Source organism: Bacillus sp. JAS24-2, assembly GCF_008274905.1.
Taxonomy (GTDB): Bacteria; Bacillota; Bacilli; order Bacillales; family Bacillaceae_G; genus Bacillus_A; species Bacillus_A cereus.
On the sequence record NZ_CP031068.1, the window covers coordinates 4,983,713 to 5,041,383 of the forward strand.

Sequence of the window (57,671 nt, forward strand, 5' to 3'; positions counted from 1 at the left end):
AACTCATCCCTCATAAACACACGTTGCGGATTTGAAACAAACAACTGACATAAATTAAACTCTCGGTACGTTAACTGAATCTCCTGTCCACTCACATGTACCTTTCTTTCCTTAGGACAAATCACTATCTCTCCAGCCTCAATTACTTCATGACTTACAGCCGCCTCCGTCTTCTTTACACGCCGCGCCATATTCTTAACCCGAAGAATAAGCTCCGCATAATTAAACGGCTTCGTCACATAATCATCAGCACCAAGCTGCAAGCCAAGCAACTTATCATTCATCTGACTCTTTGCCGTTAACATCAGCACCGGAATATCCCTATCCCTCTCACGGAACAAACGAAGCAACTCATACCCATCCGTATCCGGAAGCATAACATCCAAAATCAATACATCCGGCCCTTCATTCCATCTCTCTAAAGCTTCTCTCCCATCAGCCGCTGCCAATACTTCATAACCTTCCATCTCCAACTGCATCCGAATCAAATTACGAATACTCGATTCATCATCCACCACAAGTATTTTCATCATTCTCCTCCTTCCACCACGTATTATAGTACAGTTTAGTATAGCAAAAATCCTATAAAAAAAGAGAGGGTATTGTCGAACATATTTTGTCGACGATACCCTCTCTTTCACTTATTATATTTATTTAGCATATCCATTCGGTTGCTTTTGATGCCAATTCCAAGCATGTTCAATGATTGTCTTAACATTTACATACTTAGGATCCCATCCTAGCTTCTCTTTCGCTTTCTTAGAAGAGGCAACTAAACGTGCTGGATCGCCCGCACGGCGCGGTGCTACCTCAGCAGGAATTTCATGATTTGTAACCTCACGAACTGCATCAACGATTTCTTTTACACTGAAACCATTACCATTTCCTAAGTTATAGAAATCACTCTCTCCACCGTTCTGCAAGTCTTTAAGACCTAAGAAATGAGCCGCTACTAAATCTTCAACATGAATATAATCACGGATACAAGTACCATCTGGTGTATTATAATCATCACCAAACATCATAATCTTCTCACGTTGACCTAAAGCCACTTGCAACACAAGAGGGATTAAATGTGTCTCTGGGCGATGATCTTCTCCAATAATACCACTTGGAGTTGCACCAGCTACGTTAAAGTATCTAAAGATCTTATAACGTAAATTTGAAGCTTGGCTATACCAATGAAGCATCTTCTCAATTGCTAACTTCGTTTCTCCGTATGTATTCGTTGGATTCGTCACCGTTTCTTCAGTAATAAGATCAACATCTACCTCACCATATGTTGCTGCAGTAGAAGAGAAAATGAACTTATCTATCTTAAACTCATCCATTACCTCTAATAAACAAAGTGCACCATACACATTGTTATTATAATATTGAAGGGGCTTTTCCATACTAACTCCAACTAAAGAATCGGCTGCAAAATGCATAACCGCCTCAATATTTTCTTGTTTAAAAACATCCCTTAAAAATGATTTATCACGAAGGTCGCCATTATAAAACTTCGCGCCTTCCGTAATTGCATCTTCATGACCAGTCTGCAAGTTATCTACTACTACTACAGATAAACCTTCGTCTACTAATTTTTTCACAGCGTGAGAACCGATGTAGCCAGCTCCGCCACAGATTAGGATTGAGTTCATTTTCTTCCTACTTTCTATACATCTAACCTTGTAAATTAAGAGTCATTAACTCTAATGGATTAAATCATAAGCAGTTAGCTCAACATTTTTTATAATTCACTATCCATGTATCCATTTTTATTATTTGATTGCCATTTCCAAGAGTCAGCACACATTTCTTCTAATCCGCGTGTTGCCTCCCAGCCTAATTCACGCTTTGCTTTCGATGCATCAGCAAAACATACTGCCACATCACCTGGGCGACGCTCTGTAATTTTATAAGGAACTTTCTTGCCCGAAACTTTTTCAAACGCTTCAACCATCTCTAGTACACTATAGCCCATGCCTGTGCCCAGGTTATAAGCATCTACTCCTGTTGTACTCAGTACTTTCTCAAGCGCCTTTACGTGACCATTTGCTAAGTCCACAACATGGATGTAATCACGGACTCCTGTTCCATCTTTCGTTGGATAGTCATTTCCGAATACGCTTAATTCTTTTAACTTACCTACCGCTACTTGCGTTACATATGGCATTAAGTTATTTGGGATTCCATTTGGATCTTCTCCGATACGCCCACTTTCGTGTGCACCAAATGGATTGAAATAGCGAAGTAATGCGATACTCCATTCTGCATCTGCAAATGCTACATCACGCATAATTTGCTCAATCATTAATTTCGTTTGACCATATGGATTTGTTGCACTTAATGGAAACTCCTCCGTAATCGGTGACGTTTCCGGGATACCATATACAGTTGCAGATGAACTAAAGATTATCTTCTTTACATTATGTTTCTGCATTACTTCACATAGCACTAACGTGCTTGTAATGTTGTTATGATAATATGTTAATGGAATCGCTACTGACTCCCCTACAGCTTTAAATCCTGCAAAGTGAATAACTGCTTCAATTGAATTTTCTTCAAAAATTGCGTCAAGCGCTTCGCGATTTAAAACATCTTCTTTATAAAACTTAAATTGTTTTCCTGTTATTTCTTTTACTCGATTTATAGATTCTACCGAGCTATTCGAAAGATTATCCACTACTATAACTTCGTAACCGATATTTAGTAATTCTACACATGTATGACTACCAATATATCCTGCTCCACCTGTTACAAGTATTGCCATAATTAAACCTCCAATATTATTAAACCTTAATAAAAAAGAAAATCATTTATCCTTTATTAAAACAAATGATTTTCTTCTCACAGATTTTATTTAGCTATGAAATAATCCGTTACATATTGAGCCCAAACATCATGACCTTTAGCATTTGGGAAACCAAATTCTTCTTGTAAGTACGGTAAAATAGCCTTTGTTGTTGCATCCGGCCATGCTCCCCAATGATCAATATATGTATAATTATTTTGCGTCGCAAATTGTTTTAATGCTTCAATCGATTTCGGATAATTCTTCGCACCATACACTGGATTTGATGGTTGAATCATAATCGTAGCACCCTTTGCACTAGTAGAAAGTGCTTGAACGAACTTCTGTGTATTCACAACAGAGTTTCCATTACCAGTTTTACCATTATCAGTAATAAACGGCGGTTCAAATAAAATCACATCTGGATTCTCTTTCCCAATCTCTTTATCACGTTTATTCGTAATTAACTCTTCTGTGCTTTCACCCTTATATTCCTTTACAGTCACATTCCATAAACCTTTACCATAAGCAGTTTCTAAATTCGCAGTTAACTTAGCTGCCCAAGCACTTTTTTCAGATGAAGAAGCTTCGTCACCAACAATAACAAGGTTTACTGCCTTTTTATCCTCAGCGGCTTTCTTTAACTTCTCTTTCACTGCATCTGGCAAGTTCTTCGCGTATGCCTCATTAAAAGATGATTTCGCATCTTGTTTTTTCTCTTCTTTTTTCTCTTCTTTTTTCGCTCCGCTATCTTTCACTTCATCCTTTGTTTTCGTTACTTCACTCGTTTGTCCTGTTGCATTCGCAATCTTCTTATTCCAGTACAATTTACCACTCACAATCGAAGCGACAAACAATACAAAAATAACAAGGACAAGTACCGCTTTCTTATTCATCGATTCACCTCATCTATTAATCTCACAATATATAATACTAATATAAATTCACGCAAAAATAAACCCAACTCCTTCCAAAGGAGTTGGGTTGTTACATATTACTTAGTTAATTCAAGATGCGCTTTTAATTTATTCGTTAAATCTTGTTTTGCTGCATCTGGAACATAATAGTACCAAATACCATCGGCGGCTTTGTGGCCGTCACCTGGGATTTGAATCTCTTCACTATTCTGCATGCAATCTTTATAATTCTTTTGAATATCAAACATTTGATCTTGCGTTAAACTTGTTTTTACGTTTTTCTCAATTGCTTTTAATACATCACCGTAACTTGCTAGAGAAGATACACTTGCGCCCTTTTTAATTACAGCTTGAATAACTTGACGTTGGCGCATTTGACGACCGAAGTCACCGCGTGGATCTTCATAACGCATACGAGTATATTTTAAAGCTTTTTCACCATCTAAATGAATTTCCCCTTTAGCAAAGTGTGTATCCCTTGATGTAAAATCTAAATCGTTATTTACATCAACGCCACCAACAGCATCCACAATATCTTTAAAACCAGCCATATTCACTTCAATGTAATGATCGACTGGTACATTAAGAAAATTCTCCATTGTTTTTACAGCCATATCAATACCACCAAAAGCATAAGCATGGTTAATCTTATCTTTTTTACCTTTACCAATGATTTCTGTATAAGTATCACGGGGAATACTTGTAATCTTCATTGATTTCTTTTGAGGATTCAAAGTAAATAACATCAATGAATCAGATCTTGATGTTTCACTTTCTCTTTGATCCGTTCCCATTAATAAAATAGAAATAGGCTTTTTATCTGCAACATCTACTTTTTGATCACGTTTTTCAGACTTATCACGTTCTAGCGGTTTATGCACCGCATCTAAGGTATTAGACACATTAGAATAAACGCTATATGCATATGCACCACCTGCAACGATAAGAACTCCAACAATACCTAGAATCCAAAATATAATTTTCTTTTTCATATTTTATACCTTCTTTATATTCTTATAATCCATTTCATATCTTAATTTATCAGTTATCTATTAAAGTAGTCAATCTTATATTGTCAAAATTTATTTACTTCCTCTACGGACCAACATATTTTTTATAATCTGGACACAATCCATAAAATACTTATCCTTAAGTATTCCCAATGAAATAAAATAAAAAATAACACTACCTATTATAGTAAATACAGATGAAAATATCCCTTTAGGGCTAAATATTATATACGGTACTACAATTGTTATAATAGATATAAAGCAATATGATAAGTAATTCTTTGAAAACAACCTAGAATTCATACCCAATCTTCTTAAAAAGAAATAATAAACCACTAGCTTAGAGAACTCTGTTAATACAAATGTAATCGCTGCACCAACGACAAAATACTTTGTTGTCAAAATAATATTTGCAATAACATTAATAACTAAGGCTATTATCATGGCATATATGGATATATGTTCTTTGCTAGCAGAATACAAATAATATGCATAAATTGCTACCAGTGGCATTATTACTAAACATACTGATGTAATTTGTGATACTATTATAGCGCCTGAATAAGACTGCCCAAAGAGAGTTTTTATTATTAAATTTGAATATAAAATAAAACCAATGCATGCTGGTATTGAAACAATGCCTAAAAAATGTCCACTCTTATTTAAGATTTTCTGCTGTGAGCTATGGTCATCATTACTATTCAAATAACTAAGCCTTGGTAATAATACAGCAAACGCATTTGAAACAATAGCTACTAACATTGTTGTCATTTTTATACCCACATTATAAACTCCTAATTTTGCCTTTACAGCAATGGTTCCTAAGAGAACTGAATTTAATTGTAATGTAACTGTACTTATAAACGAAATGACTAATGCTAAAAGCACTGGTTTTAGGTGGTTTTTTAAAGATACTTTTCCTTTTTTCAGTTTAATAAACTTTAATAAATACCAACTGTTTAAAGAAGCCGTCAGCATAAAACTCCCCAAATTTAATACAACATATAATAGGTAATCATTTTGTTCTTTGATGAATATAAATACACAAAGAACAAAAATAATTTTCACCACAAGATCACGTGTTGTAATATACTTGAATTTTTCTATACCCACAAAAAACCATTGAAAAGTAAATAAATTAGTTAACATTGTTAATCCCGTAATAAAGAAGATGAGAAATTCACTTCTCATTTCTGTATTATTAAATAAAAACGCTCCGTATAAACACAACATAATAATTGTTAATACTAGTTGTATAATAAATAATTCTTGAAATTTCAAACTTAGTTTTTCTTTATCATTACTAACTATAGCTATTTCACGTGTTGCATATCCAATTAATCCTGTTCCCGCAAATACGGCAAAAATAGTTACTATACTAGTTGCATAATTAATAGTTCCATAGTTTCCTGGTCCTAATACTCTCGAAATATAAGGAAAAGTTATAAAAGGTATAATTAATAATACTATTTGATTTATAAAACTATAAATTGTATTTCTGGTTAAACTACTCATGATTTATGACACATCTCTCATGTTTAATATTTTCTGCACTTAGTTCTCAATTAAAGAAATTACTTTTTTCATATTTTCTCGATTAATTGTTTCAACCTCTATACTTCCTTTACTTGCCCTACATTTAAAGGAATGAATATCGCTAGTTAACTGCTTTACCCCTTCGATAATACCTTCTGTTGTGTTATCTACAATCAAACCATACTCACTTTCACCAAGTATGCTAACCGTTCCAGTCCTTGTTGACACCACTGGAACCTCTAAAAGAATTGCTTCTGCTACAACTAAGGAATACCCTTCAACTCTCGATGAAGATATAAAAAACTCACTATTTTTAATATACTTATATGGGTTTTCCGTAAAGGGAATAAATACAACATCATTTACAACACCTAAATCAGTAGCTAAATTTTTTAAATTGTTCTCTTCATAACCACTCCCAAGAATTACCAACTTTATATCTTTCAATTTCCCTTCTTTACGGAGTAATGTGTATGCTGTAATTAACCTATCAAAACCTTTTTCCTTAACCAACCGTCCCACAGAACAAATATATTTAAAATTCAATTCACATTTCTCTTCAGATAACTTTCTAATACGATCACAATCTATAAAGTTTGGAATAACAAAGCTATTTTTATGATATTCCTTAAAGTAGTTTTTGTATCCATCTTTTGATTGCTCCGAAACAAAAACCATACTGTTTACATTATTATACGTTTCAGTTTCCTTTGAATGGCTTTCAAAAAATTTTTCGGCATGATTATGCCTACTTAAATCTGTATGAATCCAGCCAATGCGTTTTGAAGATTTGATATATTTTGAAGAAGATACTATTTTTATTGGTAATCCCTCAACAAATCCTATTTCGATATCATATGTTCCTTTCACACGTGTACCTATAATTTTCCTTATATAATTTGCACTAATTTTTTCAAGTAATCTAAATAAATTAGTGACCACAATACGATTTAGAATTCTATCACTAATTTTTCTCGATTGTGCATTTATATTGAATAAACTAATATGATTCACCCTTCTGGAGAGCTGATTATCTAGTTTATTTTTACAAAATGTAAAAATTGTTATGGAATACTCTTTATTATTTGATAAGTTATTTGCAACATCTATAAGAACCCTCTCAGCTCCACCTGCTCCTAGTTGTCCAATAACAAATAAAATCTTTTTCAAGAATTTTCCTCCTATAATTCCAACATACTAAATTAATTTTCATTTTAAAAATCCCATTTTGTAATGTTTTTCTCATTTCTTTTTTCGTTAGTAATATTACCACCTAAAGTATAACTTTCATGAAACAAATGATTTTCTTACATTCCTTTTCTGTTTAATAATGGATTTACTTGTTTTACTAATTGCTTTAGCAGAATTCCCAGCAACCATTGTATTAGATGAGATATTCTTATAAACACTTCATAACTACTTCTAAAATCTAATTTTCTTTTAATTTTTCATTTTTTCTTTAAATTTATATTAGACTTTCCCTATAAAGTTTTTTCCACCCTACTTATATTTACTACTATTACATTTTATAACCATTAATTACTTCTATAATTCTTTCTAATTTCTCCTTATTTTCATTTAACACCATCTTTTCTCCCAACAACGCCTTCCTAGCATATACAGAATTCCTATCCATTACTTCTTTAATTCCTTTTATTATTCCATCTGTATTATTTGAAACTACTAATCCAAACTCTCCGTTATTCAAAATACTAGAAGCCCCTGTATCCGTAGCAACAACTATCTTTTTTAGTACCAATGCTTCTAGAACAACTGTAGGATAGCCCTCCACCCTAGAAGATGAAACGAAAAATTCACTATTTTTAATATACTTATATGGATTTTTACTAAATGGTACAAATATAATATATTCTTCTAATTTTAACTTTCTAACAAGTTCACTTAGCTTATTTTTATCTTTTCCACTACCTATGATTAGCAGTTTAAGGTCTCCAATTTCTCCTTCCTTTTTTAATTTATAATAACTTTCAATTAAACGGTCGAATCCTTTTTCCTCACTCAATCTACCTACACTACAAATATATTTAAAATCAAATTCAATTTCCTCTTTAGATAAAGACATAATCCTTTCTATATTTAATATATTTTTTAATACATATAAATTATCTTGATTTCTAATTCCTTCGAAATACTCCAAGTAACCCACCTTAGATGTTTCCGAAACAAAAATTAATTTATTCATACTTGAATAAGTATCCAATTCATTAATTTTATTTTTAAAATACGCTCTACAATAATTAAACCTCTTCAAATCTGTATGAATCCAACCTATTTTCATTGCAGAGCTTTGTGACACAAATTTTATAGGGAATCCTTCTAAAAAAGCTACTTCAATATCAAATGATTCTTTTAAAAAAATACTAATAAACTTTCTCATTTTAGATGGACTTAAAATCTTAAGCAATTTAAGAATTAATCTTATTTTAATTTTTGATATTATATCTTGGTTAGCTAAATCTACATTAAATAATTTCACATGTCTTATTTCTTTATCTAATTGATCATCTAATATACCACTACCAATTGTAAAAATTGTTATATTATATATATTTTTTTTATTTAATGTATTTATTAAATCTATTAGTACTCTCTCTGCTCCCCCTCCACCTAAATAAGGGATTACAAATAATATATTTTTCATTGTCTTCAACCAACCTTATAGAATTAATTTCTATTTTTCGGAAACTACCTATGCAAACTATAATAAATTATTCAATAGATTACCACATCTACGTAAACTTCTATTTTCAATCTATTATTTTATATCTATTTCTTTTAAAAACTCATGAAATCGATACTCTATTTTGTCCCACTCATAATTTTCCACTGTTTGCGACAACTGTAAAATATCATATTTACAAATTTCTTTAGAGACTTTTTCTATTCCTTCAACAATACTATTAATGTCCTCATTAATCAGTATCCCATTCCTATCATTAATAATTTCTGCATTGGCTTTTGTATTAGTTCCTATACATACTATTCCATTAATAATATATTCATATGTTTTGGTAGGAGGTTGTACATCATAATAATCCGTAATGGGGACATAAGAGAAACCTACCGCAGCTTCCTTGAAAAGGTTTATTATTTCATCATGATTTTTTCTACCGTGATATTGAATATTACCCTTATTTTTAACGTTCTCTATTGCTTCCATAACTCTTTGCTGATACTTTTCCGTGTATGCAGAACCAACTACATCCAAGCTAGTTTGAATTTGATTGTCGTTTTTTGTACAAAAAATATCATATGCTTTAATAACATTTTCAAGATTTCTATTTTCAAAAGTCCCTACATAAAGAAATTTTATTTTCTCTGTATTCACTTTTTTCTCCCTAATATCCACAATACGATCTGCGCCTAAGGGTAATAATGTATATTTAGATATCTGTAATTTTTTCGCCAATAAATCTGAAATAACTGTTATATGGTCAAAGAACTTCGTAGACCATTTCATAGCATTATCATAAAAATGCCTTTTCTTTTCACTGGAAAACACCGCTCCAGTTCGAATATCCATAATCCAATTTGCTTTTGAGGTGAATTTTCTCAATAACAACGGAATATATCCACAGTATTCTATTGTCCCACTAACGATAATCCAATTATATTCTTTTCTATTCTTTAAAATGAATTTTATTATCTCTATATTATATTTTAGATAATTTATTATTCTATTTTTACTAATGTTAATGTACTTAACATTAACATTTTCCGGGAGATTTACTCTCAAACGGTTATTATCAAAACATAAAATATCAACATGGACGTTATGTTTCGATAAATAATTCACCATTTTTAAATAGTCCGTATTATATCCATACTGCCCCTTTGGAATAAGTAACATTTTTTTCATATTTATATACCTCTTGAAATTCCTTACAAATTTTTAATTATACAAAAAGGTAGCAATGAATTATTTTTGCTACCTTTTTGTATAAAAATCATGATTAAATTTCTAAAATCCCTATATTTGATGCGGGCGATTATTTGTTAAATTAATTTTGACTATCAAATAAGATAACCAAAACACAGGAACAATTTCCCAATATAATATATTGTCAACCATAAATAATATTGTAGTGACTAAAAAGAATCCAATTGTTTCTTTGCTAATCTTAAATAAATTATAGAAAATAAGACAATAGATTATTAAGAATAATCCTCCTCCTATAATTCCATAATCAAGAAATTCATTTAAAAATACATTGTGTGCACCTTGGAAATAAATATTTATTTTGTATAAATACCAGTTATCTATTACACCATTAGGATGTTGTCTTAGTAAATCCAATGCACCTTCCCAAATATACTTCCTGGATCCCCAGCTACTTAAATCCCGCACGTCTGCAGTATAATTAAATACTATGAAACTACATATAATTGCTCCTAAAATCGTAACAAGAACAATAAGGTATCTAAAATATTTATTAATTTTTTTATACTCAATAAATGTTACCATTAATACAACCATCGCTCCAAGGGACATTATTGAATTTGTCAAAACAACGTTAATAGCTAATATTATTATCCCTATCCAACGTATTTTTACATCTAGATGAGAATTAGTTTTAAGTATAAACATTCCTGTTAAACAATAAAATGCATATTTCGTTTTTTGCGAAAAAACTGATTGAAATCTAACCTCACTAAAATAGTGCATCATTGTATTTTCGTCAAAAACAGTAAAATATGGTGAACTGAATCTGATGCCCAGCCCATAGATTCCTTTTATATATAGAAAAATACCTATTAATCCCATAGCTATAAATGAATAACTCACCATCTTAGACAATTTAATAGAAAAATCATCCGTCCATGAGAAGGTAGTAAGCATAAGTATAAAAGTAAATATATATAAATTATCAAAAAACACCTTATATATTGACTTATTTTCTAATCCTATGTATAAACCTATAAAAAAGGTAAATAACATATATGTTATTAGAAATAGTATCAGAGTCAATTCCCTTTTGGGTAAATTAACTCTTAAACTTCCTACCTTTAATAAATTTAACAAAGTATATGCAATATACATAAAGCATAATATACCAGAAGGGTATATATATGTGTTATTAAATCTATTACCTACTATAAAGAAAAACGAGGATAAAAACACACCGTATATAATTAATTTATTCATTACTATATCCTATCCATTTTATTTTCCTTGAACTATTTTAATTGCGTATAAATTATACTCATATTGTTTCCTTGTTAAAAACAATAAATAATTCTACTTTATAAACGATTTTCAAAGTGAAAAATCTTTTTCATTATTCCTTATCTAATAGTTAACCATATACTTCAGTAATACACCTTTATTTCTAAATACATTATTCTGTTTCTAATAACAAAATTACCATTACTATTTAATATAAATATCCATTTGTTTTAAAAAACCTAATAATGTAACTACTTGATCTTTTTCGAGAGTATTTCCTTCTCTAAATAAAAACTCACAATCTTTTCTTAGGCTTTCTTCAGTTAATAAGTTAATATTTTCATTATATTTTTCCTCATAAAAATCTCTTAGATTTTTATTATTTTGATACCAATAATCCATCGGATGCATATGTTTTTTTGAACTTAACTTTAAGCCTAATTTATTCTTAATTAATTTTACTGCCGCCGCCGGAACGCTCGTCCATGGAACTGGTATGCCTTGAACTGTAATCGTCTTTCGATTAATTTTCCCTTTTACCTTTTCATAAATGAAATCTGCTGCTTCAGGATAAAACTTATTTATCCACTCAATGTAAATCTTATGTCCGCTTCTATACTCTAATGGTAAAGATAAACAAAAATCTAGAAAATCTACATCTAAAAATGGCGATGTTGTTTCTGTATAGAGAAACATAGGTTTTAGTCCTATATTTACTCCTGTAAAACCTCTATTATAAAATTTAAATATCTCTTGATCCTCTAAATGTACAGCTTTCTCTTCAGTGTATTGAACCCTATCCAGCAGTTTAGTGGAATATGCTCCAGATCCAGGTTTGAAATTTTGTTTCCTTCCCTGATCATAAAAAGTACCAATTACTACATCTCCAAGTTGTCCTGTATGAACAAGTCCATATTCTTTTAAATTAAGATTACTAAGCATACTAAGTGTATGAGAAATGGTACATGACTGGCTTCTAGCACCGGATATCTTAACTGATTCATCAAAATACTTGTAAAGATATGTACCATTATCTAAAGCTTTAAACATCCATTCACTTTTTAGCGTATCAGTAATTTCTTTGGGCACCGTCTCGTCTAAATAATCAGTTTGTGAAAACGTGTAATTCAACATATTGGTGTATCCCATATTATGCCCCACCCAAGCAGTCATTCGAGAATCTAAGCCACCACTTAGAGCAACTAGATGTTTATATCCATATTCCAAATCTTTCTCAAAAACCCTTTTCACAGCATTTCTAAACAAAGTATCCAGCCTAGCTAAAGCCTCTTCTTTTGAAATACTAATAGGAGTATTATCTATGGCATAATAACACTCCTTTTCGATAGTACCACTAGAATATTGAATATAGTGCCCTGGTGTTAACCTATATACATCTTCAAATAACGTTTCATTACATAGTACATGAGAATGTACCATTAAACTATAAGCTGCATTATTATTAATCTTAAACTGTCTACTTGTTTGTTCATGAACCATCTTTATAAGAGATTTAAAATCAGTTGAGAAATAGAAAACTTGGCTTTCCTTACATAGGTAATAAAAAACTTCCTTATCACCAATATGATTTGTAAATACTTTTAATTTATTCGTCTCCTTATCCCAAAAAACTCCTGCAAAAGTCCCCCTGAATTGTCGGAAGAAAGTTTCAGAATCTTCAATTGACATCTTTTTAATTAAGTTTAATATTTCATTTTCACTAACATCATACTTTTCACATAAATCATGCTTGTTTAAAACTACTCCATCAATGGCAATAAGATTCTTCTGATCACTATAAAAAGCTTTATCGAAACTAAACTTATTCACAGCATTCCTAAAAATTTTCCCATATATTCCAGAACCCTGAATTTCAATTTCTTCTTGTATTAAATCACTGCTTTTATCTACAATTTCATACATATCCAGCTCATTATTTAAAACACTTTTATTATTTGAAATAAAACCAAAGAATCCTGGCATCATTTTCAACTCACTTTAATCAAAATTTTATTTATATTTTTTTTTTACAATATCTTCATACAAACCACACATCTTATCTAATGAGTTGTAGACATTATATTTTGTACGTATTTTTTCTGCATTATTTTCGCCTATTTTTTCTATATGTGACTTATTATTTAACAAATAAATAATATTATTAGCCAATGTGCTTATATCTCCCGGTTTTATCACAAATCCATTATCTTCTTCTACAACAGAAGCGATAGAACCAACATCGGTAGATATAACAGGTAAACCGTAACTCATTGCTTCTAATATAGACATCGGCATGCCTTCATTATAGGATGGTAGTACATAAATGGCACTTTTTCGATAAATTTCTTCTATCTTAGTCTCATCTGATATCCAACCTGGAACAACAAACAAATCTTCTAATTCCATTTCAGCAATTTTCTTTTTGACCTTATCTATTTCTCCATCACCGGCTAAAACAAATTTATATTTATTATCTATTTTTCCTTTTAATTTAGCGCCTACCTCAATCAAATCATATGTACCTTTTCTTTGAGAAAGCACTCCCATTGTTGTGATATAAACTGCATCCTTGGAATTGCTGCTGACGTTTTTCGGAAAAACTGCATTATCTAAAGAAACCACTTTCGCTGTACTAATTGATTTATAGTATTCTTTCCACTGCTCTCCTAAAGCTAATATCACGGTTACCTTGTTTAATGCATCCACAATATCTTTCTTTCTTTTATCCGAACTTTCATTATAAAAATCTTTAAATTGAGAGCCGTGCATATGTAATACAATTGGAATACCATTCTTATGCAACATCTTTATAATTTTACTTTTTCGAATAAAACTTCCTCTATACGACATATGAATATGAGCTATATCATATTTCTTTTTTAGTATATTAAGTTTAAAGAACAACTTTACATATTGAATGATAAAATAAACTATATTTACAAAATGATTACTACCATAATAAGTTGGAAAATATTCTAAATCAGTTTTCTCATTAAGGCCCGCTTGTATATAGTTCTTTACCACTCTGGTAATCCCACCTGTTACACGTATGTGAGATCCAATCATGATAACTTTCATTCGCTCACCTATTTCTATATATTTTTAGTTATATGTATTATAGTGTCTTTTTTAAAAACGTCTCAAGTATATCAATAATATTACTAGTATTAGATTGATATTTTTTGAAATTCATTTCTTTCACAACATCTAATGATTTTTCTAGTTCTTTAACATCTGAAATTCCATATATTAAGTTTGAATTTGTGAATTGCTCAATTATTTCAAATTGGTGATTGTCTACATGTTCACCATATTCTACAGTTCGAGGAACACCTATTACTTTCTTTTCTTGTTTTACCCCGTTTATAATAGAACCTGTTCCTCCATGAGTAATCACTATTTCACTTTTAAACATTAAATCCAAAAATTCTTCTTTATTTAAAAATTTCTTGTATGAGTAATAACGTGGTTCGTATGTTGAATAACCAATTTGAGCAAACACTTCATCTGGTTTTATTTTTTTTTCTTCAACTAAACGATCAACTTCTTCTAACAATCTATTAAATTGGAATTTTTGGGAACCTACTGTTACAAAAATCAATATATTCCGCCTCCATAAGTTGCATCTGGATAAAATTGTTTCATATCTTCCCATTGCACTAAGAATAAATCTGCATACTTATACATCAATTTACCTGTAATAGTCGGTGAAGTGATTTTAGAGAAGGATTCTATAAAAATTAATTTCTTCTTAAACAACTTAGCTAATAAACACATGGGCACTGTCGCTAATGCTCCAGTAGAGATAACAACATCCGGTTTCTCTTTCAATAAAATAAATATAGACTGAAAAACTAAAATAATAAATTTAAAAAAGAAGGAGAATTCCCTTCTATTAATTTGAATGACATCATAAGACTTAATGCCTTTTGAATTAAATTGGTAATTTGTCTTCTCTGTCAAAATAAAACTATCATGATCTTTCATCATTGGATGTAGCATCATTAATTGCTCTAGATGTCCCCCTGATGAAGCAGCAAAACATATTTTCAATATTCCCCCTCCTTCATATACCTTATATAATTACTACTAACTTTTTTACAAATCTCTAGTTAAAAATTATAATTTAAACTAAACCCTTACACTGCTTCTTTTAATAGCTTCTCTTCCTACTGAAAAATAGTTTATATCACTATTCTTCACAGCTTCAATTCCAAAACAATTTCTGCCATCATATATATTTGGATCTTTCATTTCTATTCCAAATTTTTCTAATGGTATGGATTTAATTTCATCCCATTCTGTTAAAATAAATACAATTTCTGTATCTTTAATCGCTTCTATTACTTCATTCACATATTCTATTGTACTAGGTAAGATTTTCTTTGCATTATCAATTGCTATTGGATCATAAGCTTTTACATGTGCACCCATTTCTATAAGTTCTGGGATAATAACTAATGAAGCTGCTTCTCGCATATCATCTGTATTAGGCTTAAAAGTTAGTCCTAATATACCTACTTTTTTTCCTTCTAATGTCCCAAAATCCTTTATAGCCTGATCAAGTAACTTCCTTTGTTGCTTATTGTTAAATTGAATAACCGAACTTAACAAGCTAAAATCATAGTCTACATTTTCTGCGATTTTTTTAAGTGCCTTTGTATCTTTTGGGAAACAAGAGCCCCCATAACCAATTCCAGCTTTTAAGAATTGATTACCAACACGGCTATCTAATCCCATTCCAAGGGCTACCTTCTCTACATCAGCACCTACTTTTTCACATACGTTAGCAATTTCATTAATAAAACTAATTTTTGTAGCTAAAAATGCATTAGAGGCGTATTTAATCATTTCAGCACTACAAATATCGGTTTCATATATAGGAATACCAAAAGGTTTATTAACCTTACGCATTACTTCTAATGCTTCATCACATTCAGCACCAATTACAATACGATCACCGTTGAATATATCATAAACGGCAGATCCTTCTCGAAGGAACTCTGGATTTGATACTACCTCAATTTTAATACCTTCCACTAATAACTCTTTTAATCTACCTTTAATATAATGATTAGTTCCTACAGGTACTGTACTTTTTGTTACTACTATAATATCTCGTTTTACATTTTGAGCAATTTGTTCTATAACTTGATTAACATAAGTTAAGTTTGCTGTTCCATCTTCATTTTCAGGAGTACCTACCGCTATATAAATGACTTGAGCTTCCTTAAATGCTGTTAGATGGTCTGTAGTAAAATTTAAGCGTCCAGCCTCGATGTTTTTCAGCATTAACTCATCTAAACCAGGCTCATAAATTGGTGATTGCCCATCTTGCATTTTCTCCACTTTTTTTTCATCCATATCAATACAAGTAACACTATGTCCTACTTCTGATAAACCTACACCTGTCACTAGACCTACGTATCCAGTCCCTACTACCGCTATATTCATATTAAAAATCTCCCTTGCAGACATTTTATACTTAAATACAAGTTAGTGTACCAACTACCACTTTTTAAATCTGACCTATTAATTGAACTATTCATCAATAGGCATCTTTTGAACCAACTAAAACTAATACCGTCTTTAATATTAACTTACAATCAAACCTAATATTACGCTTTTTAATATAAGTTAAATCTAATTCCACCATCTCTGCAAAACCAACACTATTTCTCTCTGTAACTTGCCATAGTCCTGTACAACCTGGTGTAACAAGCAATCTCTGTTTATCATACAAAGTATATTCTTTTACCTCTCTTGGAAGCGGTGGACGCGGTCCAACTAAACTCATTTCACCTTTTAGTACATTTAATAATTGTGGTAATTCATCGATACTCGTTTTCCGAATAAACTTGCCAATTTTCGTGACACGGGGGTCTTCTTTCATTTTAAACATTGCCCCTGATACTTCATTATGTTCTAATAAATCCTTTAATCGCTCTTCTGCATCTGTCACCATGGAACGAAATTTATACATTCCAAACTCCTTTTCATTTTTCCCAACACGAACCTGCTTAAAAAGAATGGAACCCTTAGGATCTTCTAACTTAATAAGTAACGCTATAACAAGGAAAACAGGAAAAAGAAAAATAAGACCGCATAATGAACCTAATATATCTATTACACGCTTCATAAATAAATAAAACACACTCTGATTTATCTCTTCAGCAACAAGCATTCTTTGTTCTTTTACAACTCCACTTGATACTTTAGTTAAGGCCAATGCCTTTTCACCTCACTTTAAATATGTACATTTTCTTTTTTTACAAGTTCATTCATATAACTTATTAAATCTTCCCTTAAGGATTCATGTTGAAGTGCCATCTCAATTGTCGTCTTAATAAATCCGAACTTCTCCCCAACATCATAACGAGTCCCTTCAAAATCATAAGCAAATACCCGTTGAATTTCATTTAAACGTTGAATTGCATCAGTTAATTGAATTTCACCACCTGCACCTGTCTCTTGATTTTCTAGGAACATAAAAATTTCTGGTGTTAATACGTAACGACCCATAATAGCTAAGTTTGATGGTGCTGTTCCTTGCTCTGGTTTCTCTACAAATTGACGTACTTGATAACGTCGATCATTTTGTTCAACTGGATCGATAATACCGTAACGATGCGTTTCATTTTCTGGTACTGTTTGTACACCTATAACAGATGATTGTGTTCCTTCATATTGATCCATTAATTGACGCAAACATGGCGTTTCTGCTTGCACAATATCATCACCAAGTAATACCGCAAATGGTTCATTTCCAATAAATTTACGTGCACACCATACTGCATGCCCTAAACCCTTCGGTTCTTTTTGTCTTATGTAATGAATGTTAATTTTTGAAGAAGCTTGTACTTTTTCAAGCATTTCATACTTCCCTTTTTCTAAAAGGTTTTGTTCTAGTTCAAATGAATGATCAAAATGATCTTCAATGGCACGTTTACCTTTTCCAGTAACAATAATAATATCTTCAATTCCTGATTCAATCGCTTCTTCTATTATGTATTGAATTGTTGGTTTATCAACGATCGGTAACATTTCTTTCGGCATCGCTTTCGTTGCTGGTAAAAATCTTGTACCAAGACCAGCAGCTGGAATAATTGCTTTTCTTACTTTTTTCAATTATACTCCCCCTATAAATCTATTTATTTGTATGTAACAATAACAAAAACCCTACCTATAGAGTCATTTTTATAACTCCATAGGTAGAGTTTCTATTACAAATAAATTATGGGCATCTAACCCATCCTCACGCCATACTCCCGACGACAAGCGTCTAAGGTAGGCATGAAATAAAATTTCTACCCACAGCACGACCGAGTGCCCCCGTTGATAACGGTTAGGAGACATCACCAATTCTTTATTTAAAAAATACCGAATAATTTTTTGCGACGAATTTGTTCTGGATCTTCTTTATAAATTGCCTTGCCGCTAATTAATAAGTACGGATTTTCTTTCAAATCACTCATAACACTCATCCCGAATTCTTTCTCAATTAATTCATAGCTTTCCGCTAAATGAAATCCTCTTGAAGTTGTGTTATGTGCATCTGAAGCGACCATATGTGTTAAATTATGTTCCACAAGCTGTAGTGAGAATTTTTTAATTTTTTTGCCAAACTTCCCAAGTAAACTACCTGCTGTTACTTGCGTTAATGTCCCTTTATTTACAAGGTTATATAACTTATCTGGCCGCTCAATTAACTCGGCATTACGTTCCGGATGAACGATAATTGGAATCATTCCCTTAACGCGCAGTTCATATAATAGTTGTTCAGCATAACGAGGTACGTGATTCGATGGAAATTCAATGAATATATATTTATTTGTTTCATTTAAAGTAACAATTTTACCAGTTTCATAGTCTTCTAATAAATCACCATATAATCTGACCTCTTGCCCCGGTAAAATAGTAAGCGGGATATTATGTTGTTGTAATTCATCATTCAGTTGTTTTACTCCATGAATAATTGAGGTACGTTCATTTATATATTTTCCATTTTGATGATGTGGCGTTGCGACAATGGTATGTATTCCTTCTGAAACGGCTTGTTGTGCCATTGCTAAACTATCTGTTACTGTCTGTGCACCGTCATCGATACCAGGTAAAATGTGACAATGTAAATCTATCATTTGTTTCATCCTCCCTCTCTCATATAAAAATCTTTTTTCCCTTGAATATGAGAGATTTCTCATGTTCAAGGGAAAAAAGGAGATATGTTTCAACCATATCTCACTCTTTTAATTAGTTTGCACCGTAATAATAATATAAGCCTTCTTCACGTTCACGATCGTTTAGAACAACACCTAACAATTTACCTTTAGCCGATTCTAACAATCCCTTTGCTTTTACTGCTGTTTCTTTCTCTGTTGATTCACTACGAACAACAAGAATAGAAGCATCACATACATTTGCCATAATTTGCGCATCGGTAACAGCTAAAATAGGTGGCATATCAAAAATAACTAAGTCGTACATGCTGTATGCTTGTCCAAGAAGTTCTTTCATTGATTTTGACCCTAACAATTCAGCTGGATTTGGTGGGATTGGACCACATGCTAAAAAGCTGAGGTTATCTATAGATGTCGTTTGTACACATTTCTCTAAACGTTCACTATATGTTAATACATTCGTTAGTCCAAAAATATTATCTACTTGGAACATTTGATGCATCGCCGGCTTACGCATATCAGCATCAATTAATAATACTTTCTTTCCTTGTTGAGCAAACACAACTGCCATATTAGCTGTCGTTGTCGTTTTCCCTTCACTTGGATTCGCAGATGTTACCATTAATGAATGTAAATTCAAATCAACAGCTGCAAATTCAATATTCGTTCGAATATTACGATATTGTTCTGAAATTGGTGATTTCGGTTGTTGATGAGCAATTAATTGACGACGTTGACGATGATTCTTTTTCTTTTTAAATAAATTAAGAGCCAATTGTTTGTCCCCTCACTTTTCTTGATGATGGAGCGTGTGATTTTACGTTCAATGTTTCTTCATCCATACGAGCGACAATACCTAACACTGGTAAGCCAAGTAAGCTTTCTACATCTTCTTCTTTTTTCACTGTGTTATCTAAGTATTCTAGTAAGAATGCAAGACCAATTGAAGCCATTAAACCAATAACGAAAGCAATTGCTACATTTAGCATTGGACGTGGTTTAATTGGAGATAGATTTTCTGCAACTTCTGCTTTTGATAACACTGTTACGTTATCAACACTCATAATTTTAGCAACTTCACCTTTAAACACTTCTGCAGTTGTATTAGCAATATCACGAGCTAATTTTGGGTCTTTATCTTGCGCAGTTACCGCCACTACTTGTGAGTCTTTCTCATTAGCTACTTCAATTTTATTGTTTAGCTCTTGTACTGTTATATTTAAACCTAGCTTTTCTTTCACTTGATCTAAAATAACTGGGCTTTTAATAATAACCTTGTATGTATTTGTTAATTGAATATTTGTTTGTACCTCATTGTATTGAATAGCTGCACCTTCTTGCTTCTTCTGGTTAACAAGAATCTGCGTCGAAGATTGATAGATTGGTGTCATAAAGAAGAAGCTAATGATAGCACTTACTATAGCTGCACCAAATGCGATTACGAGGATCATTGCTAAACGTTTTTTTAAGATATGAAATAACTCTTTTAAACTAATTGTTTCTTCCATAAGTTCCTCCAACTTTCTAAAATTTACACATAGGAAAAATTATAACATATAATCTTACATTTTTTTATTTTAGTAATATCTATGTACGATTGTTATTTAAAAACATATATAATCTTACAAAATAATCTTAAATATGACAACACATTCCATCAATTCGCCAAAAATTCTATTGCATTTTGTTTCCTTATATTTTAATAATAAATTTTTAAAAACCCAAAAAAAAAGTTAGCGAAAAATTGCTAACTTTTAAAAAATACTATTTCATACATTATTTTCTAATAATATCCATACGATTCTTGTTCTTCTCTTTTATCGTTTAATATAACACCAAGTAGCTTTCCTGACGCTTTATCTAATATTTGTTTCACTTTTATTAGTTTATCCTTTTCAGTTTTTTCACTTCGTGCTACTAATACAACACCATCGCATTTATTAGCGAGTATTTGTGCATCCGTAACGGCCATTACGGGTGGTGTATCAATTAGAACAATGTCAAACATCTTATATGCCTCTAGAAGCACTTCATCCATTTTACGATATCCAAGTAGCTCTGCTGGATTTGGTGGGATTGGACCTGCTGACATAATATATACGTTCTCTATATCCGTTTTTTGAATACATTGCACAAACGAAGTCTGTCCTGATAATAAATTCGTTAATCCATTTGGACTATATGCAGCGAATAAATTTTGCAATGTCGGCTTACGTAAGTCTGCTCCAATTAACAATACTTTTTTTCCTTGTTGGCCAAAAACAACCGCTAAGTTTGCGATTGTCGTTGTTTTTCCGTCACCAGGATCTACTGAAGTAACAATGATAGAACGAATATGGTTATCTACAGATGTAAATTCAATATTTGTACGGATATTACGGTATTGTTCCGCAATGCGTGATTTAGGCTCTTTATGAGTAATTAGTTGTCTTAATGGCTTTCTTTTTTTTCTCCCGAACATGTTATGATCTCCTTTTTTTCAAAATACAACATTTTCCCCTTTTTTCTTTTATGCCCGATATGCTACGCCAATTTTTTATTTACTTCTACCGTTAAATTTCTCCATTTCTTGTCTCTGTAATCCATCATAACTAATCAGAATAACCTTTGTCCTATCTTATACCTTCTATAATGTGACAATGATATCTCTATTTTTATCGCGTTATCATTTATCTTAATTCCAAGATATTTATAGCGTCATCATATACAAATTTCCATTTACTTATAGTTAAAATTCTGGTTATTATTAATTTTAAAACTTCTAATAAAATAGTAATAAAAAAATCCTTCTGCACATGTAGAAGGATTTTTCAGTACTATCTATTCTTTTTTATCACCAATCGCAAATGTAATTTCTGCCTCACATGCAACTTCACCATCTACTGTTGCGATTGCTTTTCCTTTTCCAATTGGGCCGCGTACGCGTGTCATTTCTACTTCTAGACGAAGTTGATCACCTGGGCGTACTTGTTTTTTGAAACGGCAATTGTCGATACCTGCAAAGAAAGCAAGTCTTCCGCGGTTTTCTTCTTTCTTTAATACTGCAACTGCTCCGACTTGTGCTAATGCTTCTACAATAAGTACACCAGGCATAACTGCATAGTCAGGGAAGTGTCCGTTAAAGAATTCTTCGTTTGCGGATACATTTTTAATCCCAACCGCTCTTTTTCCTTCATCTACTTCTAATATTTTATCAACAAGTAAAAATGGATAGCGGTGAGGAATGATTTCTTTAATTTGTTCTATATTTAGCATGTAACAATCGCCCCTTTTGTAATATTGGTCTTACCACTTGGACATATTGCTATTATCCCATTTTGTTTATTGTTTGTCATTACAAAGTAACATTTTATATTTAGCACAACTTCCTAAAAAAAATGCACACACTCTATTCCATTAAAATAGTTGCACATTTTTGCAACTGACACGGAGGTGGAAAAGAGTGTATGCCCAAATTAGGGAAAGGCAATATGTATTGAAACATTATTTGCCTTAATGTCGTATTCGACTCATTATATTATAAACGTTTTCAATTAAGGAAATATTAAATTTAACCATATATATGAATATTTTACCTGTTTCCTTCATATTTCTCTATTTTCCTTCCATTTTCGCAAAAAAACAAAATAAAAAAATATAAAAACGAAAAAAGAACTAAGGCATTAGCCTTAGTTCTTTCAAATTATCTCAAAGCACGCTTTGGTAATCTGTCGATATTCTCTAACATAATACCTGTACCAACCGCAACGCAGTGCATTGGGTTTTCAGCAATTAATACTGGTACTTTTAGTTCTTCTGCTAGAAGCATGTCGATACCGTGTAGTAAAGCTCCACCGCCTGTTAGAATAACACCGCGGTCGATAATGTCTGCGGATAATTCTGGTGGTGTGCGCTCTAATACGCCTTTTGCAGCTTGTACAATAACAGCTGCATTTTCTTTTAACGCTTCTGTAATTTCTTCAGAGCATACTGTAATTGTACGTGGTAAGCCTGTTACCATGTCACGTCCGCGAATTTCAAGTTCTTCGCTACGTGCACCTGGGAATACTGTACCAACTTTAATTTTAATATCTTCTGAAGTACGTTCTCCGATTAATAGCTTATACTTACGTTTAATATAGTTTAAGATCTCCATATCAAACTTATCGCCAGCCATTTTGATAGAGGAAGAGGTAACAATATCACCCATAGATAGTACAGCGATATCTGTTGTACCTCCACCAATATCAACAACCATGTTACCGCTTGGTTGGAAGATTTCCATACCAGCACCAACTGCGGCTACTTTTGGTTCTTCTTCTAAAAATACTGTTTTACCACCTGAACGTTCAGCAGCTTCACGAATTGCTTTTTGTTCTACTGATGTAATATTTGTTGGACAACAAATTAAAATACGAGGTTTTGAAAAGAAGCTCTTTACGTCCAATTTGTTAATGAAATACTTTAACATTGCTTCTGTAATTTCGAAGTCTGCGATTACACCATCTTTAAGTGGACGAATTGCTACAATATTACCAGGCGTACGTCCCACCATGCTTCTCGCTTCTTCACCTACTGCTAATACTTTACCACTATTACGATCAATTGCCACAACAGATGGCTCATTTAATACAATACCCTTACCTTTAACATGAATTAATACGTTAGCCGTACCTAGGTCAATTCCGATATCTCGCGCAAACATTCCCGTTTTTTCCTCCTCGATATTCAAAATCAGGTTACACCCGAATTCTTTTCACCTAATTTCTGATTTTATCATAAATTTAACAGAAACGTAATATTCGCAAAAAGAATTCTTCTGAAAAATATTACCGAATGTGAACGGAATGTTTGCTACTGTAACATTATTGACGTACAGGCTTCTCTACATCTTCTTTTCTATACTTTTGTTTTGTTGCTTCTCCCCCTCTTAAATGACGAATAGACTTATGATAATCAAGAATTTCTTTCACTTCATTTGCGAGCTCTGGATTAATTTCTGGTAGACGTTCTGTTAAATCTTTATGGACTGTACTCTTTGATACCCCAAATTCCTTTGCAATGACACGCACTGTCTTTCTTGTCTCCACGATATACTTACCAATCTTGATAGTTCTCTCTTTGATGTAATCGTGCACACCACTCGCCTCCCTAATTTGGATGTGAGAAGGGTGAAATGAGCCTCGCTGCATACGACTAAGAAGTAAGTGTGAGTGCTGTTTGTAAGCGTTAAACATTCTTGGATTTATAATGAAATGATTCACGATTTCTCACCTCAAACACTCTCTTTGCTTTGGTTTATACCATTGTATTGCCCGCACTACTGATATATGCTACATGTTCACTATTTTTGCGGACTAAGTTAAGAAAAATTACGTTTTTTTGTGAGAAATACGTTAAAACTGACTATTATAGCGAAAAAAATGACACCTTATATATAAGGTGTCATTCTTCTCGTTCCAATTCTTCTTCTAACAATTGATGGTGGGGAACCTCTTTCTTACCGGCAATGTAATAATATAAAGTGAATAAAACAAACAATAAAATAATAGCAGTCGACAGAACAAACAAAAATGACACAGTATCCCCTCCCTTTTGTAATATATATTCGAGAATCTCGTCATTTTTCCTTGTTATTGCAACTTTTTTCTCGCAATTGAGTATTTTTATATAAAAATAAAAAAATCAGCTCCCCTAGTGGGAACTGATTTTTTCACTTCATTATTCTTGTGAAGAAGAATCGTTAGATGATTCTGTAGAACCATTTGTTGATTTTTCTTCTTTCTTCGGTTCTTCTTTTTTGTCACTAGTTGAACCGCTTGTTGATTTCTCTTCTTTTTGAGACTTGTCTTCTGTTTTACTTTCAGGTTTCGTGCTCGTTGACTTCTCTTCTTTTTGAGATTTGTCATCAGCTTTTTTACCAGAAGCATTCGTAGCCTTTGCAGCACCTGCATCAGCTTTAATTTCTGTTACTGATTTATTTAAGTAACGTTCAGGGTTCACAGCCACATTGTCTTTACGTACTTCAAAATGAACGTGAGAACCTGCCTCTTTATTCATTGCACTTAGACCGGATGTTCCTAATACTTCACCTTGTGCAACTCTTGCACCTTTTTCTACTTTCACACTGCCTAAGCTTTGATAAGATACCGCTACACCATTTCCACTATCAACTGTTACAACATAACCAAGAAGTGAATCTTTTTCAGCTTTCGTTACTGTACCACTTAAAGCAGCAGCAACATTGAATTCTTTTCCATTCTTCGCAGCAATGTCAATTCCTTTGTTCGGGGAATATGTGTTGTTATAAAAGACAAGTGCTTTTTCTTGTTCCGCCTCAGTTGCTGCATCTTCATAGAATTTCTTCTGTACGACTACTTCCGCATTCGCGGCAGCTGGCATTTTCACTACTTCTGAAGATTTTGTTACTGGTACTGCTGGATCTTCCGATTGTGTATACGGTGTTGCTTGATCGTGGTTTGGAGTCTTCTTCGGATTAGCTCCTTGGAACCATAGCGCAACCATTAAGATTACCGCTGCACAAGCAATGTATAGTGCCGGAAACACCCATCTTTTTTGAAATAAATGTACTACCTTTTGCGACTTTTTATTATTTCTTCCTCGCATTCCATCATCACCTCAGCAATCATTTTGAACAATATTCACGTATCCTATACAACGTATAACTAATTACTTTTCGACAAAATCTGTAAAAATATGTATGAGAATTGCAAAATTTCCGAGGAAATGATAGAAAAAAGAAAAAACTGAGCACTTTTGGCTCAGTTTTTAATCTAATTGTTTCTTTTTATATACGATTAAACATACAAAGAGCGATATAATAAGCCAAACTGCAACATTTAATACATGCCCACTAATACTACCAAATCCCGTCCCACCTACTAAACTGTTAAGTGCTTTCACAATATGAGATGTTGGAAGATATCCAATCATCGTCTTAATTACTTTATTTTCAACCATTGGCTCAAACTGTACAGCCAAATACATCGTCATTAATATCGGCATTCCAATTATTGATGTTTGTGGTACAGATGCAGCTAACAATCCAATCATTGTTCCAATCACAATAAATAAAATTGTTCCACATAAGAAAATAAATCCTAGCAATAATAGATTTCCACTGAATTGATCCAAAATAAATAAGTTCACAATACAAATGCCCAATGTCAAACATGCTGTTAATATACTTTTTCCAAGTAGAACTTCAACCGAAGATGCCGGTGATAGCATTAATACACGCAATGTATGTTTTTCTTTTTCTTCTGCAATTACCATAGATTGAACAAAGCCTGCGACAAATAGGAAGGCCGTTATAGTAGTAATTCCTAACATTTCCTTTCCCGCTCCAAATCTGCTAAACAAAAATGAAAGTATAATTGGTAAAAATGCCATTAACAACACTTGTGAATTTGTCTTAAAATCTTGTACTTCTTTTCTAAAAATAGCTGATACACGTCTCATTGAAAATGTCATTATAATCCCCTCCCAGTAACTTCAATAAAAATATCGCCTAAAGTTGGTTCGTGTGAATGAATGGATAGTAATTCTCCTTTGTTCATCCATTCTGAAATACGTTTTGCACCTAATTCATCTTTTTGTACCGTTTCTTTCTTCTTATCCTTTAACACGACTTGTATTTGATCTTTCGCGTATTGTAAGCGAAGGTTCTCCGGTGTATCAATTGCTACAATCTCTCCGCCACACAGGAAGGCAATGCGGTTACAAAGCGTTTCTGCTTCGTCCATGTTGTGAGTCGTTAAGAAAATCGTCGTTCCTTCTTTATTTAAGTCTTTTAAGATTTTATGAATGTTTTGTACGTTTACTGGATCAAGTGCAGATGTTGGTTCGTCTAAGAAGAGGATATCTGGTTTATGAAGGATTGCTCTTGCTAGTGTGACGCGTTGCTTCATTCCCTTTGATAATTTTTTTACTGGTGTTTTTTTATCATCTAATAAATTCACTTGTGCTAGTACTTCATCGATTCGTTCTTTTTTGCAATCATATAAGTCACAAAATAATAGTAAGTTATCATAAATGCTAAGTCTTTCATATAAGCCGCTGTTATCTGTTAAAATACCAATTCGTTTGTAATCGATGCTACTTGGTCCTGTAATATCTTTCCCTAATACTCTTACCGTTCCAACACTATGAAGCAATTGAGAAGTTAAAATTTTTACTGTTGTCGTCTTACCAGATCCACTCGGTCCAAGGAATCCGAATATCTCTCCTTGCTTCACCTCAATATTTACATTTCGAAGTGCCGTTTTTTCGTTGAAACTTTTCATTACATCTTTCATTTCAATTGCCAATGTCATTTCTTCATCCCCTTTGTTTTTCTTCTTTATAGATGAAAGTCGCTTTAGCGCTTTTCGTTCGTTTGTTTCGCTTTTCTTGACTCAATCATATGAAAAACAAAGGGTAGGCGCATTAAAATACCGGTAAAAGGAGTATTTTTACCGGTGAATGAATCGCATGTTGAGCTTATTGGAGCACTTTTATAGTCCAATAACACCTTTTAATTCATCCATTCGTCCTTTTGAAAGCGGGATTGAACTTTTTCTTTCGTCGTCTAAAATTAAGCTAAAACTGTTACGAGTCCAAGTAATCACTTCTCGCACTCTTTGTAAATTCACAAGGTACGAGCGATGACATCTAAAGAAACCAAAACCTGTTAACCTTGCTTCTAGTTCACTTAATGTTAATGCACATACGAAATCGCCTTCACGAACGTGAATATGCGTTACTCCGTTTTGCGTTTCAATGAAATGGATTTCCATCGGATCAAGTAAAATGATTTTATCGTTCACTTTCGCAGGTATTCTTTCTAACTTCATTTGCGGAATCATTTGAATGACTTTTTCTTCACCGACTTCTTCCACTTCCTCTTGTTCAATTTCTACTTTTTTCACACCATCGTTGTTTAATATGTATACATCCTCTGTTAACGAAAGGGCATCCGATAGGAAAGATGACGTAATAAAGATTGCCTTTCCTTGCTCTTTCATTTTCATAATTGCTTTTCGAATAATAATCGTACTCTCTGTATCTACATTTTGCTCTGGCTCTTCCAAAATGACTAAATCTGGATTATGAATCATAATTCGTCCTATATGAAGACGGCGCTTCTCTGAAAATGACAATTTTTCTATTTTAACGTTTAGTTTATCTAGGAGACCAACATACTGTACGACTTCTTCTATACTTACCTTTGATTCATAAAGTCCTAATAGAAACTTAAAGTATTCCTTCACCTTCAAACGATCATATGCTTCATCTTTCAAAAAACAAAAGCCGATGCGGAAATAATTTTTCTTTCCAATTGCTTCCCCTTCAAACAGTACGTTGCCAGTTGAAGCTTCTTCTTCACCAATAATAATGCGGTGTAACACTTTAGCTGTATGATTATTGCATTGCAAAACAATACATTGTCCTTTTTCAACCTTTAGCTCAATTTCCGGTAACTGGTTCGTCTTCCCTAACTGTTTCAACTCTAGTAACGCCATTTCATCTCCCCCAAATGCCTTTTTATCCTATTATATCAAACAGTTAATGGAAAATTATGATATTTTAAACAGAAAAAATAGGTGCCAGAGTTCTGACACCTATTTCTTCACCATCAGTTTTCCTTCATAATCATTCATCGTCTTTATTTCAACGCCTTTATAGTAATGAGCGACGATATCTGTATATTTCTTTCCTTCCGCTGCCATGCCGTTCGCCCCGTATTGACTCATACCAACGCCGTGACCGAAGCCTTTCGTTGTAACGATGATTTTATCTCCTTGTTGTTTCCACGTGAAATCAGAAGAACGTAAATCTAACTTTTCACGAACTTCTTTTCCTGTTAATGTTTTTCCTTGAAAAGCTACATCCTTTACGCGCTTTCCTTCCGTAAGATCTTTAATATTTCCAACCTTCCCGTCTGCTAGCACTTTCACACCGAGACGTTTTTGAAAATCAGCTACTGTAAATGTTTGCTCGCTCGTAAACTTTGGAGAGGCTTGATCCCACGGACTATCTACACTTTTCAAGTACGGATAATCATTTCCCCAATAGTCAGCTGCATTTTCTGTTCGGCCATTACTCGTTGAAAAGAAGGATGCTGAAATTGGTTTTCCATCATACGTTAAAACTTGTCCTGCTGTTTTCGAAACGGCTTCTTCGATTTTCTTCAAATTATTTTCGTAGTTATTGCCCCATTGCTTCTTCAATTCATCTTTGCCTTTGTACACTTGATCTTTCACCGTATCTGTCACGTCCGCATTATTTTTCTTTCCTCCGCTTAGCATACGTTGTACTACAAATGTTCTCGCTGCTAATGCCTGCGCCTTTAGTGCCTCTATTTCAAAACTGGCATTCATCTCAGAAGCTACTACACCTGTCACATACTCCTCCACTGGTAATGTTTCTACCTTCTTTTGTTTTTCGCGATATACAGCAACTTGAACAGCTGTATCTACTTTTCCTGGAGCTGGTATGCTTTCTATCGCTGGAGGAGTTTTAGAGGCCGTTTCTTCCCCTACTTTTGCTTTCGCAAATGGAATAACAAGGGCTGCAGGTACAATGATAACGAGCGCTATTAAGAGCGCTACTGTAATAAAAAGTGGCTTTGAAAATTTCATCCTATTTTCCCCCAATATAAAAGCTTTACTCCATTCATTCTTATGGAACAACTCTTTCTTTTAGAACATACTTAAGGGGAAGAGTATAAAACAGAAATTTTCTAAATATTTTTACTGGTACGTGCATAAGTATAGAATTTATTGACTATAACAGTAATAACCCAAAAAAATAGCCCCTATGTCAAAAGACATAGAGACTATTTCAATTAAGCGTGAAGATCAGAAACTTCTTGTTCTTTCACTTCTTCTACTTTTTCGTTTACACGTTCAATAGTTGCACCTAATGCAGCTAATTTCTTATGGAAGTTTACATAGCCACGGTCAAGATGTTTTAACTCAGTTACACGAGTATAACCTTCTGATACTAAACCAGCTAAGATTAATGCAGCTGCAGCACGTAAGTCAGTTGCTGCTACTTCAGCACCTTGTAAGCTGTTTGGACCGTTCATAATAACAGAACGACCTTCAATTTTAATATCAGCATTCATACGACGGAATTCTTCAACGTGCATAAAGCGGTTTTCGAATACCGTTTCTGTAATCATGCTTGTTCCATCAGCTTGTAGTAATAATGCCATCATTTGTGATTGCATGTCTGTTGGGAAACCTGGGTGAGGCATAGTTTTAATATCAACCGCTTTTAACTTATCTGGGCCGATAACACGTACACCTTCGTTTTCCTCAATAATTTTAACACCCATTTCTTCCATTTTCGCTGTAATTGAGCGTAAATGTTCAGGTACAGCATTTTCAATTAAGATGTCTCCACCAGTAATTGCTGCTGCAACCATGAATGTTCCCGCTTCAATACGGTCAGGAATAATAGAGTGGTTTGCACCATATAATTTATCAACGCCTTCGATACGAATCGTTCCAGTTCCAGCTCCGCGTACTTTTGCTCCCATCGCATTTAAGAAGTTAGCTAAGTCAACGATTTCTGGTTCTTTCGCTGCGTTTTCAAGAATTGTTGTCCCTTTTGCTAATGTAGCTGCAGACATAATGTTTTCTGTCGCGCCTACGCTTGGGAAGTCTAAGTAGATTTTAGCTCCTTTTAGTTCTCCCTCAACATATGCCTCAACAAAACCGTTACCAACCTGTACTTTTGCTCCCATTGCTTCGAAGCCTTTTAAATGTTGGTCAATTGGACGTGAACCAATTGCACATCCACCAGGAAGTGCAATACGAGCACGACCGTTACGTGCTAATAATGGTCCCATTACTTGAACAGATGCACGCATTTTACGTACATATTCAAATGGTGCTTCAATGTTTAGTTCTTTAGAAGAATCGATTGTTACTTGATTATTTTCAAATACGACTTCAGCATTTAAATGACGTAATACCTCATTAATTGTGTATACATCAGACAAAACTGGTACTTCAGATAGTACATTCTTTCCATCACTCGCTAATAGGGCTGCAGCGATTATAGGTAATACAGCATTTTTTGCGCCCTCAACACGCACTGTGCCGTTTAACCGCTTTCCGCCACGGACGATGATCTTTTCCAAATTATTCCCCTCCGTGTCCTTTTTTCAGTATCTATTCACTCAATACTCAGAAGTTATGATCGGTGTGCCAACCACAATTGTATCTTTGTTGTCTGTAGAACGTATTGCTATTTGCACATTTATTTTCTCTCTATTTGTTGAAAGAGCGTCATCCCACTTTTTATTGTATGCGGAGACTGACACAAATGCTCTTTCTTCTACTTGTTCGATCGCTCTTGCTGAAAGATCTTTCAAAACCTGATTGGTTTTATTTTGCAAAACACCTTCAATCTTATCATTCAGTACACCTTGAACACAAGTGTAAATTATAGGTTTTTCACTAAAAATTTTATTCATGTTTTGAACATACTTCGGGTCCCATTTCGCCCCACTTACTTCAAAGATAATGAAAGTGTTTTCTTTAGTATTTTCTTTACTCCAAGTTACTACTACTCGTTCTTCATAAGAAGAAAGCTTTTTATAGGATGTAGCTTTATATCCATCTGGAGATTGCTCTACTTCCCACTTTTGAATATTTGCTTTTTCCTTCACATCGTTTAACAACTTTTGAAACGTATGTATGTTAGAAATTGTTTTTGTTTCTCTCGCTAACCATGACCATTTTTCTACCTTAGCATCATTTTTCTCTAAAGCCTTGATCATGCTCTCCATTTTCTGTTCATCGCTTATCGGTTTCATCTCTCTATATCCAACCAAAAATAAAACAACACTAAGTGCAACAATAAGAATGGCTTTAAGCTTCAATTTCATCCCCTCCTATCCCCATTGTTAACGGAGATTTGAGGTTCTATACACTTACTTTACTAAATACGTTAAACTCTTCGAATAGCCTAAATAATCAAGGAAAAAGTTACTTACAGATGTCCCAATTGCAATTGTAATTAAGATGAGTAATACTCGCGTCTGCAGCACTTTTCCGGACTTCATTAAACGCTCAATGTGAATGCCTTGTAAGGCCCACCACGTAATGGTAATAAACAATAAATGCGAAACAATGGCAATCAGTGCTTGTTGCCCTAAAAGTTGTGCCAAAAAATCGACCCCTTTTTACTCAGCTACTACTTATGAAAGAATATAAAAACGATACCATAATAAGTAGGAGCTACACTTTTTCAAATGCACATAGACATCTTACATTTTACATCGTGATTTTCTTTCCAAAAACGTATATCTACATTACAAGTTAACACAAAATAAAAAGCGCAGAGTACTGACTCCACACCTTTTATTTTCACTATTGTACCACGTTCCCTAAGAAGAAGAAATCTTTCATTAATGGAAAATATTCATAAAAGAAATTGTACCCAATCATCGGCATAATCCCTAGTATTACAATCGAAATTGCACAAAGACTCATAACAACCTTTATATTTAACGGTAACCGTATCCTCTCTTCTGTCTCTCCTGTGCGGAAAAACATTTGTTGTAAAATACGGAAATAATATACGAATGAAACAACTGTCGTACCCATCATAATCGAAGCTAGTACGTAATGTGCTGGCTCTACATGAAGCGCGCCTAAAAAGATATTAACCTTTCCAATGAAGCCAACCGTTCCTGGTATCCCAGCCAACGATAAAATAAAGATTGTCATCATAATCGCTGCAAATGGCGACCTTTTATATAAACCTGTGAAAATCGTTATATTTTCCTCATCATTTTGTAAGATTAAGCCGTGGATGATAGCAAATGCACCTATATTCATAAGCATGTATGCCAGCATATAAAACCACATGCTATCCATCGTAAATGGTGATAATGCCACAAGTGGAACGAGTAAATACCCTGCATGAGCAATGCCCGAATAAGCAAATAAACGCTTTATATTGTATTGTTTTAACGCAACTACATTCCCAACAATCATCGTAATACTTGCTAACACCGCGATATATATACTCATATGCCCATATAAAGATTGCATATCTCCTTGTATTAATACACTTGCAAAAACCATAAGGAACAAACGAATAATGAGTAGGAAACCAGCAATTTTAGAAATCGTTCCAAGAAAAGCAGTAACTGGTGTAGCCGCTCCTTCATACACATCAGGTGCCCACATATGAAACGGCACTGTGGCAATTTTAAATGAGAGACCGACTAGCAATAAAAGAAATGCGAGAGCTAACAATAACTGAATACCACTAGCGAGTTCCCCAGTGAGTACCTTTTGCATATCTACAATGTTAGTTGAACCTGTAATACCGTATAAATAACTCATTCCGAAGAGCGTAATCGCCGTTCCAATTCCTCCGCTAATGACGTATTTCATTGCCGCTTCATTTGATGCACGGCTCTTTTTTCGTATTCCTACTAAAATATAAGAAGAAAGTGAAAGTAACTCCAAACCAACGAAAAGGGTAATGAAATCAACACTAGAAGCCATGAACATCGCACCAAGAAGTGCCATTAAAAATAAGTAATAATATTCACCCTTATCTTCAATTGGATTCTTCTTATCATCGCTCATCGCGGTGCATAAAATAAGAGCTGAGGCACCTAATAGCAATGTTTTAAACCCTTTTGAAAATCCATCTAACACAAACGATCCGTTTAAAATATCTCCAGCTGGTTCGCTATATAGCGTAATTAATGACACGATTGCTAATACGATAGCAGCAATCGCACCAAGAGCTACATATCTATGATTCAGCTTAAAAAACAAATCACATATGGAAAGAAGGATGGCGGCGCCGAGAATAATAAATTCTGGCACCATTAGATGCCACGATAAGCTAAGTAACGTATTCATATCCATCCTACTTCACCCCCAATGTTTTCAATGTATTTTGAAGCGGATCCCCTAGTAACTCTGGCATAACTCCAATTGCAATAATACAAAAGATAAGTAGTAAAACAGGGACATACTCCCATCCGTGTATATCAGATTTTGCTTCCCACTCTTTCTTTCCAAATGTCACTTGAAGTGTCGCCCTTAATACGTATACAGCGGTTAAAATGATGCCAATCACACCGACTGCAGCAATGACGGGCTCTCCTTGAAATAAACCGAGAAAGGCAAGAAATTCACTAACAAACCCAGACATCCCTGGTAATCCAAGCGATGCCATTCCTCCTGCTAAAAAGAATCCGCTAAGTATCGGTACACTTTTCGCAAGTCCGCCTAGCACCGTAATATCCGAAGTTCCAAATCGTTGTTCTATAACACCCAGTAGGAAGAATAGCAAGGCTGCAATTAAACCATGTGATACAACTTGGAATAGCGCTCCTTGTGTACCAGGTGCATTAAGTGACGCAAGTCCCATTAACACAATTCCCATATGCGAAATACTAGAGTAAGCCAGTACTTTCCTAAAGTCCGTTTGGATGAGCGCTAAAAAGGCACCGTATAATAAATTAATTACGCCTAATATCGCAATTAGCGTTGCAACATCGTGAAAATATTCCGGGAATAGCCCTTTCCCGAAGCGAATAATACCGTATGCTCCAATCTTTAGCAAAACTCCAGCATGAAGCATAACTACAGCTGGATGCGCTTCTATGTGTACATTGACCATCCAGCGGTGCAACGGAAAAACAGGTAGTTTAATTGCAAAGGCAATCATTATGGAAATAAATACACCAAGCTGTAAGCTACTTGGGATGACAAGTTCTCCTTCTGCACTTACGCTTCTTAATATCTCTTTCAGCTCCACAATATTTGTTGTACCTGTTTTCGCGAACAGAATTGAGAAAACAATGAGCAAAATAGCTGAGCCAATACCGTTATATATTAAATAACTATACGCAGCCTTTTCACTCGACAATTTTCCCCACTTTCCAATTAATAAGAACATTGGTGGCAACGTAATTTCAAAGAAGATAAAAAACAACATTAAATTTTGAGCAGCAAAGACGCCGAGCATTCCTATTTCTAGCATAAGTAACAGCATATAAAATGCTTTTAAGTTTCTTTTAATAGAAAAGGCTGCAATTGCTGCAAGCATCGCTAGAAGAGCCGTCAGTACCATCATGACAAGCGACAAACCATCAATACCGAGCTCGTAATAAATAGAAAACCACCTTTTATCCACCGCTGTAAAATCTCCAAACTTAATCCATTTCACCTTTTCATCAAATAGTGACAAATTCTTTCCAGAAGCATATGTACAAGCGAGGACGATAGCGATTCCAAATGGAAGTGCCGTCCCAAATAAGCCAAGCGCCCGCACTGTACGCAATTCCTTTTTCGGTGTTAATACAAGCAATAAAATTCCTAAAAGCGGGGAAAAAATGAAGAACGTTAACAACAAATCATTCATCGTAAATCCCCTCCCGTATAGAGCAAAATAATGACGAGTACAGCGAGCGAAACCGCCGTTACAGTACCGTACACTTGTACATTCCCGTTTTGAAGTTTCGATCCAAGATTACTTGTGCCTTTAACTACACTTCCAATTAAAACTGCAATTCCTTCGACTACATACACTTCAAATAAGCGAAGCACATGAGCGATTCCTTTCGTAATAGGGATCACCGTCATGTTGTATAGTTCATCCACATAATATTTTTCTTTCAAAAGATTATAAAGAGATGTTTCCGTACCCCCAGCCCAATCTCTAGAAATTGATTTCTTGCCATATATGAAATATGCAAGAGCGATTCCCGCAAATGAAACGAGTGTCGCAACAATCATAATCCAAACTGGTCCATGCGCTTCTTCAACCTTAAACCCTACATCTTTCGTCAACCAATCTCCGAGAAATGTCCCAAACCATGGTGTATTTATATATCCTGCCACTACCGCAAGAACGCCGAGAACAATCATTGGATACGTCATAACGCGAGGCGATTCATGCACTTCTTCCTTCGTCTTCGTTTCTCCAGTAAAGACAAGAAAGTATAGGCGGAACATATAAAATGCTGTTAAAAACGCCGCAATTACCGCTAAAGTAAATAAAACGTAATTGCCATTCATCCACGTCGCCGCTAAAATTTCATCTTTGCTGAAAAAACCGGAAAGCAGCGGAACACCGCTAATGGCAAGGGTACCTATTAAAAATAGCGTACCAGTTACTTTCATCTTCTTCTGTAAACCGCCCATTTTATTAATGTTTTGCGTATGCACAGCATGAATTACACTTCCTGCCGCCAAAAATAGTAGTGCTTTAAAAAAAGCGTGTGTCGTTAAATGGAATATACCAGCTACATAACCGGCAGAACCTAACGCGAGCATCATATACCCGAGCTGGCTAACTGTAGAATAAGCAAGCACCCTCTTTATATCTGTTTGCACAAGACCGATAGAGGCCGCAAAGATTGCAGTGAAAGCTCCAACGATTGCCACTGTCTGCATCGCCACTGTACTTGCTGAAAATAGAGGAAACATCGTCGCTACTAAATATACGCCAGCTGCGACCATCGTCGCCGCGTGAATAAGTGCCGAAACGGGCGTTGGCCCTTCCATTGCATCTGGCAACCACGTATGAAGCGGGAACTGACCTGATTTTCCCATCGCCCCGATAAAAATTAATATCGCTGTTATTGTAATCATGTAAGGAGGTAGATCCCCTGTATAAATCGCCCTAAATATTGCGTCATATTCAAAACTACCTGCGTACCAAAAAATTAAAATCATCCCGATAAATAAACCAACATCCCCAATACGGGTCATAATAAAAGCCTTTTTTGCAGCAGCCTTCGCTTCTTCTTTAAAGAAATAAAAACCGATAAGTAAAAATGAACCAAGGCCAACTAATTCCCAAAATATATAAAGCTGTAATAAATTCGTTGATATAACAAGCCCTAACATCGCAAATGTAAAGAGTCCTAAATATGCGTAAAAGGTTGGTAATCGTTCATCACCTTTCATATAACCTTTCGAATACACATGTACAAGTAGACTCACAAGCGTCACGATAAATAACATTAAAGCTCCTAATGCAGTCACTTCAAATCCGAATGATATATCCACATCTCCAGCTCTAAGCCACACCCACTTATGCTTCACGCTTGCTTCTGAAAACCTTTCTATTAACACAAGTACCGCAAGTATAAAGGAGAGAAAGACGAAAAAAATACTAAGTACGCTGCTTCCTTCTCTAATTTTCTTCCCGAATATAATAAGTAACAAAAACGAAACGAGTGGGAAAAGCGGTATGAGCCATGCATAATCGATCATTGTTTCCTTCCCCCTTTTTCGGTCACAATGCTATCCTTTAAGCGTATCCATTTCATCCACCTGAACTGTTGTACGATTACGATATAAAGCAATTAAAATAGCGAGTCCTACCGCCGCTTCCGCTGCCGCTACAGCCATCGTAAACAGTGAGAAAATTTGACCTGTTAAATTCGGAAATAAGCCTAATTTACTAAACGCCACTAAGTTTAAATTGGCAGCATTCAGCATTAATTCGATACAAACTAATACGATTACTGTATTCCGCTTTGTTAAAGCTCCAAATAGACCGATGCAAAACAAAATAATCGCAAGTGTTAAATATGCAGAAGCTGGAACGCTACTCATTGGAATCCTCCTCTTTCTCGTCCTTTTTCGCAAGTATAATTGCGCCAACGAGTGCTACAAGTAAAATAACTGAAGTTAGTTCAAATGGGATAATATATTTTGAATAGAGAAGCGTACCGATTTGAAGTGTGTTGTTTTCATGGAGAGGTAAACTTCCTTGTGTGCTTTCATTTGCAAAATCAACATTATTAACAGCGAAATACATAACCGCTCCAAATGCTACAACTGCAAAGAAGATAATCCATTTTCGAAGAGTAAGACGCGATTCATTTTCCGCGTTATGTTTCGTTAACATAATGCCGAAAATCATAATAATTGTGATTGCACCAGAATAAAGTAAAATTTGTGCAACGCCTATAAATTCGGCTGATAAAAGAAAATACAAACCTGCAATGCTGAGAAATGTCAGAACGAGAGCTAACATCATGTGCATAACTTTCGTTAAGTTCAACATAAGAACACCGCCGATAATTGCAAACAAGGATAGTATAAAGAATGCTACAAACTCGCCATTCATGCCTTATTCTCCTTCCTGACGTTTTCGTCGTTTTCGTCAAGCCACTGCAAATTTTTAAATAAGTCATCACGTGAATATTCCGCGAGTTCAAAGTTATTTGTCATGACAATTGCCTCTGTCGGACAAACTTCTGTACATAAATCACAAAGAATACAAATTTCAAAATTAATATCATACGTGTCGATAATTTTTCCTTTTTTCGTAGGATCCGGATGTTTCTTTCCTGTTAACTGAATACAGTCTGTCGGACAAATGTTAGAGCACTGATTACAAACAATACATTTCTCCGGATAAAATTTTTGAATTCCTCGAAAACGGTCTGGCAACGGCAACGGTTGATTTGGATAATCATACGTTACCTTCTTCTTGCTCAAATTACTTAATGTATATTTTAATCCTTTAAATAGTCCTTTCATCTCTTACTGGCACCCCCCTCATAGATTAGAAGAATAACTCCTTAATCAATGCCGTTAAGAAAATATTTGCAAGTGCAATCGGCAATAATACTTTCCAACCAAACTCCATTAACTGGTCACCTCTTATACGCGGGAACGTAACGCGGAACCAAATTAATAGAAAGACTACACTGCTAAATTTCAAAGCAAACCATACGGCACCTGGGATAAATCCAAGAAACATGACTGGATTCCATCCGCCTAAAAAAAGCACTGTAATTAACGATGCCATCCCGAAGAAATATACGTACTCTGAAAGCATGAAAAACGCCCAGCGAAACCCTGAGTATTCCGTATGATATCCAGAAACAAGTTCTGACTCCGCTTCTGGCAAATCGAATGGCGTTCTATTTAACTCTGCAACTGCTGCGATTAAGAAAACGACGAAGCCAATTGGCTGTACGAAAATGTACCAAACCTTCTCCTGCGCCGCTACAATCTCATTTAAATTCAGACTACCAGCTAGCAAAACGATACCAATTACACTCATTACGAGCGGAATCTCATAAGAAATCATTTGCGCCGCCGCACGCATCCCTCCTAAAAGGGAATATTTATTATTCGATGCCCATCCCCCAGTTACAACACCTATCGTCGTAATACCGGAAACAGCGATATAATAAAGTAACCCGACTCCAATATCTGCAAATTGAAATTTATCAGTGAACGGGATAACTGCAAGCACCATAAATGCTGGCGCAAATGCAATGACAGGTGCTAATATAAACAGCGGTTTATCTGCTGCTTTCGGAATACTATCTTCTTTCAATAATAGTTTTAAAACATCAGCTACCGTTTGCAGTAAACCGAATCGGCCTCCAACCTGGTTTGGTCCAATCCGCCCTTGCATAAACCCCATCACTTTCCGTTCTGCCAAAATTCCATATGTAACAAAGCCAAGGACTGCAAATAGTAGAAGTACCGCTAATCCGAAAAAAATGAAGAAATTCGTCCAGCTTGAAGGTGATTGTAAGAGCGTTTCAATCATCAGCCATCAACCTCCCCAAGTACAATATCAACTCCACCTAAAATCGTAATTAAATTGGCGATGTTTTCACCTTTCAATAACTTCGGTAAAATTTGCAAATTGTAAAAAGACGGCCTACGAAACTTCAAGCGGTACGGCTCTTTCTTTCCGTCACTAGCAATATAGCAACCAATCTCTCCGCGCGGCGATTCGATACGTACAAATGCTTCTCCCTTAGGTGCCTTAATAATTTTCGGTACTTTTGCCAGCACAGCTCCATCTTTCGGGAACTGCTGAACCGCTTGCTCAACAATCTTTAAAGACTCCTCGATTTCTTGCATTCGGCAAACGTAGCGATCCCAAGCATCTCCCACGCTTCCAACAGGAATATCAAAATCAAAACGATCATAAATCGAATACGGCTCATCTTTGCGAAGATCCCAGTTTACTCCAGTGCACCGCAAATTTGCTCCGCTTAAAGAATACGAAATCGCTTCTTCCGCGCTATATATACCAACGCCTTTCACACGATTTAAGAAAATCTCATTACCGCTAACAAGATCATGATAACCTGCCAGTTGCTCTCTCATATACGGAACAAACTCTTCCACCTTTTCAATCCAACCATCTGGCGCATCCCACTTCACACCACCAACTCTCATATAGTTAAAAGTAAGCCGTGCCCCGCATAATTCATTTAATAAATTTATAATCATCTCTCGTTCACGAAAAGCGTACAAAAACGGGCTAACCGCTCCTATATCAAGAAGATTCGTCCCCCACCAAACGAGATGGCTCGCAATTCTTCCTAGCTCCATCGCAAGTACTCGCAAGTATTCGGCACGCTCTGGAATTTCAAGCCCCATCATCGTCTCTACAGCATGGCAAATGACGTAATTATTCGTCATAGCTGATAAATAGTCCATTCGATCTGTATAAGGGATAATTTGCGTATACTGTAAGCTCTCAGCGATCTTTTCCGTCCCGCGATGTAAATACCCAATAACAGGTGTAGCTTCTTTAATAATTTCCCCGTCAATCTTAATTACGAGCCTGAACACACCATGTGTACTCGGATGCTGAGGTCCTACATTCAAAAGCATCTCTTCCGTGCGGATCATAGCTACACCTCCACATCATACGGTTCATAGTCTTTTCTAAGCGGATATCCTACCCAATCCTCTGGCATTAAAATACGTGTTAAATTCGGATGCCCTTTAAATATAATGCCGAGCAAATCGTATGCTTCTCGCTCCGGCCAGTCAGCCCCTTTCCAAAGCGCTGTCACAGATTCGACTTGCGGCGTTTCCCGGTCTAGCTTTACCTTCACCGCTACCGATTGTTTCTTACTATATGAAAACAAATGAACATACACTTCCATATGTGTCACAAAATCCGTCGCATGTAGCTCTGACATATAATCAAAAGCAAGTCCCTCATGGAATCGCAGTGACTCCATCACTTCATAATATTTTTCGTGATCCACCACAAGAGTTGGCACATCCTTTGACAGTTTATTAATGTAGGAATCTACTAATGCACCCTCTCCTAACTTCTCCCTAATAGCCTCAACATACTGATTTAAATACGGCTGATTTACGGACAGTTCTTCCTGCTTCGGCTCATCCTCTCTCTTACCTTCAGCCCCCTTTGTCTTCGCTCTTGCAGCCGCTGCTGCTTTCGCTTTTGCCGCTGCAATTGCCTTTGCCTTTTCATCTCCCGAATCCCCATCACCTTGCGAGGCTTTCTGCTTCGCCAATGCTGCCGCTTTTGCCTTGGCAGCTGCCACCGCCTTCGCCTTGGCTTTCGCTTTTTCTTCTTCCGTTACTTCTTCGGTTCCTTCTCTTTTCTGCTTCGCTAATGCTGCCGCTTTTGCTTTTGCAGCTGCTGCCGCCTTCGCCTTGGCTTTCGCTTTTTCTTCTTCCGTTACTTCCTCGGTTCCTTCTCTTTTCTGCTTCGCTAACGCCGCCGCTTTTGCTTTTGCAGCTGCTGCTGCACGTCGTTTTGCTTCTTCTATAGTAATATCATCTTTTTTTGGTAGCGCTTTCTCTTTTTCTTGATCTTCTTCCTCAAGCTCACTTATTTCCGCCTCGTGTTTCGCTACAAGGCGTTTTCTCGCTTCTTCTTTTGCACGCCTAGCTGCTTCTTTTTTCAGCTCCTCTAAATCTTTATTTGGATTGCTCATTTATTCGTCACCTGCTTCCCGGTCTTTGCTTCGTAACGAATTTTTTCTTTTAATTTATTAATTCCATAAATTAAAGCAGCTGGATTTGGGGGACAACCAGGAATATACACATCAACTGGTACAATTTGGTCTACACCTTTCACAACAGCATATGAATTTACATACGGACCACCTGCTGTTGCACAAGATCCCATCGCAATAACCCATTTCGGTTCGGGCATTTGATCATATAAGCGCCGAACAATAGGAGCCATCTTCTTCGTTACCGTTCCCGATACAATCATGACGTCCGATTGCCTTGGTGAAGTCCGAAAAAATGACCCAAATCGATCTAAATCATAATGTGATGAGCCTACTCCCATCATTTCAATTGCACAGCACGCCAGTCCGAATGTCATCGGCCATAAAGAATTGCTCCTCGCCCATCCTTTCAACTGTTCCAATGTAGAAAAAAAGATATTTCGTTCTAATTCTGCTCGCTCATTTGGATGTAATTCCTCAAAATTTATAACCATTGTAACACCTTCTTTTTCCAAGCATACGCTAATCCAACTAGCAACATTACAACAAAGATGAGCATTTCAATTAATGCAAATAAACCTAGCTTGTCATACGCAACAGCCCAAGGATATAAAAATAAAGTTTCTACATCAAAGATCACAAACAATAAAGCGAAAATATAATAACGAGCATGAAACCGAATATTTGCATCATGAAAAGGCTCAATTCCACTCTCATACGTCGTCGCCTTTGCTGCACTTGGTTTATTTGGGCGCAGCATCCTTCCTAATGTAAGAGCCACTACCGGCAGCAATATACCTAATAGCAAGAAAATCAAAACGATCATATAACTATTTTCATATACACTTGCCATTGTGAAACCCTCCCCCCTAAATTAAGAACAAGTTCACATAGTAAACAATATGTCCTAGTTGCAGTAATTATTATTTTTAAATTTTTCTAAATAATGCAACTATTCTAACCATTATAGCAAACTTCAAATTCCTATGTCGATATGTTGGGAGGCAGAAACAAGAATTATTAAAATCTATCTTTACAACTTGCTATAATTGTGCAAAATAAATATAAACTTATATATGCTTTTCAAGAAACCGTAGGTGATATAAATGAAAAAACAAACACATGTAAGTATTCTTATAAGCATTGTATTGCTGTCTATAACGCTTCACTATGTAGCGATGCCTTTTCTATATGAATACTCATTTTCTTTTCAGCTATTAATCGGAACGAGTACCCTATTAATTGATATTATCGCTTGTAGTTATATACTTTATTTTTCAAACATGAAAGAAGGGCTATCTCGTTTATTTTGGATCATATTATCTGTTGGAGCTCTCTCTTATTTTATCGGTGATATAGTCGTTGCCTATCAGCGTTTAATTGTAAAGGACTTCTATACGTTCGTTGATCCATCTGACTTTTTTTACTTACTTTTTTTAGTTAGCTTTACGTTTGCCTTTCTATACGAAATCATTTATAACCGAGATTTATTAGAAAAACTTTTTATGCTATGTGATATTTGTATTATCGTTACAGCCCAATTTACTTTAAGTTACTACTTACTTATTGAACGAACTATTCATATCTTTACAACATCCTATATCGACATATTTGTTCAACTTACCTATCCAATGGCTGATTTACTCTTTCTCTTAATAGGAATCAACCTTTTATTCAAACCACTATCCTTATTACCTAAAAAGGTCGGTGCACTTCTTGGCAGTGCTTTAATTTTATATGCTACTACAGATGCGATTTATGCGTATTTAAAATACTTCATACCAGAGTATTCTATGTTTACAGTTACTCCTTTCTATCAAGTAACCTTAGTACTAGTAGCAATCGCCTGTATTCTCCATACAAAAAAGCCTGAAAAACAAGAACAAGTACTACTAACACCTAAAATTGGTGAATCAATCCGATTATCATTACCGTATATTTCGGTAGTAATGCTTATTGTTTTCATATTAGTTGAATACGTTTTTGCGCCTATTATAGTAATCGGACTTATAATAACTTTCTCTTTCGTGCTCATACGTCATAGTTTAGTTCGAAAACAAAATAAAATCTTATTGCTAGCTCAAATGCAATTCAACTCAGAACTCGAGAAACAAATTAAACTACGTACAGAAGATTTAGTAGAACAGAAAAATGAACTCTATCATAATCAACAAATGTTTAAATCTTTATACGAGCATCATCCAGATCCAATCTTCACATTAGATTTGTACGGTAATTTTCTCAAAGTAAATAACGCTGGTACTACTTTACTCGGTTATCAAACGAATGAATTATTAAACCAGCCTTACTATTCACTCATATACGAAGAAGATTTAGAAGAAATGATTAACGCCTTTCATCGCGTGAAAAAGGGGTATTCTATCTCTTTAGAAATACGGGCGTACCATAAAAACAGAGATACTTACTACTTGCACGTTACCGCCGTACCGATCTTTTTAAAGGAGAAAATTTCTGGGGTTTATTTAATGATTAAAGATATTACGGAAAGCAAACAACAACAAGAACAAATTAATTTCCTAGCATACCATGATACTTTAACAGAGCTTGCAAATCGACGTGCATTTCATCAACATTTAGAACAGGCAATTGCACGAGCAAAAATATCGAAAAAGCCTTTTGCTGTTATGTTTCTCGACCTAGACCGTTTTAAAGTTATTAATGATACCCTCGGTCATCGAGTAGGAGACCTATTGCTCATCGCAGTAGCAAAAAGGCTCGAAAGAATAGCAACATCAAATATGAAACTCGCGCGGCTAGCTGGGGATGAGTTCACAATCCTTATCGAGAATTACAAAAAAAATCCAGATGTCCAAAAAATAGCTGATAGGATTGTAGCGGCCATGAATGAGCCATTTGAAATCGAAAATCAACATTTACAAATCTCACCGAGCATCGGAATTGCAATATATCCTGAAGCAGGTGAAGATGCGCTATCCATTTTGCAGCATGCTGATATGGCCATGTACGAAGCAAAGAATAAAGGAAAAAACGGTAGCTCTCTTTACACGAAAGAACTATATAAAAAAATGGAACGAAAAGCTCGAATTGAAAAAGATTTGCCAATCGCTTTAGTAAACAAAGAATTTTATCTCGTTTATCAACCACAAATTGATACGACAACAAATAAAATTATCGGTGCTGAAGCTTTAATACGTTGGAAACACCCACTATTAGGTGACATTTCACCATGTGAGTTTATTCCAATTGTAGAAGAGACGCCACAAGTAGTCCCACTTGGACATTGGGTATTACAAGAAGCTTGTCTCCAATTAAAAATATGGCATACCTTTGGCTACCAAAATTTAAAAATAAGTGTTAATTTATCCGCAAAAGAATTCCGGCAAGATCAATTAATCGAAAACATTTCACAAATATTAAACGACGTGCAAGTCGATCCAAAATATGTAACACTTGAGTTAACAGAAAGAATTGCAATGATTGACGAGAAAGAAACGTTATTGAGACTGAAGCAATTAAAAGAATACGGTATCCAAACTTCCATTGATGACTTCGGTACTGGGTACTCTTCTCTTGCTTATTTATCAATTTTTCCAATCGACACATTAAAAGTACCGAGAGAATTTACACAATTAGCTGATCATCGTCCTGAAGAACGAGCCATCGTTTCTACAATTCTTTCCCTCGCGAATACTTTAAATCTTTCAGTCGTCGCCGAAGGAATTGAAACCGAAAAACAACTTAAGTTTCTGCAAAAACATAACTGTAAATATATGCAAGGTTACTATTTCAGTAAACCACTTACTAGTAATCAGTTTATAAAGTTTCTACAAAAAACCCCCAGTATGAACAAATAATTCATACCGGGGGTTTTTTAGTGCTAAATATTTTTCTCATAATATTCTTCTGCAATCTCTTCGTAAAAAGCTGCAGATGTCGTATAGAAATATGGAATTAACCATAAGAATCCAATCCCTAACGTAATACAACTTAATATAAACCAGCCAATAAAACTTAAACATAAAATGAAATACTCCATCTTATGTCCATCCATCATACGACGACTTTCTGTAATAGCTTGGTTCAGTGAATACTCAGGATGATCGTTTATAATAAAGTATGTCATCGCATAAGAAAATGATTTAATAATACCTGGAATAATGAACAATAACGTCCATAAGAAAAGATAAAGATTTACTAATAAATATAATAAAAATGATTTTAGAAATCTCTTTCCCTCTGAAAACCAAATGAATACATTACCGATACTAGCTTGCTTTTCACGAAGGATATTTAAACCAAGGTAATATCCACCTAAAGTTAACGGTCCAGTAACGAAAAATGTAAGAATATTCATTGAAATTGAACCGTTTGTTTTTTGCCAACCGAAAATTAAAGAAAATCCCCAATCAACACTAAAATCAAAAGCTGTGATAAGAATTGAAATGAGTAGTGTAGCCCCAACAGCTAATCCCCATTTCCCTTCTAATGAATCTAGTGCTTCTCCTTTTAAATCACTAATCATGCGTAGCCTCGCCTCCTATACACAATAATTCTATTAGTATAGCATGTTCCTATTGAAATTCACCTTTTGAAATATAGCGATAAAAGTGTGCTGTCGTCGTACTCATATACGGACTAAACCAAAGAAATCCTATTCCAAAAGTAAGAAGCGCTAAAATAGCCCATCCTATGAAGCTCAGCCATAAAAGAAACAAATCTAACTTATGACCCTTCATAAGATTCTTACTTTCCTTCATCGCCTGCGAAACACTATATTCTGGATTTTCAATCATCACATAGTACGTCAGTGCATAAGAAAAATACATCACAATCATACCAACAATTGAAATTGCTAATAGTACGAAGAAAGCTATTGCAAATGACGTATTCCCTTCTTCACCTAACAATGCAAATAAGCCTATTAACAGCATCGGAATCCATGTACCTGTATATAACAAAATCGCAAGCATTGCCCACATTGTTTTCATCATTCTTTTAAAGCCACGAAATCCTTCAAATAAGTAATCTACTTTAGCATCTTCTCGTTTACTAATCTGTAAAAATACATTTGTATAACCATATGACGTGATCCCATACGATGCGTTACTCAAAATTATTATAATGCAATAAAAAATTCCGAAGGTAATACCTGCTCCAATTGACATCGTTTCCTCTTCAAATGATCCAGTTAAGCTTGCAACTGAGAGAAATATAATAATTCCTGGAATTAATAGTATAAGCATTGCAGCCATCGAAACGACATAACTTAAAATAAAATATAAAATTGTTGATCCAACACCTAGTCCCCATTTTCCCTTTAAAGAGTACAATGCTTCTCGCTTCATTTCACCAATCATTGATTCATCCCCTTTATGAAATATAAATTGTTGTACACTTCTACTTATACAAGCATCAATATAATTATACCAGTTTTGTAAAATTATCCATAAAATACACAAAAAAAATCCGTAAAGGCAAAGCCCTTACGGATTTTTTCACTTCATATCGGAAACGTTTAAACGGTTCACGGCACGTTGTAATGCCATTTCTGCACGTTTAAAGTCAACATGTGCTTGTTTATCTTGCAGACGTTGCTCAGCGCGACGCTTCGCTTCATTTGCGCGATGGATATCGATATGGTTTGCTTCTTCAGCAGATGATGATAATACAGTCACTTTATCTGGACGAACTTCGATAAAGCCACCGCTTACTGCTACATAATCAGTGTGTCCACCATTTTTCAGACGAACTGCACTAATTTTTAATGGTGCAACAGTTGGAATGTGACCTGGTAAGATCCCCATTTCCCCACTCTCTGCTTTTACACTTACCATTTCTACTTCTTTTTCGTAAACCGGTCCATCAGGAGTTACAATACTGACTGGAAATGTCTTCATACTTCGTCCCTCCTAAGGCCTTACGCCATCATTTTCTTCGCGTTTTCAATAACTTCTTCAATGCCACCTACTAAGCGGAATGCATCTTCTGGAAGGTCATCATATTTTCCTTCTAGAATTTCTTTGAAACCACTAACTGTATTCTTTACAGGTACGTAAGAACCTTTTTGACCTGTAAACTGCTCAGCTACGTGGAAGTTTTGAGATAAGAAGAATTGAATACGACGAGCACGATGTACAACTAACTTATCTTCTTCAGATAACTCATCCATACCTAAGATAGCGATGATATCTTGAAGCTCTTTATAACGTTGTAAAGTTTGCTGTACTTGACGAGCTACTTCATAATGTTCTTCTCCTACGATTTCTGGAGAAAGTGCACGAGATGTAGATGCTAATGGATCTACGGCTGGGTAAATACCCATTTGCGTTAAACGACGCTCTAAGTTTGTTGTTGCATCTAAGTGAGCGAACGTTGTAGCTGGTGCTGGGTCAGTATAGTCATCGGCTGGTACATATACCGCTTGGATAGACGTGATAGACCCTTTATTTGTAGATGTAATACGCTCTTGTAATTGACCCATTTCTGTTGCAAGTGTTGGTTGGTAACCTACCGCAGATGGCATACGACCAAGAAGGGCAGATACTTCAGAACCCGCTTGCGTGAAACGGAAGATGTTATCGATGAACAGAAGTACGTCTTGTCCTTGCTCATCACGGAAATGCTCAGCCATTGTTAAACCTGTTAATGCAACACGTTGACGTGCTCCAGGTGGCTCGTTCATTTGTCCGAATACCATCGCAGTTTTCTTGATTACGCCAGAATCGCTCATTTCGTGGTATAAGTCATTACCCTCACGAGTACGCTCACCTACACCAGCGAATACAGAGATACCACCGTGCTCTTGTGCGATGTTGTTAATTAATTCCTGAATTAATACTGTTTTACCTACGCCGGCACCACCGAATAGGCCGATCTTACCACCCTTAATGTAAGGAGCAAGTAAGTCTACTACTTTAATACCAGTTTCAAGAATTTCTACTTTAGTAGATAATTCTTCGAATGCAGGTGCTTGACGGTGAATTGGATCACGATGTACATCTGCAGGAACCTCACCATCTAAGTCAATTGCATCACCTAATACGTTAAATACGCGACCAAGTGTTACATCACCAACTGGTACAGAGATTGGTTTACCAGTATCTTCTACTTCTGTGCCACGAACAAGTCCATCTGTGGAAGACATCGCAACTGTACGAACTGTATCATCACCTAAATGAAGTGCAACTTCAAATGTTAAGTTAATACTTCCGTTTTCGTTGCTTTGTTTTACCGTAAGGGCGTTGTAGATTTCTGGTAGCTTTCCGCCATCAAACTTAACGTCTACAACCGGACCCATGATTTGCGTAACGCGCCCTTTATTCATCGGGTTCCCTCCTAGCTTTCTTTTAATTAGCCAACTTTCTACGAGCAGCTAGCTTTTAATTTTTTATTGGTTTATAGCTTACGCGACTCTTTTGACAGAGCCGCTTCCGCTTTTTAATACTATTCTAACGCTGCTGCTCCACCAACGATTTCCGTAATTTCTTGCGTAATCGCTGCCTGACGCGCACGGTTGAATGAAAGTGTAAGTGAATCGATAACTTCCATTGCGTTGTCTGTAGCACTCTTCATTGCTGTCATACGCGCTGCGTGTTCACTTGCTTTACCGTCTAGTAATGCACCGTACACTAAGCTTTCTGCGTATTGTGGCAATAGTACTTTTAAAATTTCTTCTTCAGAAGGTTCGAATTCATAAGCTGTCGTCGGTTTGTCAGACGCCACATCAGTAAGCGGTAAAATTTTATTTTCCGTTACCTCTTGTGAAATTTTACTTACGTAATGGTTGTAGTAGATGTACAGCTCATCATAAGCACCATCTGCGAACATCGCAATTGCTCGAGAAGCAAGGTCTTTAATATCAGTAAATGATGGGTGGTCAGATAATCCAACTACTTCATCAATAATGTTAAAGCCGCGACGTTTTAAATAATCACGTCCTAGTCGTCCAAGCACAATAATAGAATATTGGTTTGAATCCATATTATGACGTTCACGAATTACGTTACTTACTGTACGTAATACGTTACTGTTATAACCACCTGCTAGTCCGCGATCAGACGTAATAACGATGTATCCTGTACGCTTTACAGGACGCGCATTTAGCATTGGATGATTAATCCCTTTGCTTCCTTGCGCAATGCTCGCTACTACTTCTTGAATCTTTTCCATATACGGAACGAAAGATTTAGCATTTTGCTCTGCACGGTTTAACTTAGATGCAGATACCATCTCCATCGCTTTCGTAATTTGACTCGTTTTCTTTGTCGAGTTAATCTTCGCTTTTATATCGCGTAAAGATGCCACAGGTTTTCACCACCTTTTTTCCGGAAGTTGGCACGATTAGTAAGAATCCTCTTCCTAATCTACGTTGCAAGATATTCTTGCTCATGATTGAAGGAAAAGAATAGGTGCACCTACTCTTTTCCTTTACATGACCTTTAGCAATCTCAGAGCCCGAGATGCCTTTTATATATACTATCTAGCTCCAGCGGCTTGAATGCTCGGTGGCTTCACTTCTTCCTACGAGGCAAACACCGCCTCTTCGTCAGAAGCTCCATCCCCCTCACATTCAGAACGAGCCGCTTCCGCTTTTATTATTCAGAAGCTACAAATACTTTTTTAAATCCATTGATTGCTGCTGCAAATTTGTCGTCATCCGCAAGTTTCTTAGTTGTGCGGATTTCTTCTAATAAGTCAGTCGCATTAGAATCTAACCAAGCATGGAATTCTTCTTCAAAACGAGTGATATCTACTACTGGGATATCATCTAGGAATCCACGTGTTAAAGCGTAAAGAATGATAACTTGTTTCTCTACACGTAATGGTTTGTGTAATCCTTGTTTTAATACCTCAACAGTACGAGCACCACGGTTTAATTTCGCTTGAGTTGCTTTATCAAGGTCAGAACCGAACTGAGCGAACGCTTCTAACTCACGGTAAGATGCAAGGTCAAGACGAAGTGTACCTGATACTTTACTCATTGCTTTAATCTGAGCAGATCCACCTACACGAGATACAGAAGTACCCGCATCGATCGCTGGACGTACGCCAGAGAAGAATAGGTCAGATTGTAAGAAGATTTGTCCATCCGTAATAGAAATTACGTTTGTTGGGATGTATGCTGATACGTCCCCTGCTTGTGTTTCGATGAAAGGTAGTGCAGTTAAAGAACCGCCGCCTTTTGCATCACTTAATTTTGCTGCACGCTCTAATAAGCGAGAATGTAAGTAGAATACATCCCCTGGGTAAGCTTCACGACCTGGAGGACGACGTAATAGTAATGACAGCTCACGGTAAGCCGCTGCTTGTTTTGATAAGTCATCATATACTACTAATACGTGTTTACCATTGTACATGAACTCTTCACCCATTGTTACACCAGCGTAAGGAGCTAGGTATAATAATGGAGCTGGTTGAGAAGCAGATGCAGTTACAACGATTGTGTACTCTAATGCACCGTGCTTACGTAGTGTTTCTACTACGTTACGTACAGTTGATTCTTTTTGTCCAATTGCTACATAGATACAAATCATATCTTCATCTTTTTGGTTAATGATTGTATCAAGTGCAACCGCTGTTTTACCAGTTTGACGGTCACCAATGATTAACTCACGTTGACCACGGCCAATTGGTACAAGAGCATCGATCGCTTTAATACCTGTTTGAAGTGGCTCATGAACAGATTTACGATCCATTACACCCGGTGCTGGACTTTCGATTGGACGAGTGTTTGTTGTATTGATTGGGCCTAAACCATCAACTGGTTGACCTAATGGGTTTACAACACGACCAATTAGTTCTTTTCCTACCGGTACTTGCATGATGCGACCAGTACGACGAACTTCGTCACCTTCACGAATTTCTGTGTAAGGTCCTAAAATGATAATACCTACGTTGTTTTCCTCTAAGTTTTGTGCTAGTCCCATAACGCCGTTAGAGAACTCTACAAGTTCACCAGCCATAACGTTATCAAGACCATGAGCACGCGCGATACCGTCACCAACTTGGATAACTGTACCAACATCACTAACTTCGATTTCAGACTGATAGTTCTCGATTTGTTGCTTTATCAGTGCGCTAATTTCTTCAGCTCTGATGCTCATGTGCTTCACCCCTATCTATTCTTCATTAATTCACGCTGAATACGTGCTAATTTTCCTTGTAAACTTCCGTCATAAATGCGATTTCCAATACGTACTTTAATTCCGCCTAGTAAATCTTCATCTACAACATTTTTCACGCGAATTGCATCTTTTCCCGTTCTCTTTGCAAATGCTTCAGCAATGTTAAGCTTCTCTTCTTCTGATAGAAGACGAGTAGAATATACAGTTGCATCCGCTACGTTACGTTCTTCATTAGCAAGAACAACATATTCATCTGCAATTTCAGGTAAGATATCAATGCGTTTGTTATCAATTAAAATATATAACGTATTTAAAATAGATTCAGAAACAGATCCGAATACGTTTGCAAGAAACGTTTTCTTTTGTTCCTTTGAAATGTTCGGTTGCGTTAAAAAGCTATGTAGTTCTCCGTTCTTTACATAAACGTTTTGTACAAGGCGTAATTCCTCTTCAAACATTTCTAATACGTGTTTTTCTTTAGCAATTTTAAAAAGAGCGACAGCATAACGTTTTGCTACAATCCCATTGCTCATCGCGCTTCTCCTACTTCTTTAATATAATCGCGAATTAACTTCACTTGATCTTCTTCTTTTAATTCTTTTTCAATTACTTTAGAAGCAATTTGAACAGATAAAGAAGCAACTTGTTCTTGTAAAGCAGCAATTGCTTGCTCTTTTTCGCGTTGAATTTCTTGTACAGCAGATGCTTTAATTGATTCTGCTTCTTCTTTCGCAGCAGCAACAATAACATCTTTTTGATCTACAGCTTGCTTTTTCGCTCTTTCGATTAACTCTTGTGCTTCAACACGTGATTGTTTTAACATTTCACGTTGTTCTTCTACTAACTTCTTCGCCTCAGCATTACTTCTTTCTGCAGCGTCGATTTCATTAGTAACATGCTCTTCACGTTCTTTCATAATTCCCATTAAAGGACCCCACGCAAATTTGCGTAGCATTACTAATAGAAGTAAGAAAATGAACAATGTATAAGCAATCGTTCCAAATGGAATGGCAGCACCTAATAATAAAGTTGGCACAAGGATTCACTCCCTTCAAAATATCTAAATTGATCATATGAAAAAAAAGACATACGTTTCATTCATAAAGCAATGGCGAAGAAAGTTCGGAAAAACACTCTTCGCCATCTATGTAAGGGGAGTTTCCCTTATTTGTTCATTACGATGAATGCAATAACTACACCGATGATTGGAAGTGCCTCAACTAAAGCAACCCCGATGAACATAATTGTTTGAAGTGCGCCTTTTAATTCTGGTTGACGAGCAACACCTTCGATTGTACGTGATACGATAAGACCGTTACCAATACCTGCACCTAATGCTGATAAACCAATTGCAATTGCAGCTGCGATTACACCTAAACTCATTTAATTTGTCCTCCTTTGTATTATAAAAAAATAAATTTTTTCTTACTTAAATTATATTAATGGTCATGGCTTACTTTATGAGCCATATAAACCATCGTTAACATAACGAAAATAAATGCTTGGATTGATCCAACGAATACACTGAATCCCATCCATGCTAACATTGGTACAAGCGCACCTAATGCCCCAAGGACTGATGCTCCGCCCAACTTAGCAAGTAATCCTAATAAGATCTCACCTGCATAAATGTTACCAAATAAACGAAGACCTAACGTTAATGTGTTAGCAAACTCCTCAATAACCTTTAATGGGAATAAGAATTTCATAGGCTGGAAATAACCTTTTACGTACTCTTTCGTACCCTTCATCTTAATTCCATAATAATGGGTGAGGGTAACTACCATCACGGCTAATGTTAATGTAACTGCTGGATCAGACGTTGGTGATCTCCACCATGCAATATGTTCGCCAGCTTCAGTTGCTGAATACATGAATGGTAAACCAAGGAAGTTCGATACGATGATAAACATGATAAGCGTAACGCCAAGCGTTAAGAAACGTCCACCTGTTTTCCAGTCCATCGTACTATTGATAATCCCTTTCACGAAGTCAAACACCCATTCCATGAAGTTTTGCATCCCGGTTGGGCGAAGAGCTAAGCTGCGAGTTCCGATAACAGCGATTAAGAAAACAATAACTGCTGCTACAGTAACCATCATAACTGATGACAAATCGAACGTTAAACCTAGAAATTCAACTAATTTACCGTGTTCCACTAGTAATTCACCTCTCTTCCCTGCTCTTATACTCTAAATAAAGAAAATCTATGATCATGACAAGGTATCCTGTCAGCAATCCTACACCTAGGCCCCACATCGCGATTAACTCTTGATATTTGGCTGCAAATAAAATTAATAACCCAATCGTGGCGAATCTTGAATATGTACTTACCGCTGTTGCCTTAAACTTCACGTTTTCTCCATTTGTTACGCGATCTAGCAGCTTGTCTGTTCTACGTGCAATGATGCGCAAACTAAGAAAACTGAAAATCGTCCCGATAATCAGTCCAAGAAATACATCCTTGTAAGAGGTAAATCCCCATCCTAGCACTAGAAGCGCAAGCAAGTAGTACATATATTTCTTTTGTCTTTGGACAAGTCCATGTACGTCTATCATCATTGCTCTCCCGAATAGTAATGTCGAATGAGTCGAATCATTGCGTATACCCCTGTTCCTAGTCCGAGTAATAACCCTATAATAAGAAACAACGGAAACGTTCCAACCTTATTATCAATCCACTGCCCACCAAAGATTCCAACAAGAATAGAACCGACTAATTGAGCAAGAATACCTGACATTAAAGCATAAGCTTTTATATGGCTGCGATCGTTTTTTTGCAAGGATTCATCCCTCCAATATGTAACCCTCATTCACGATGTGTTAATAATAACTCATTTTTTTGCATAAATCCTATACAAAACAAAAAGTTTACATTTTCGTCACGGAATAGATGTAATTTTGTCACTGAAAGCCCTACCATCTATCCCCGTTGTTAGCATACAATAGGGTATTAACAGTGTCAACGAGAAATCGTAAAAAATCTAAAAATTTGAGTATTAGGCATTTCCTCCCAAAAATGAAAACGTTCCCCTTCTAAATACTGGTTACATATATGCAATTTCTAACAGTTTTCTCTTTATAATAGAAGGAAATGTTCACAAGTTTGTCACTATTATATTTTCGAGATATAACGCTTTTCTTCCATAATATAGTGTTCCTCAGACGTAAGACTTCTATATTATATGTGAGGTGTATGCAACTTATGTTGTATATACGATGTATATTTATCCTCTCCCCCTCCCCTACTTGCTTACAACAAAAAAGACGAGCTGGGGAATCTCCCCTGCTCGTCAGTTGTCTTACTTCGTTCCGAATAAACGGTCACCAGCATCACCAAGACCTGGTACTACATATCCGTGGTCATTTAATTTCTCATCTAATGCTGCTACATAAATATCAACATCAGGATGTTCTTCTTGTACTACTTTTACCCCTTCTGGAGCTGCAACGATACACATTAATTTAATTTGTTTCGCACCGCGCTTTTTCAGAGAGTTAATTGCTTCAGCCGCAGAACCACCTGTTGCTAGCATCGGATCTAGTACGATAAAGTCACGCTCTTCTACATCCGTTGGAAGTTTCACATAGTATTCTACCGGTTGCAATGTTTTAGGGTCACGGTATAAACCAACGTGTCCTACTTTTGCTGCTGGAATTAATTTCAGAATTCCATCAACCATTCCTAAACCTGCACGTAAAATCGGAATTAAACCAAGTTTTTTACCAGCGATCACTTTTGTTGTCGCTTTGCTTACAGGTGTTTCAATTTCAATGTCCTTAAGTGGAAGGTCGCGAGTAATTTCGAAAGCCATTAAGCTTGCTACTTCGTCCACTAATTCACGAAAATCTTTCGTACCTGTATTCTTATCGCGAATATATGTAATCTTATGTTGAATTAACGGGTGATCAAATACATACAGTTTTCCCATGTGAATCTCTCCTTTAGATGATATTCATGCGTTTGCACGCTTTTTTACACTATTTACGATTGTAAAGAAAACGCTACTAATATTCAAGGGCAAATTTGGCAAAATCATGATTTTACGATGAATCTATCTAGTATCTTTACCAATTATGGGAGCTGTATCCTTCATTATATCGCCAAAATTTATTCATCATTTGTATACATACTTTAAAAATAATATATGTCCACAAAAAAGACCGCCAAAACAATTAAGTCTCGGCAGTCTTCTTCAATCTATTATAGATTTGAATACATTGTGAATTTGCTAGTTAACGCTTCTACACGCTTACGTACTTCTTCTAATGCAGCTTCATTTTCATGATTTTTTAATGTATAAGCAATAAGTGACGCAATTTCATCCATTTCTTCTAAACCGAAACCACGAGATGTTACAGCTGCTGTACCGATACGTACACCACTTGTTACAAATGGGCTTGCTGTTTCAAATGGAATTGTATTTTTGTTCACTGTAATACCAACTTCATCTAATACGTGCTCTGCTACTTTACCTGTGATTTCTAAGTTACGAACATCAATCAAGATTAAGTGATTGTCTGTTCCGCCAGAAACAAGTGTAAGTCCTTCTTTTTGAAGACCTTCAGCTAAGCGGTTCGCATTGTTAATGATATTTTGTGCATATGTTTTGAAATCATCTTGAAGTGCTTCACCAAATGCAACAGCTTTTGCAGCGATTACGTGCATAAGTGGACCACCTTGAATACCAGGGAAGATTGATTTATCAATTTGTTTTGCAAATTGCTCTTCACATAAAATCATACCACCACGCGGACCACGTAACGTTTTATGTGTTGTCGTTGTAACGAAATGTGCATGTGGTACTGGATTTGGGTGTAAACCAGCAGCTACTAAACCAGCGATATGTGCCATATCAACCATTAAATAAGCGCCCACTTCATCTGCAATCTCACGGAATCGCTTGAAATCGATAACACGAGGGTATGCACTTGCACCTGCAACGATTAATTTTGGTTTATGTTCTTTCGCTTTTGCTAATACATCATCGTAATTAATACGGTGAGAGTCAGCATCCACGCCATATTCTACGAAATTATATTGTACTCCACTGAAGTTAACAGGGCTTCCGTGTGTTAAGTGACCACCATGAGATAAGTTCATACCAAGTACTGTATCGCCTTGCTCTAAAATCGTGAAGTATACTGCCATGTTCGCTTGTGCACCAGAGTGTGGTTGAACATTTACGTGCTCTGCGCCGAAAATTTCTTTCACGCGAT

The 57,671-nt window shown here is 35.5% G+C and carries 60 protein-coding genes (2 of these 60 running past the window's edge); 1 reads left to right on the forward strand and 59 read right to left on the reverse strand.

The annotated features are described in order from the left end of the window. The 44 genes from DN407_RS25950 to nuoA all read right to left on the reverse strand — a co-directional run. A protein-coding gene (locus DN407_RS25950; protein WP_000699553.1) for a response regulator transcription factor crosses the window boundary here: on the reverse strand, nt 1-530 show its 5' portion. Its footprint begins 142 nt before the window's first position; 530 of the gene's 672 nt are visible here — the first part of the coding sequence; its start codon is at nt 528-530; its stop codon lies off the left edge, out of view. Nucleotides 531-650: 120 nt separating this feature from the next. Then, nucleotides 651-1,643, reverse strand: a complete 993-nt coding sequence (galE, locus tag DN407_RS25955) for a UDP-glucose 4-epimerase GalE (RefSeq protein ID WP_149216711.1) — start codon at nt 1,641-1,643, stop codon at nt 651-653. An 89-nt stretch (nt 1,644-1,732) separates the two neighbouring features. Next, on the reverse strand, nt 1,733-2,755 hold the full coding sequence (galE, locus tag DN407_RS25960; protein WP_149216712.1) for a UDP-glucose 4-epimerase GalE: 1,023 nt from the start codon (nt 2,753-2,755) through the stop codon (nt 1,733-1,735). An 86-nt stretch (nt 2,756-2,841) separates the two neighbouring features. Then, complete coding sequence (locus tag DN407_RS25965; RefSeq protein WP_016110996.1) at nt 2,842-3,672, reverse strand: SGNH/GDSL hydrolase family protein; 831 nt, start codon at nt 3,670-3,672, stop codon at nt 2,842-2,844. 98 nt (nt 3,673-3,770) lie between these two features. Continuing rightward, a complete protein-coding gene (tagU, locus tag DN407_RS25970) occupies nt 3,771-4,685 on the reverse strand; it encodes a polyisoprenyl-teichoic acid--peptidoglycan teichoic acid transferase TagU (protein WP_016110997.1) in 915 nt (304 codons plus the stop codon). A 90-nt stretch (nt 4,686-4,775) separates the two neighbouring features. After that, complete coding sequence (locus DN407_RS25975; protein ID WP_016110998.1) at nt 4,776-6,218, reverse strand: flippase; 1,443 nt, start codon at nt 6,216-6,218, stop codon at nt 4,776-4,778. Nucleotides 6,219-6,257: 39 nt separating this feature from the next. Continuing rightward, nucleotides 6,258-7,409: a glycosyltransferase gene (locus DN407_RS25980; protein ID WP_097797380.1), complete on the reverse strand. Its 1,152-nt coding sequence runs from the start codon at nt 7,407-7,409 to the stop codon at nt 6,258-6,260. A gap of 349 nt (nt 7,410-7,758) precedes the next feature. Continuing rightward, nucleotides 7,759-8,901, reverse strand: a complete 1,143-nt coding sequence (locus tag DN407_RS25985) for a glycosyltransferase (protein WP_098290716.1) — start codon at nt 8,899-8,901, stop codon at nt 7,759-7,761. Nucleotides 8,902-9,015: 114 nt separating this feature from the next. Further along, on the reverse strand, nt 9,016-10,119 hold the full coding sequence (locus DN407_RS25990) for a glycosyltransferase (protein ID WP_048538361.1): 1,104 nt from the start codon (nt 10,117-10,119) through the stop codon (nt 9,016-9,018). 111 nt (nt 10,120-10,230) lie between these two features. Further along, a complete protein-coding gene (locus tag DN407_RS25995) occupies nt 10,231-11,406 on the reverse strand; it encodes an O-antigen ligase family protein (protein ID WP_098290717.1) in 1,176 nt (391 codons plus the stop codon). A gap of 225 nt (nt 11,407-11,631) precedes the next feature. Beyond that, complete coding sequence (locus DN407_RS26000; protein ID WP_071731462.1) at nt 11,632-13,413, reverse strand: asparagine synthetase B family protein; 1,782 nt, start codon at nt 13,411-13,413, stop codon at nt 11,632-11,634. Nucleotides 13,414-13,437: 24 nt separating this feature from the next. Beyond that, nucleotides 13,438-14,505 (reverse strand): glycosyltransferase family 4 protein, encoded by a 1,068-nt coding sequence (locus tag DN407_RS26005; RefSeq protein ID WP_098290718.1) that lies wholly within the window; start codon nt 14,503-14,505, stop codon nt 13,438-13,440. A gap of 37 nt (nt 14,506-14,542) precedes the next feature. Next, a complete protein-coding gene (gene pssE / locus DN407_RS26010) occupies nt 14,543-15,028 on the reverse strand; it encodes a PssE/Cps14G family polysaccharide biosynthesis glycosyltransferase (protein WP_000578429.1) in 486 nt (161 codons plus the stop codon). Beyond that, a complete protein-coding gene (pssD, locus tag DN407_RS26015) occupies nt 15,025-15,480 on the reverse strand; it encodes a PssD/Cps14F family polysaccharide biosynthesis glycosyltransferase (protein ID WP_000686464.1) in 456 nt (151 codons plus the stop codon). Before pssD ends, pssE begins: the two co-directional genes overlap by 4 nt. A gap of 78 nt (nt 15,481-15,558) precedes the next feature. Further along, on the reverse strand, nt 15,559-16,881 hold the full coding sequence (locus tag DN407_RS26020; RefSeq protein ID WP_001017619.1) for a UDP-glucose dehydrogenase family protein: 1,323 nt from the start codon (nt 16,879-16,881) through the stop codon (nt 15,559-15,561). Nucleotides 16,882-16,975: 94 nt separating this feature from the next. Continuing rightward, nucleotides 16,976-17,656: a sugar transferase gene (locus DN407_RS26025; protein ID WP_017656716.1), complete on the reverse strand. Its 681-nt coding sequence runs from the start codon at nt 17,654-17,656 to the stop codon at nt 16,976-16,978. 17 nt (nt 17,657-17,673) lie between these two features. Continuing rightward, nucleotides 17,674-18,555, reverse strand: coding sequence for a UTP--glucose-1-phosphate uridylyltransferase BpsC (gene bpsC / locus DN407_RS26030; RefSeq protein WP_097999379.1), 882 nt, complete (start codon nt 18,553-18,555; stop codon nt 17,674-17,676). A gap of 242 nt (nt 18,556-18,797) precedes the next feature. After that, a complete protein-coding gene (locus tag DN407_RS26035; protein WP_098005322.1) occupies nt 18,798-19,565 on the reverse strand; it encodes a tyrosine-protein phosphatase in 768 nt (255 codons plus the stop codon). A 112-nt stretch (nt 19,566-19,677) separates the two neighbouring features. Next, nucleotides 19,678-20,379: a CpsD/CapB family tyrosine-protein kinase gene (locus DN407_RS26040; protein ID WP_016111009.1), complete on the reverse strand. Its 702-nt coding sequence runs from the start codon at nt 20,377-20,379 to the stop codon at nt 19,678-19,680. Then, on the reverse strand, nt 20,369-21,112 hold the full coding sequence (locus DN407_RS26045; RefSeq protein WP_016111010.1) for a YveK family protein: 744 nt from the start codon (nt 21,110-21,112) through the stop codon (nt 20,369-20,371). The genes DN407_RS26040 and DN407_RS26045 overlap by 11 nt, the downstream gene beginning before the upstream one ends. Before the next feature lie 275 nt (nt 21,113-21,387). Continuing rightward, complete coding sequence (locus DN407_RS26050; RefSeq protein ID WP_016111011.1) at nt 21,388-22,065, reverse strand: CpsD/CapB family tyrosine-protein kinase; 678 nt, start codon at nt 22,063-22,065, stop codon at nt 21,388-21,390. 359 nt (nt 22,066-22,424) lie between these two features. Next, nucleotides 22,425-22,859: a 3-hydroxyacyl-ACP dehydratase FabZ gene (gene fabZ, locus DN407_RS26055; protein ID WP_000931959.1), complete on the reverse strand. Its 435-nt coding sequence runs from the start codon at nt 22,857-22,859 to the stop codon at nt 22,425-22,427. 427 nt (nt 22,860-23,286) lie between these two features. Then, on the reverse strand, nt 23,287-24,288 hold the full coding sequence (gene mreB, locus DN407_RS26060) for a rod shape-determining protein (protein WP_000457978.1): 1,002 nt from the start codon (nt 24,286-24,288) through the stop codon (nt 23,287-23,289). Nucleotides 24,289-24,448: 160 nt separating this feature from the next. Continuing rightward, nucleotides 24,449-24,721 (reverse strand): sporulation transcriptional regulator SpoIIID, encoded by a 273-nt coding sequence (gene spoIIID / locus DN407_RS26065; RefSeq protein ID WP_000544012.1) that lies wholly within the window; start codon nt 24,719-24,721, stop codon nt 24,449-24,451. A 307-nt stretch (nt 24,722-25,028) separates the two neighbouring features. Then, nucleotides 25,029-25,163, reverse strand: coding sequence for a hypothetical protein (locus DN407_RS26070; RefSeq protein WP_000008903.1), 135 nt, complete (start codon nt 25,161-25,163; stop codon nt 25,029-25,031). Between the two features lie 141 nt (nt 25,164-25,304). Next, on the reverse strand, nt 25,305-26,210 hold the full coding sequence (gene spoIIQ / locus DN407_RS26075; RefSeq protein WP_001214926.1) for a stage II sporulation protein SpoIIQ: 906 nt from the start codon (nt 26,208-26,210) through the stop codon (nt 25,305-25,307). Between the two features lie 162 nt (nt 26,211-26,372). Further along, nucleotides 26,373-27,077, reverse strand: coding sequence for an ABC transporter permease (locus DN407_RS26080; RefSeq protein WP_000144443.1), 705 nt, complete (start codon nt 27,075-27,077; stop codon nt 26,373-26,375). Further along, a complete protein-coding gene (locus tag DN407_RS26085) occupies nt 27,077-27,919 on the reverse strand; it encodes an ABC transporter ATP-binding protein (RefSeq protein WP_098290720.1) in 843 nt (280 codons plus the stop codon). The genes DN407_RS26080 and DN407_RS26085 overlap by 1 nt, the downstream gene beginning before the upstream one ends. Nucleotides 27,920-28,099: 180 nt before the next feature. Further along, the gene (locus DN407_RS26090) at nt 28,100-29,107 is read right to left on the reverse strand and encodes a LytTR family transcriptional regulator DNA-binding domain-containing protein (protein ID WP_084063842.1); all 1,008 of its coding nucleotides are present in this window, start codon (nt 29,105-29,107) and stop codon (nt 28,100-28,102) included. Between the two features lie 99 nt (nt 29,108-29,206). Further along, entirely contained in the window at nt 29,207-30,226 is a 1,020-nt protein-coding gene (gene spoIID / locus DN407_RS26095; RefSeq protein ID WP_000672659.1) for a stage II sporulation protein D, read from the reverse strand. 206 nt (nt 30,227-30,432) lie between these two features. Beyond that, the gene (murA, locus tag DN407_RS26100) at nt 30,433-31,737 is read right to left on the reverse strand and encodes a UDP-N-acetylglucosamine 1-carboxyvinyltransferase (RefSeq protein WP_000411274.1); all 1,305 of its coding nucleotides are present in this window, start codon (nt 31,735-31,737) and stop codon (nt 30,433-30,435) included. A gap of 39 nt (nt 31,738-31,776) precedes the next feature. Further along, nucleotides 31,777-32,481 carry a YwmB family TATA-box binding protein gene (locus tag DN407_RS26105; RefSeq protein WP_000767916.1) on the reverse strand — a complete coding sequence of 235 codons (705 nt, stop codon included), beginning with the start codon at nt 32,479-32,481 and terminating at the stop codon, nt 31,777-31,779. A 51-nt stretch (nt 32,482-32,532) separates the two neighbouring features. Beyond that, nucleotides 32,533-32,769 carry a DUF1146 family protein gene (locus tag DN407_RS26110; RefSeq protein WP_000057889.1) on the reverse strand — a complete coding sequence of 79 codons (237 nt, stop codon included), beginning with the start codon at nt 32,767-32,769 and terminating at the stop codon, nt 32,533-32,535. A gap of 202 nt (nt 32,770-32,971) precedes the next feature. After that, a complete protein-coding gene (nuoN, locus tag DN407_RS26115; RefSeq protein WP_347402779.1) occupies nt 32,972-34,486 on the reverse strand; it encodes an NADH-quinone oxidoreductase subunit NuoN in 1,515 nt (504 codons plus the stop codon). A gap of 7 nt (nt 34,487-34,493) precedes the next feature. Beyond that, nucleotides 34,494-35,996 carry an NADH-quinone oxidoreductase subunit M gene (locus DN407_RS26120; RefSeq protein ID WP_098290722.1) on the reverse strand — a complete coding sequence of 501 codons (1,503 nt, stop codon included), beginning with the start codon at nt 35,994-35,996 and terminating at the stop codon, nt 34,494-34,496. Further along, nucleotides 35,993-37,855: an NADH-quinone oxidoreductase subunit L gene (nuoL, locus tag DN407_RS26125; protein WP_000568224.1), complete on the reverse strand. Its 1,863-nt coding sequence runs from the start codon at nt 37,853-37,855 to the stop codon at nt 35,993-35,995. The genes DN407_RS26120 and nuoL overlap by 4 nt, the downstream gene beginning before the upstream one ends. Nucleotides 37,856-37,885: 30 nt before the next feature. Continuing rightward, on the reverse strand, nt 37,886-38,200 hold the full coding sequence (nuoK, locus tag DN407_RS26130; RefSeq protein ID WP_000100079.1) for an NADH-quinone oxidoreductase subunit NuoK: 315 nt from the start codon (nt 38,198-38,200) through the stop codon (nt 37,886-37,888). Further along, nucleotides 38,193-38,717 (reverse strand): NADH-quinone oxidoreductase subunit J, encoded by a 525-nt coding sequence (locus tag DN407_RS26135; protein WP_001012807.1) that lies wholly within the window; start codon nt 38,715-38,717, stop codon nt 38,193-38,195. Before DN407_RS26135 ends, nuoK begins: the two co-directional genes overlap by 8 nt. After that, nucleotides 38,714-39,133 carry an NADH-quinone oxidoreductase subunit NuoI gene (nuoI, locus tag DN407_RS26140; RefSeq protein ID WP_000677191.1) on the reverse strand — a complete coding sequence of 140 codons (420 nt, stop codon included), beginning with the start codon at nt 39,131-39,133 and terminating at the stop codon, nt 38,714-38,716. Before nuoI ends, DN407_RS26135 begins: the two co-directional genes overlap by 4 nt. A 25-nt stretch (nt 39,134-39,158) precedes the next feature. Continuing rightward, nucleotides 39,159-40,160: an NADH-quinone oxidoreductase subunit NuoH gene (nuoH, locus tag DN407_RS26145; protein ID WP_000573426.1), complete on the reverse strand. Its 1,002-nt coding sequence runs from the start codon at nt 40,158-40,160 to the stop codon at nt 39,159-39,161. Continuing rightward, nucleotides 40,160-41,260: an NADH-quinone oxidoreductase subunit NuoD gene (gene nuoD / locus DN407_RS26150; protein ID WP_000621434.1), complete on the reverse strand. Its 1,101-nt coding sequence runs from the start codon at nt 41,258-41,260 to the stop codon at nt 40,160-40,162. The genes nuoH and nuoD overlap by 1 nt, the downstream gene beginning before the upstream one ends. A 2-nt stretch (nt 41,261-41,262) precedes the next feature. Next, nucleotides 41,263-42,324 (reverse strand): NADH-quinone oxidoreductase subunit C, encoded by a 1,062-nt coding sequence (locus DN407_RS26155; protein WP_097813939.1) that lies wholly within the window; start codon nt 42,322-42,324, stop codon nt 41,263-41,265. Beyond that, the gene (gene nuoB, locus DN407_RS26160; RefSeq protein WP_000236331.1) at nt 42,321-42,839 is read right to left on the reverse strand and encodes an NADH-quinone oxidoreductase subunit NuoB; all 519 of its coding nucleotides are present in this window, start codon (nt 42,837-42,839) and stop codon (nt 42,321-42,323) included. Before nuoB ends, DN407_RS26155 begins: the two co-directional genes overlap by 4 nt. Further along, nucleotides 42,830-43,198 carry an NADH-quinone oxidoreductase subunit NuoA gene (gene nuoA, locus DN407_RS26165; protein ID WP_000179273.1) on the reverse strand — a complete coding sequence of 123 codons (369 nt, stop codon included), beginning with the start codon at nt 43,196-43,198 and terminating at the stop codon, nt 42,830-42,832. Before nuoA ends, nuoB begins: the two co-directional genes overlap by 10 nt. 253 nt (nt 43,199-43,451) lie before the next feature. Between nuoA and DN407_RS26170 the strand changes: the two genes are divergently transcribed. Then, the gene (locus DN407_RS26170) at nt 43,452-46,181 is read left to right on the forward strand and encodes an EAL domain-containing protein (RefSeq protein ID WP_149216714.1); all 2,730 of its coding nucleotides are present in this window, start codon (nt 43,452-43,454) and stop codon (nt 46,179-46,181) included. Between the two features lie 23 nt (nt 46,182-46,204). Here the strand turns inward: DN407_RS26170 and DN407_RS26175 are convergent, their stop codons facing one another. The 15 genes from DN407_RS26175 to glyA all read right to left on the reverse strand — a co-directional run. Beyond that, entirely contained in the window at nt 46,205-46,849 is a 645-nt protein-coding gene (locus tag DN407_RS26175) for a DUF975 family protein (RefSeq protein ID WP_000622458.1), read from the reverse strand. Nucleotides 46,850-46,898: 49 nt separating this feature from the next. Further along, nucleotides 46,899-47,684, reverse strand: a complete 786-nt coding sequence (locus DN407_RS26180; RefSeq protein ID WP_000578829.1) for a DUF975 family protein — start codon at nt 47,682-47,684, stop codon at nt 46,899-46,901. 138 nt (nt 47,685-47,822) lie between these two features. Then, nucleotides 47,823-48,224 carry a F0F1 ATP synthase subunit epsilon gene (gene atpC, locus DN407_RS26185; protein WP_000847211.1) on the reverse strand — a complete coding sequence of 134 codons (402 nt, stop codon included), beginning with the start codon at nt 48,222-48,224 and terminating at the stop codon, nt 47,823-47,825. A 20-nt stretch (nt 48,225-48,244) separates the two neighbouring features. Further along, nucleotides 48,245-49,651, reverse strand: coding sequence for a F0F1 ATP synthase subunit beta (gene atpD, locus DN407_RS26190; protein WP_001032593.1), 1,407 nt, complete (start codon nt 49,649-49,651; stop codon nt 48,245-48,247). Nucleotides 49,652-49,770: 119 nt separating this feature from the next. Then, nucleotides 49,771-50,631 (reverse strand): F0F1 ATP synthase subunit gamma, encoded by an 861-nt coding sequence (gene atpG / locus DN407_RS26195; RefSeq protein ID WP_000157696.1) that lies wholly within the window; start codon nt 50,629-50,631, stop codon nt 49,771-49,773. A gap of 290 nt (nt 50,632-50,921) precedes the next feature. Beyond that, entirely contained in the window at nt 50,922-52,430 is a 1,509-nt protein-coding gene (gene atpA / locus DN407_RS26200; protein WP_000027518.1) for a F0F1 ATP synthase subunit alpha, read from the reverse strand. 11 nt (nt 52,431-52,441) lie between these two features. Beyond that, complete coding sequence (atpH, locus tag DN407_RS26205) at nt 52,442-52,984, reverse strand: F0F1 ATP synthase subunit delta (RefSeq protein ID WP_000064683.1); 543 nt, start codon at nt 52,982-52,984, stop codon at nt 52,442-52,444. Then, nucleotides 52,981-53,487 (reverse strand): F0F1 ATP synthase subunit B, encoded by a 507-nt coding sequence (gene atpF / locus DN407_RS26210; protein ID WP_001142618.1) that lies wholly within the window; start codon nt 53,485-53,487, stop codon nt 52,981-52,983. The genes atpH and atpF overlap by 4 nt, the downstream gene beginning before the upstream one ends. A 128-nt stretch (nt 53,488-53,615) precedes the next feature. After that, nucleotides 53,616-53,834, reverse strand: coding sequence for a F0F1 ATP synthase subunit C (gene atpE / locus DN407_RS26215; protein WP_000052064.1), 219 nt, complete (start codon nt 53,832-53,834; stop codon nt 53,616-53,618). Nucleotides 53,835-53,890: 56 nt separating this feature from the next. After that, on the reverse strand, nt 53,891-54,610 hold the full coding sequence (atpB, locus tag DN407_RS26220) for a F0F1 ATP synthase subunit A (RefSeq protein WP_000399871.1): 720 nt from the start codon (nt 54,608-54,610) through the stop codon (nt 53,891-53,893). A 7-nt stretch (nt 54,611-54,617) separates the two neighbouring features. Next, on the reverse strand, nt 54,618-55,010 hold the full coding sequence (locus tag DN407_RS26225) for an ATP synthase subunit I (protein ID WP_000567600.1): 393 nt from the start codon (nt 55,008-55,010) through the stop codon (nt 54,618-54,620). Continuing rightward, nucleotides 55,010-55,234, reverse strand: a complete 225-nt coding sequence (locus DN407_RS26230) for an AtpZ/AtpI family protein (protein ID WP_001171223.1) — start codon at nt 55,232-55,234, stop codon at nt 55,010-55,012. Before DN407_RS26230 ends, DN407_RS26225 begins: the two co-directional genes overlap by 1 nt. 26 nt (nt 55,235-55,260) lie before the next feature. Beyond that, the gene (locus DN407_RS26235) at nt 55,261-55,374 is read right to left on the reverse strand and encodes a DUF4024 domain-containing protein (protein WP_000232962.1); all 114 of its coding nucleotides are present in this window, start codon (nt 55,372-55,374) and stop codon (nt 55,261-55,263) included. 379 nt (nt 55,375-55,753) lie between these two features. Next, nucleotides 55,754-56,383 (reverse strand): uracil phosphoribosyltransferase, encoded by a 630-nt coding sequence (upp, locus tag DN407_RS26240; protein ID WP_000517539.1) that lies wholly within the window; start codon nt 56,381-56,383, stop codon nt 55,754-55,756. Nucleotides 56,384-56,655: 272 nt separating this feature from the next. Beyond that, nucleotides 56,656-57,671, reverse strand: partial view of a serine hydroxymethyltransferase gene (gene glyA, locus DN407_RS26245; protein ID WP_149216715.1) — the 3' portion only. The gene runs 226 nt beyond the window's last position; only the last 1,016 of its 1,242 coding nucleotides appear in the window; the start codon falls outside the window, past its right edge; its stop codon occupies nt 56,656-56,658.

Excerpts from the sequence above, each read along its gene's own strand:
- galE (WP_149216711.1), bottom strand. The coding sequence starts at position 1,643 with ATGAACTCAATCCTAATCTGTGGCGGAGCTGGCTACATCGGTTCTCAC.
- galE (WP_149216712.1), bottom strand. The coding sequence starts at position 2,755 with ATGGCAATACTTGTAACAGGTGGAGCAGGATATATTGGTAGTCATACA.
- DN407_RS25965 (WP_016110996.1), bottom strand. The coding sequence starts at position 3,672 with ATGAATAAGAAAGCGGTACTTGTCCTTGTTATTTTTGTATTGTTTGTC.
- tagU (WP_016110997.1), bottom strand. The coding sequence starts at position 4,685 with ATGAAAAAGAAAATTATATTTTGGATTCTAGGTATTGTTGGAGTTCTT.
- DN407_RS25975 (WP_016110998.1), bottom strand. The coding sequence starts at position 6,218 with ATGAGTAGTTTAACCAGAAATACAATTTATAGTTTTATAAATCAAATA.
- DN407_RS25985 (WP_098290716.1), bottom strand. The coding sequence starts at position 8,901 with ATGAAAAATATATTATTTGTAATCCCTTATTTAGGTGGAGGGGGAGCA.
- DN407_RS25990 (WP_048538361.1), bottom strand. The coding sequence starts at position 10,119 with ATGAAAAAAATGTTACTTATTCCAAAGGGGCAGTATGGATATAATACG.
- DN407_RS25995 (WP_098290717.1), bottom strand. The coding sequence starts at position 11,406 with ATGAATAAATTAATTATATACGGTGTGTTTTTATCCTCGTTTTTCTTT.
- DN407_RS26000 (WP_071731462.1), bottom strand. The coding sequence starts at position 13,413 with ATGATGCCAGGATTCTTTGGTTTTATTTCAAATAATAAAAGTGTTTTA.
- DN407_RS26005 (WP_098290718.1), bottom strand. The coding sequence starts at position 14,505 with ATGAAAGTTATCATGATTGGATCTCACATACGTGTAACAGGTGGGATT.
- DN407_RS26020 (WP_001017619.1), bottom strand. The coding sequence starts at position 16,881 with ATGAATATAGCGGTAGTAGGGACTGGATACGTAGGTCTAGTGACAGGT.
- DN407_RS26035 (WP_098005322.1), bottom strand. The coding sequence starts at position 19,565 with ATGATAGATTTACATTGTCACATTTTACCTGGTATCGATGACGGTGCA.
- DN407_RS26045 (WP_016111010.1), bottom strand. The coding sequence starts at position 21,112 with ATGGAAGAAACAATTAGTTTAAAAGAGTTATTTCATATCTTAAAAAAA.
- DN407_RS26050 (WP_016111011.1), bottom strand. The coding sequence starts at position 22,065 with ATGTTCGGGAGAAAAAAAAGAAAGCCATTAAGACAACTAATTACTCAT.
- fabZ (WP_000931959.1), bottom strand. The coding sequence starts at position 22,859 with ATGCTAAATATAGAACAAATTAAAGAAATCATTCCTCACCGCTATCCA.
- mreB (WP_000457978.1), bottom strand. The coding sequence starts at position 24,288 with ATGTTTGCGCGAGATATCGGAATTGACCTAGGTACGGCTAACGTATTA.
- spoIIQ (WP_001214926.1), bottom strand. The coding sequence starts at position 26,210 with ATGCGAGGAAGAAATAATAAAAAGTCGCAAAAGGTAGTACATTTATTT.
- DN407_RS26080 (WP_000144443.1), bottom strand. The coding sequence starts at position 27,077 with ATGACATTTTCAATGAGACGTGTATCAGCTATTTTTAGAAAAGAAGTA.
- DN407_RS26085 (WP_098290720.1), bottom strand. The coding sequence starts at position 27,919 with ATGACATTGGCAATTGAAATGAAAGATGTAATGAAAAGTTTCAACGAA.
- DN407_RS26090 (WP_084063842.1), bottom strand. The coding sequence starts at position 29,107 with ATGGCGTTACTAGAGTTGAAACAGTTAGGGAAGACGAACCAGTTACCG.
- spoIID (WP_000672659.1), bottom strand. The coding sequence starts at position 30,226 with ATGAAATTTTCAAAGCCACTTTTTATTACAGTAGCGCTCTTAATAGCG.
- nuoN (WP_347402779.1), bottom strand. The coding sequence starts at position 34,486 with ATGAATACGTTACTTAGCTTATCGTGGCATCTAATGGTGCCAGAATTT.
- DN407_RS26120 (WP_098290722.1), bottom strand. The coding sequence starts at position 35,996 with ATGAATGATTTGTTGTTAACGTTCTTCATTTTTTCCCCGCTTTTAGGA.
- nuoL (WP_000568224.1), bottom strand. The coding sequence starts at position 37,855 with ATGATCGATTATGCATGGCTCATACCGCTTTTCCCACTCGTTTCGTTT.
- nuoK (WP_000100079.1), bottom strand. The coding sequence starts at position 38,200 with ATGAGTAGCGTTCCAGCTTCTGCATATTTAACACTTGCGATTATTTTG.
- DN407_RS26135 (WP_001012807.1), bottom strand. The coding sequence starts at position 38,717 with ATGAATGGCGAGTTTGTAGCATTCTTTATACTATCCTTGTTTGCAATT.
- nuoI (WP_000677191.1), bottom strand. The coding sequence starts at position 39,133 with ATGAAAGGACTATTTAAAGGATTAAAATATACATTAAGTAATTTGAGC.
- nuoH (WP_000573426.1), bottom strand. The coding sequence starts at position 40,160 with ATGATTGAAACGCTCTTACAATCACCTTCAAGCTGGACGAATTTCTTC.
- nuoD (WP_000621434.1), bottom strand. The coding sequence starts at position 41,260 with ATGATCCGCACGGAAGAGATGCTTTTGAATGTAGGACCTCAGCATCCG.
- DN407_RS26155 (WP_097813939.1), bottom strand. The coding sequence starts at position 42,324 with ATGAGCAATCCAAATAAAGATTTAGAGGAGCTGAAAAAAGAAGCAGCT.
- nuoB (WP_000236331.1), bottom strand. The coding sequence starts at position 42,839 with ATGGTTATAAATTTTGAGGAATTACATCCAAATGAGCGAGCAGAATTA.
- nuoA (WP_000179273.1), bottom strand. The coding sequence starts at position 43,198 with ATGGCAAGTGTATATGAAAATAGTTATATGATCGTTTTGATTTTCTTG.
- DN407_RS26170 (WP_149216714.1), top strand. The coding sequence starts at position 43,452 with ATGAAAAAACAAACACATGTAAGTATTCTTATAAGCATTGTATTGCTG.
- DN407_RS26175 (WP_000622458.1), bottom strand. The coding sequence starts at position 46,849 with ATGATTAGTGATTTAAAAGGAGAAGCACTAGATTCATTAGAAGGGAAA.
- DN407_RS26180 (WP_000578829.1), bottom strand. The coding sequence starts at position 47,684 with ATGATTGGTGAAATGAAGCGAGAAGCATTGTACTCTTTAAAGGGAAAA.
- atpC (WP_000847211.1), bottom strand. The coding sequence starts at position 48,224 with ATGAAGACATTTCCAGTCAGTATTGTAACTCCTGATGGACCGGTTTAC.
- atpD (WP_001032593.1), bottom strand. The coding sequence starts at position 49,651 with ATGAATAAAGGGCGCGTTACGCAAATCATGGGTCCGGTTGTAGACGTT.
- atpA (WP_000027518.1), bottom strand. The coding sequence starts at position 52,430 with ATGAGCATCAGAGCTGAAGAAATTAGCGCACTGATAAAGCAACAAATC.
- atpH (WP_000064683.1), bottom strand. The coding sequence starts at position 52,984 with ATGAGCAATGGGATTGTAGCAAAACGTTATGCTGTCGCTCTTTTTAAA.
- atpE (WP_000052064.1), bottom strand. The coding sequence starts at position 53,834 with ATGAGTTTAGGTGTAATCGCAGCTGCAATTGCAATTGGTTTATCAGCA.
- DN407_RS26225 (WP_000567600.1), bottom strand. The coding sequence starts at position 55,010 with ATGATAGACGTACATGGACTTGTCCAAAGACAAAAGAAATATATGTAC.
- DN407_RS26235 (WP_000232962.1), bottom strand. The coding sequence starts at position 55,374 with ATGGTAGGGCTTTCAGTGACAAAATTACATCTATTCCGTGACGAAAAT.
- upp (WP_000517539.1), bottom strand. The coding sequence starts at position 56,383 with ATGGGAAAACTGTATGTATTTGATCACCCGTTAATTCAACATAAGATT.